Source organism: Tardiphaga sp. 866_E4_N1_4 (assembly GCF_052076075.1).
Lineage (GTDB): Bacteria > Pseudomonadota > Alphaproteobacteria > Rhizobiales > Xanthobacteraceae > Tardiphaga > Tardiphaga robiniae.
This window is the reverse complement of sequence record NZ_CP197242.1, coordinates 4,311,458-4,367,096: the sequence shown is the minus strand read 5'-3', so window position 1 is coordinate 4,367,096 and position 55,639 is coordinate 4,311,458. Positions and strand designations below refer to the sequence as shown.

The following is a 55,639-nucleotide window of genomic DNA, read 5'->3' as shown; positions in this document are numbered from 1 at the left end:
CCCTTCAACTCATCGTCGATGGTGATGTGGGTCAATCTGGATGCGCTGAAGAAAGCCAACATTGCCGAAATTCCCAGGACCTGGCCCGAAGTGTTCGAGGGTGCCAAGAAGCTCAAGGCGGCTGGCTATGCGACCTGCGGCTTCTCCAATGCCTGGGCGACCTGGGCCAATATCGAGCAGTTCTCGGCATGGCATAACGTGCCGATCGGCACGAAGGCGAACGGACTCGACGGCTTCGACACCGAGCTGAAATTCAATTCGCCGCTGCATGTCAAACATCTGCAGACGCTGATCGAATTGCAGAAGGACAAGACCTACGATTATTCCGGTCGCGCCAATGCCAGCGAGAGTCGCTTCGGCTCCGGCGAATGCCCGCTCTTCATGACCTCCTCCGGCTATTACGCGACGGCGAAGGGCACCGCCAAATTCGCTTTCACTTCGGTGCCGATGCCTTACTACCCCGAAGCTGCCGGCGCGCCGCAGAACTCGATCATCGGCGGCGCTTCGCTATGGGTGATGGGCGGCAAGAAGCCTGAGGAATACAAGGGCATCGCAAAATTCTTCAGCTTCCTGTCCGACACAGATCGGCAGGCCAAGCTGCATCAGGAGTCCGGTTATCTGCCGATCACCAAGGCCGCTTATGAAAAGACCAAGGCCGACGGCTTCTATGACAAGAACCCGATCCTGCAGACCCCGCTGAAGGAGCTGACCAACAAGGAGCCGACCGAAAATTCGCGCGGCCTGCGGTTCGGCAACATGGTGCAGTTGCGAGACATCTGGTCCGAAGAGATCGAGGCTGCGCTGGGTGGCCAGAAGACGGCACAACAGGCACTCGACACCGCCGTGAGCCGTGGCAACGCCATGTTGCGGACCTTCGAAAAGACTGCGAAGTAGTATTCAAGCGGACGCTGTCGTTGCCCGGCCTCGCGCGCAATTGCGCGCTTGGACGGGCGATGACATGAGCAGAATGAGGCTGCTTTCTGGGGCACGACGAACTGCATGGAAAAGTCCGCGGTCTTCAAGGGTAAGCTGCTGCCATATTTGTTGCTCGTGCCGCAGCTGGTCATCACCCTGGTGTTTTTCTACTGGCCGGCCAGCCAGGCTGTCTGGCAATCGTTTTTGCGCGAGGACGCGTTCGGCCTGAACTCGGAATTCATCGGGCTGGAGAACTATCAGGCGCTGCTTGCCCAGCCGGAATACTACAAGGCAATGGCGACGACCGTGGTGTTCTCGTCGCTGGTCGCGGCGCTCTCGCTGTCGATCGCATTGTTGTTCGCCACCCAGGCCGACAAGAATCTGAAAGCCGCACCGACCTTCAAGGTCATGATGATCTGGCCCTATGCAGTGGCGCCGGCCGTCGCCGGCGTGCTGTGGCTGTTCATCTTCCATCCCTCCCTCGGCACCATGGCACGGCCGCTGCGCCTGATGGGCTTCAACTGGAACCCAATGTTGAACGGCAACCACGCCATGGCGCTCGTCGTCATGGCCGCGGTGTGGAAGCAGATCGCCTATAATTTCCTGTTCTTCCTGGCCGGCCTGCAGGCGATCCCGCGCAGCGTACTCGAGGCCGGGGCGATTGATGGCGCCGGGCCATATCGGCGATTCTGGACGATCACGTTCCCGCTGCTGTCGCCGACCACGTTCTTCCTGCTGGTCGTCAACGTCGTCTATGTGTTCTTCGACACCTTCGGCATCATCGACGCGGTCACCGGCGGCGGGCCGGCCGGGGCGACGACCACCATGGTCTACAAGGTCTATGCCGACGGCAGGCTCGGCGGCGACCTCGGCGGATCGGCAGCGCAGTCGGTGATCCTGATGGTTATCGTGATCGCGCTCACGGCCATCCAGTTTCGCTATGTCGAGCGCAAGGTGCAATACTGATGGTCGAGCATCGCCGCTGGAACGACATCCTCGCTTACGCGATCCTGACTTTCGGCGTATTCATCGTCGTCTTCCCGGTCTATGTCGCGCTGATCGCCTCGACCCATGACGCAGCAACGGTGGTCAACGGCAACATGCCGATGCTGCCGGGCAGTCATACGCTGGAGAACTACTACCGCGCGATTTTCATCGGCGGATCGCGCGCCAGCCGCGAGCCGGTCGGCCACATGCTGATGAACTCGTTCGTCATGGCAATGGGCATCGCGCTCGGCAAGATCGTGATCTCGATCCTCTCCGCCTATGCGGTGGTGTATTTCCGTTTTCCGTTCCGCCAGACGGCTTTCTGGATCATCTTCGTGACGCTGATGCTGCCGGTCGAGGTCCGCATCTATCCGACCTACAAGGTAATCGCCGATCTGAAGATGCTCGACACCTATGCCGGGCTGATCCTGCCGTTGATCGCATCGGCCACCGGCACGCTGCTGTTTCGCCAGTTCTTCATGACCATCCCCGATGAACTGCTCGAAGCGTCGCGCATCGACGGCGCCGGCCCCTTTCGCTTTTTCAAGGATACGTTGCTGCCGCTGTCGGTCACCACAATGGCAGCGCTGTTCGTGATCCAGTTCATCTATGGCTGGAACCAGTATCTGTGGCCGCTTCTGATCACGACGCAGGAATCCATGCAGACCATCGTCACCGGCATCAAGAAAATGCTGACGACGACGGATGAACTCGCTGAATGGCAGCTCGCGATGGCGACGGCGATCCTTGCGATGGTGCCTCCTGTTGCCGTGGTGGTGTTCATGCAGCGGCTGTTCGTGCGTGGCCTGGTCGAGACGGAGAAATAAATTCAGATGGCCAATGTTTCGCTGCGCAACGTCCGCAAGACCTATCCCGGCGGCTTCGAGGCCATCAAAGGCATCGATTTCGATATCGGTGACGGCCAGTTCTGCGTGCTCGTCGGGCCAAGCGGCTGCGGCAAGTCAACCTTGCTGCGCATGGTTGCCGGCCTCGAAACCGTCACCTCCGGCGAGGTCGATATTGGCGGCCGTGTCGTCAACGAGATCGAGCCGGCGGATCGCGACATCGCCATGGTGTTTCAGAATTATGCGCTCTATCCGCATATGAGCGTCTACAACAACATGGCCTACGGCCTGCGCAACAGGGGCATGCCGAAGCCGGAGATCGATACGCGCGTACGCGAAGCCGCTCAGACACTCGAACTCGCCGGCATGCTCGATCGCAAGCCCAGACAATTGTCCGGCGGCCAGCGCCAGCGCGTTGCCATGGGCCGCGCCATCGTCCGCCAGCCGAAAGTGTTCCTGTTCGACGAGCCACTGTCCAATCTCGATGCCAAGCTGCGCGTTGCCATGCGGGTCGAAATCCGCAAGCTGCAACGTCGCCTCAAGACGACGTCGATCTACGTCACCCACGATCAGTTGGAGGCGATGACGCTGGCGGATATTCTGGTGGTGATGAATGGTGGCCAGGTCGAGCAGATCGGCAGTCCGCTCGATATCTACCGCAAGCCGGCGACCACTTTCGTCGCCTCCTTTATCGGCGCGCCGCCGATGAACCTGATCAAGCTGGGCGGCGATGAGATCCGTGCGCAGTTCGCTGGCGACAGCCGCAGCGCTGCCGAGGCCGGTATCCTGGGCGTCCGGCCGGAAGACCTTGCAATCTCCGGCGAGGCGGCAGCTGACGGCGGCATCACACTGAACCTGACGGTCGAGGCCATCGAGCGGGTGGGCGCGGAAACCTTCGTCTATGGCACCCGTGCGCGGGCCGAGAGGGCCGTCAGTGCCACTCCGGGCGAGCTGCCCGAGGGCGAGGTCATCGTGCGTATCCCTGGCCAGGATGCCCCGGCCATCGGTGCTTCGATCCGCGCCACGGCTCCCCGCGACAAACTGCACCTGTTCAGCGTCGATGGCCGCAATCGGATCGATATCTGATCGGTTTCAAGGCCTTAGTAACGGTTTCCCTGCAATTTAGAGGTGCTTGAACCGGGCTTTGGCATGCCCATATTGTTGATTGACCGGTTGGCAGAGTGCCGATTGGCCAGGGGTGCCGTAAGGGCCCCTCAAAGTCGCTTCGAGAGGGCTTTGTAGGTATGTCTCGTGTTCCTTCGTTATCTAGTCCGTTCCTTTTGGGATTCGACGAGATTGAGCGTGCGCTCGATCGCGTCGTCAAAGGCGCCGACGGTTATCCTCCTTACAACATCGAGCGGTGCGACCGTAACAACGGTCAACCCGAACGCCTGCGGATCACGCTGGCGGTCGCAGGTTTCACCCGCGATCAGCTCGATGTGACCACCGAGGAAAACCAGCTCGTGATCCGGGGCCGCCAGCAGGACGACAAGACCCGGCAATACATCCATCGCGGCATCGCCGCGCGCCACTTCCAGCGCACCTTCGTGCTGGCAGAGGGGATGCTGGTGCTGGGTGCGGATCTGAAGAACGGGCTGTTGTCGATTGATCTGGCCAGGCCTGAGCCTGAAAGGGTCATTAAGACAATCGCTATCAATGACCACGAATAATGCATGACGCGACAAACTGGTTTCCGATTTTCGATCAGGTCATGCATCCTGAGTATGGAACGAGTAGCGGACTCGACCGCTTGATCTCATAGAAGGAGTCGAGACGATGACTGAAGTTGTTACGATCAATGAAAGTGCCGCCGTCACCACCGAAGCATTGGCGCATCTGGGCGAAGGTATGATCGCGTATGTGAAGCCGGTTCGCTCGGAAGACGTGCCGGGACTGTTCCCGCAGGCGCCGGAGATTGCGCCCGGATTGCAGCTGTTCGCGCTGCACGCCGCCGACGGCACGCCGATCATGCTCACCGACAGCCGTGAAGCGGCGATCGCGAATGCATGGAGCCAGGAATTGCAGACCGTCAGCGTTCACTAACGCGAACTGGCCAGCATGCAGACGTCAGGATACGCGGTGATAACCGCGTATCCCAATGTCGAGTATCCCGGCGTCCAAACGACGATCATCACGCGCAGGCGCTCGGCTTGCATGACGCGGTATCTATTTAACCCGTCGTCAATATCGTGAGCACATTATCGGACGCAATCGATTCGCACGCGACCTCTCATCCGCTGCGCCATCTGAAAAACTGATCCCCCCATCAATAGCAATCTGGATATCCGACGCGATGGCATCATTGCGCCTGATCTTTGCTGCTGTTTCACAGAAGAAAATGGTGACTACGCATTCACCATGACTTGAGAAAATCTGGTCATGTTGAGATTCGAGGTCGCCATGAATGGATCGACACAAGCTCAGATAGTTCAAGTCGAAGGCTTGCTACGGAGCTTCGGTGCAACGATCACCGCTCCGAAATCAGAGGCAGTTCCCCGGACCGGCTCCTGGGGTTTTGATAGTCGGCCAGTGATCGCAGCCTGTTTCGCGATCCTCGTCTTTGCACCGGGCTGCGCAGCTGCCACCGTATTCTTGATGCGCGCCGACGGCACCGTCCCTCCCATCATCGCACCCGACAACAGCCCGCCTTTCGTGACCAAGTCAGACCGCTTGCCGCTCGGGCAATGGAGTATCGAGGCCGTTCAGAGCCTCGGCACTCTAAATAACGCGCGCCTTGCGACGGCTGCTGCACTCGCAGATCCCATATTCCTCTCACCAATCCTGATCCGCGGCAGCCTCGAGGACGGCACGCTCACGACCTTCGCCGAGCCCGCGGCCATGCCTGGGCCGACCATGCTGCTGTCAAAGCTGCGGGTGAAGCGTGACGTCCGGCGCCCCAAGCCACCCAAACTCGTCGCCGAAATCACTCACCCCGAGCCGCCACAACCAACCTTCTTCGAAAAGCTGTTCGGACGACGTTTCAACTAGCTCAGTCACTCTTCTCACAAGCGAGGAACACAATGCAAAACACTGCCGCGATGAACTCGGACGTCAAAGCTCTCCTCACTTTGCTGTTGCTGAAGACCGGCACCAGTTCGCCGGAGATTCACAATGCTCTGCAGCTTGCTGCCGCATCGCGGGTAATGATGGCGGAAGAACATGCCAATCCGATGCGCATGCAGGGCATAGAAGCTTCAGGCAGCAACGTCGCCAAGCTTCGTCCCGCAACCGCCGTCAACGTTCCTGAAACGTCAGCGGCCGTGCGACGCATGAAGCAGAGCGCAGACGCGATGAATTCCGACGTCAAGGCGCTGCTGACGTTGCTGCTGCTCAAGAGCGGCGCGGATTCCAACGAGATCCAGACAGCACTGCGGATGGCAGCATCGTCGCGCGCAGTCGCTGCAGCGGAAGAAGCAGAATCGATCCGTGCCGAAACGCAGGCCGAAGCTGCTTCTGCAGCCATGAACGAGCTCGCATCGATCACCGCGCGGCAGGCGGTGCGCAACGAGTCGCTCGCTCCAATCTCGGCCAAGGAATTCGCGGCGTAAGCTGGCAAGGCCAACCAGCCTTCTATCTCCGCGCAAGCAGGGATCTGGTTCGGAGTAGGAGAATCGCCCGGTCCAACCGGGCGATTCCAGCGTAAGCTGCGGTGTGAGATGGTTAGGCGGCTGTCGCTGGCGGCAAAGCGAGCACCGAATAGATCGCCTGCGCGTCACGGGAGGCACGCAGCTTTTTGGCGACGTCCTGATCGCGTAGCAGACGGGCGATCCGCGCCAGCGCCTTCAGATGATCGGCGCCCGCACCTTCCGGCGCCAGCAGCAGAAACACCAGATCGACTGGCTGGCCGTCCATGGCCTCGAAATCGATCGGGCGATCGAGGCGCGCAAACAGGCCGAACAGCTTGTCGAGCTTCGGCAACTTGCCATGCGGAATGGCAACGCCATAGCCCACGGCCGTCGTACCGAGCTTCTCACGCTGCAACAGCACCTCGAAAATGGCGCGGTCGTTCTGACCGGTGAGCGCGGAAGCGCGCGCAGCGAGCTCCTGCAGCGCCTGCTTCTTGCTGTTGACCTTCAACGCCGGGATTATCGCCTCGGGCGCGACCAGATCGGTAATCGTCATTGACCGTTCCGAGGATGTTTGACCGTCAGCGGGTAGTTAGAACCAAAACCGGCAGCGTCAAGAAAGACTGGAAAGGGACATCGTTCCCTGTGATGGAAAACGCGCCGGGCGCGAACGCCCGGACGTACTCTAGCACCGGAACCCCCCATGCGAAATCCATTGACCGGTATAACCCTGTCAAAGGCGGCGGACCATAGGGAGGGGCCGTTTGGGCGTCAATGCCGTCAGGACGGTTTAACCACCGGTGGATCGACCCAACCCACGTTACCGTCGCCTCGGCGGTACACGATATTCACCCGACCGGTACTGCCATGCAGGAATAGCACGACGGCCGCGCCGGTGAAATCAAGTTCCATGACAGCTTCGCTCACCGAGAACCGCTTCAGCGACCTGGTCGATTCGGCAATGATGACCGGATCGTAGCCACTATCGGCATCGCCCTCATGATCGGGCGCCTCAAGAATGTAGCTCGGCGCGTCCAAAGTCGGAGCCGTGAGTTCGGCCATCGCCTGATTTTCAGCATGCGTCTTGCGCGCGGAACGATCCTTCAGCCGGCTCTTGTAGCGACGCAAACGTTTCTCGATCTGAAGCAGCGCCTGATCGGCGCTGGCGTAAGCATCCGCTGCATTGGAGTCAGCTTCGAGCGTAATTCCGGAATCGAGATGCAACGCACAATCGGTGCGGAAGCCGAAGCCGTCTTTGCTGAGCGTGATGTGACCTGAATAGTTGCCATCGAAATATTTGCGAAGGACCTCATCGGTCCGCTCGCTCACGCGGCCGCGCAAAGCGTCTCCGACATTGATGCTTTTTCCCGAGATACGAAGGGTCATGCTGATGCCTCGATTCTTCTGCCTTGAACCGACAGTATCCCGTTTCCACGGGAGTGCAATCAAGCTGGTGCAGTGTCGCGGGATCGGTCGGGTGCCCTATCGGACGGAGTGGCGGGTGCCGTGAGTGCATTGCCGAGCATACTCTGCTTGTCGCGCCGGCGCTGAACTGAAGACGGGATACGCATGGCTTCACGGTATTTGGCAACGGTACGACGCGCGATATCAATTCCGGCTTCGCGCAAGCGTTCCACGATCGTGTCGTCCGAAAGAATAAGAGAAGGACTTTCTCCATCAATCAATTGCTTGATGTGATGTCGCACCGCTTCAGCCGAATGCGCTTCGCCGCCATCAGCCGACGCGATCGACGCCGTAAAGAAGTATTTCAATTCAAAGCTGCCGCGATTTGTCGCCATGTACTTATTGGCGGTAACGCGCGACACTGTCGATTCATGCATTTGAATGGCATCAGCAACAGCCTTGAGATTCAGCGGCCGAAGATGCGCAACACCCTGCGTAAAGAAGCCATCCTGTTGCCGGACGATCTCGGTCGCAACCTTCAGGATAGTACGCGCGCGCTGATCGAGCGCACGCACCAGCCAGGTCGCATTTTGTAGACAATCAGTGAAGTACGACTTGTCACCATCCTTGCGGATCGTTTTCGACAATTCGGAATAATAAACCTGGTTCACGAGAACGCGCGGCAGTGTGTCGCTGTTCAACTCAACATGCCAGCCGCCATCAGGACCCGGCCGCACATAGACATCAGGCACTACGGTTTGTGTTCGCGCCGAGCCAAACTTCAGACCGGGCTTCGGATCGAGTCTGCGAATCTCACCGATCATGTCGGTCAGATCTTCGTCGTCGACGCCGCAGATTTTTCTGAGATTGCCGATGTCGCGCTTGGCCAGGAGATCGAGATGCTCGACCAATGCCTGCATCGCGGGGTCGTAACGGTTCTGTTCACGCAACTGGATTGCGAGACATTCGCTGAGACTGCGCGCGCAGACACCCGGCGGATCGAATTTCTGCAACGCACCGAGAACGCTTTGGACATCGTCAACAGAGGCGCCCAGCCGCTCATGCACGTCGCCGAGATCTTGTGGCAGGTAGCCGGCCTCATCGACGAGATCGATCAGATACTGACCGATCATCCGCTGCGCGGGCGACGAGAACGCCACCGAGAGCTGTTCGGCGAGATGGCTGCCGAGTGTCACTTCCGCGGCAACGAAGGCCTCAAGATTGTAGCTGTCGTCGTTGGAGGCGCCGCCGCCCCATTCGGTATAGGCGGTCGGAGCAGCATCTTGTGCGTTGCGTGCGGCGGCTTCGGCCGGCTCTTCGGAGAAGACGTTGTCCAACCCGGTGTCCAGGGTCTGCTCGATCTCGGCGCGGGTGCCGAGTTCGCGGTTCATCCACTCGTCGGGCGCCGGCGCATCGAAGCTGTCGCCGCCTGAACGATCGGAAAAATCGGAATGGTCGCCGCCATCGTCGTGGCCGGAGGCATAGCCCGCCTCGTCCTGGCTCGAAAACTCGCTGCGCTCGGGGCTGGCCTCGCCGGCCACGGGCGGCTCAGGACCGTCGCTGGCGCGTTCCAGCAGCGGATTGCGCTCCAGTTCATCTTCGACAAAGGTTGCGAGATCGAGATTCGACAGCTGCAGCAGCTTGATGGCCTGCATCAGCTGCGGCGTCATCACCAGCGACTGGGATTGCCGGAACTCTAGTCTCTGCGTCAGCGCCATGGAGGCAAAAACCGATCCAAAAGTTGGTCCGTTTCTTGCTTATCTCTTTCCCGGCCTGATGTACACGGCTTGACGAATTGTAAATTTGGTCTACAGGCGGAATTCCTCGCCAAGGTAAAGCCGACGCACGTCCGGGTCAGCCACGATCTCCTCTGGAGATCCCTCCGTCAGGATTTCACCAGCATAGACGATGTAGGCGCGGTCTGTCAGCCCCAGCGTTTCGCGCACGTTATGGTCGGTGATCAGCACGCCGATGCCGCGATTGGTGAGGTGGCGGACCAGGTCTTGAATGTCACCCACCGCAATCGGGTCGATGCCGGCAAAGGGCTCGTCGAGCAGCATGTAATTCGGCCGCGTCGCCAGCGCGCGCGCAATTTCAACGCGGCGGCGCTCACCGCCGGACAGCGCGATCGACGGCGACTTGCGCAGTCTCTGGATGTTGAACTCTTCGAGCAGCCCGTCGAGCTCGCGCTCGCGCTTCTTGCGGCTGGGCTCGACGACCTCCAGCACCGCACGGATGTTCTGCTCGACCGTGAGGCCGCGAAAAATCGAGGCTTCCTGCGGCAGATAGCCGATGCCGAGGCGCGCACGTTGATACATCGGCAGCTGGGTGACGTCGTGGCCGTCAAGCTCAATAGCGCCGCTGTCGGGCTTGATCAGGCCGGTGATCATGTAGAACACCGTGGTCTTGCCGGCGCCGTTCGGTCCGAGCAGACCGACGGCCTCGCCGCGGCGAACATAAATGCTGACGCCGCGGGTGACCTGGCGTGAGCCGAAGCTCTTTTTCACATTATGGACGGCCAGATAGCCCGCACGCGGGGCAGCTTTTGGTGCGGCGGCGCCGTTGGTCCGGGGCCGCGGCGGCGCCTTGTCCGGACGGCGGGCCGGTGCAGGCTGTGGGGCACGCGGCGCCTCCGCCCGGGCTTGCGGAACCTGGGGCGTATCGGCCGGGGCGGTCCGCGCGAGTGGCGGCGCCTCACGGCTGGGATTGCCCAGCATGTCGCCCATGCTGTCGCCGAGCGCCGTGATGTCGACCGGCGAGCGTGCAAAGCCTTGCGGACCGCGTTTTGGAGCGCGCCGACGGAACATGCCGAGGAAATCAACCATTCGCGCTTCGATCAGCCTCTAAACGTCATCCGCGCCAGGTCGCGGCATGTTCGATCACTGGGAACAGCATGGCGGACTAAATGTCCCTTGCCCAGCCGAACGCCAAGCCTTCCATGTCGATTAAAACAATGGCGATAACGGGTTACGCAGCCAGATTCAACCGGATCCGGCTCGTCTATATCGGCAAACCCTTCGAATTACTTGGGTTTTCCGCCTCCAGGCCCGGGTATGATCGAGGTCGGGCCACCGCCACCCTTCTGGCCGGACGACTCGAACATGCCCTGGACCCTGCCGCTGTTGGATTCGACGCGTGAGGTGCCCGTGGTCATATCCACGGTCAGACGATCGCCGCGCAGCACATTCTTGCCCTGGGTAAGCACAACATTGCCCTGCATGGTGACGAGATTGGTCCGGGTGTCGAACACCGCCGTCTCGCCGGTGACGACCTGGTCCTTCTGGGTGACGATGACGCCGCCGCGCGCTTCAAGCCGCTTGATCGCCGACGAACCGCCCGGGCCCGGCTGCGCCGCCTTGATCGGCGCCTTGGGCGCAGCCTTGGCCGCCGGCTCGTTCGCGGAGCCGCCGCCGTCATAGAAGACCACGAGAGTCTTCGACTTCATCGTGGTGTCGCCCTGCACGACCTTCACATCGCCTGCGAAGGTCGCTTCCTTTTTCTTGTCGCGCATTTCCAGCGATGCGGCCTCGATCTGGATAGGCTGATCGCGATTCTGCGAGAAGCCCTGCATCGCGTTCGGCACACCCTGCACCGCGCTCTGCGCATTTGCATCGGCTGTCAAAGCCAGCACGAGCACGGCGATCGCAGCGCCGGTCACCCCGCGAAATCGGACATTACTGACGGGAAAAATCATCACATTCATTTCGCGTTGGCGCGCTTGCCGTTGGCGGCCCGCGGTTTCACGGGCTCCGGCGCGGCTGCGGGCTCCGCCACGGTCTCAGGCTGAGCCGAAGCGTCCGGCGAAGGCGGGTCCATCTTCAGGTTCATCGACACACCGCCCTCGAACCGAACCAGCTCACCGTGTTCCGTGATGCGCATCCGTTGCCCGAGCAAAGTGCCATTGAGAAGTTTGACATCGACCGGTTCGTCCGACGTGACCGTGCCATTGGCAATATCAATGTTCGCCTGTGTCAGCTTGGCTTCGTAGCCGGTCGTCGTTTGCAGGAAAATGTCCTGATACAGATAGAGCATCTGCGATTTCGAATTGAACTTCCCGGTGCGGGCATCCATCGTCATCGTCGACTTGTCTTCCATCATCACCTTGGCGCGCAAGGTCGTTAGTTCGACATTATCGGGATCTGTCAGATCCTGCGTCGCGGCCTTGGCCCATAACTCATAGGGCCGTCCGTCCGGCGAGAAACCGGCCAGATGCGGCGTCTCCATGGTGATCTTGGTCCCCGAAACGACCAGATTGCCCATGTCGAGGGGCAATTTGGCGAGGATCCGGAACGGATTGAAGATCGACACGCCGACAATTGCCGCCATCGACAGGATCACGACGGCAGGGACAGCAATCCGCAGCAGACGCACCAGACGGCTATGGCGTGCCGCGGCCCTGAACCGCGCATCCATGCCCGTCTGATAGCTGGGAATCTGAACTGAACTCACCGTCGCTCCAACGGGCCATGCCATAAAGGGCCACACCGAAAGGCCTGCCAAACCGGCGCCAGTCTACGCTGAAATGCACCAGTTTGCAGCCCCGCCCACCAGAACGAGGAGTATGACCGAAACGCGGCGGGAGGGGCCCTGAACTGTTTCAGAAAGTCACTTCGCCGCAGGCCGGTCACGAATGAGCGAAAATGTCCTCGTTTTCCCAGCCCGAAAGGTCGAGTTTGGCCCGGGTCGGAAGGAAGTCGAAACAAGCCTGCGCCAGTTCGGTGCGGCCTTCGCGCGCCAGCATGACGTTGAGGCGCTCGCGCAGCCCATGCAGATGCAGCACGTCCGACGCGGCGTAGGACAGCTGCGCCTCGCTGAGTGTCTGGCTGCCCCAGTCGCTCGACTGCTGCTGCTTCGACAGATCGACGCCGAGGACTTCGCGGACCAGATCCTTGAGACCATGCCTGTCGGTATAGGTGCGGCACAGGCGGGAAGCGATCTTGGTGCAATAGACCGGCTCAGGCATGACGCCGAGCGCGTTGTAGAGAGCCGCGAGATCGAACCGCGCAAAGTGAAAGATCTTGGTCACCTTCGGGTCACCGAGCAGCTTCTTCAGGTTCGGCGCGTCTGTGTGGCCCATCGGGATCTGCACGACATCGGCACTTCCATCGCCGGGCGAGAGCTGCACCACGCATAGCCGGTCGCGATGCGGATTGAGACCCATGGTCTCAGTGTCGATCGCAACTGAATTGGTGTAGCGGCTCAGATCCGGCAGATCGCCGCGATGCAGGCGGATGGTCATGGTCTTAATTGCCTCTTTAAGCGCCCGCGATTCGCGGGATTTGGGTGACTTTACCGCGCTATGGCCGGGCTGACGAGAGATACGGTCCCTTAGGTATGTTTCGCCTGCAGCAAAAAGCTGACAGACTGAGCGGACCATTCATCCATCGCGCTAGCGGGCAGAGGTTGCAGATGAACGTCGCACAGCAGCGCTTGCCCCGTTTCGCGGTCCTGATCGATGCCGACAACACGTCCCCGCAGATCGCCGGCGGCCTGTTCGAGGAAATCTCCAAATTCGGCGAAGCCAGCGTTCGCCGTATCTACGGCGACTTCTCAAGTCCGCAGCTCAGATCCTGGGCCGATATCCTGCAGAAGCACGCCATCGATCCCTACCAACAGTTCGCCTATACCAAGGGCAAGAATGCGTCCGATATCGCGCTTGTCATCGACGCGATGGACCTGCTGCATAGCGGACGGTTCGACGGATTTTGCCTGGTGTCCTCCGACAGCGATTTCACCCGCCTTGCCTCACGGCTGCGCGAGCAAGGCGCTGACGTCTACGGTTTTGGCACGCGCAAGACGCCCGAGAGCTTTCGGCAAGCCTGCCGGCGCTTTGTCTATACGGAAAACCTGATCGCCGAGCGTGCGACGACTACGACCGAGCAGCCGCCAGCGGCGGCCGCCTTGAAGACCCCGGCTGCGGCGATTCCCATTTTGGAAAGGGTCGTCGCCCAGCTTGGCAATGAAGACGGCTGGGTCAATCTCGACCGCGTCGGAGAGCAGCTGCCGAACTTCGTCTCCGATTTCGATGTCCGGAATTACGGTTTTAGAAAATTGAGCGATCTCGTGCGCAAGACTGAAATCTTCGAGATCGAGAAGACCGAAGCCGGTCGCCTGAGGCTTCGGGCCAAGCCGAAGGCGAAGCCAGCAGAACCGAGGCCGACGGAAGCAAAGGCAAAACGGAGAGAGGCATCTGGCCGCGCCAGAAAATCTGCCAAGGACCGCGAAAAAGCCGCCAGCTCGAATTAGCGACTTTCCAGTTCAACGACAGGCTCCGGACCAGCCTCAGATGCGCCGGTCGGGCGTCAACTGGTTGCGATTGACGCGCAATTCGATGATCGAGGGCCCCTTGGCCTCCACCGCCCGGGCGAAAGCTGCAGGAAATTCCTGATGCGTTTCGATGGCCTCTCCATAAGCGCCATAGGATCGGGCGAGTGCCGCGAAGTCGGGATTGAGCAGGTCCGTGCCGCTCGGACGATTCGGGAAATGAAGCTCCTGATGCATCCGGATAGAGCCATACATCGCATTGTTGACGATGATCACGACAATCGGCAGTCGCTGCTGGACCGCGGTCGCGAATTCCTGCGAGGCCATCATGAAGCAGCCGTCACCGGCCAGGCAGACGACCCTGCGTTCGGGATGGCGCAACTGCGCTGCAATCGCCGCCGGCAGGCCATAACCCATCGAGCCGGACTTCGGCGCTATCTGGGTGCCCAGCTTTCTGTAGCGATAATAGCGATGCAGCCAGATCGTATAGTTGCCGGCGCCATTGGTAACGATGGCATCGTCCGGTAATTTGGTATTGAGGTGATCGATCACCGTAGCGAGATCGAAAGGCGGCGCATCGGTGCGCGGCGCCTGATAGTCGACGTAAGCCTGACGCGATTCCGCGCGCCAGCTGGCCCATGCCCCGCTGTCGAGCGGAGACAAATCGGCCAGCGCTTCGGCGAAGCGCGAGGAATTGGCGGGAATCCCGAGGGTTGGCACATAGACGCGGCCGAGTTCGTCGGGTCCAGGAAACACGTGGATCAAGATCTGTTTCGGAGTTGGGACGTCGAGCAGGGAGTAGTGATTGGTCGTGACATCTCCCAGCCGATCACCGATCACCAGCAGCAGATCCGCCGTCTTGACCCGCGCCATCAGCGGGCGGCTACAGCCGAGGCTGATATCGCCGATATACTGGTCACTGCGGTTATCGAGCACATCCTGCGAGCGGAAACCGGCGACGACCGGCAAATCGTTGCGTTCGACGAAGGCCGTGAACTGTTCGACCGCGGCCGAGGTCCAGCCGAGATTGCCGACGATCACCAGCGGCCGCTGCGCCTTTTGCAGCAGCGCGCGCACTTCGGCCATCTGCGACGCCGACGGCGAAGCTTCGATGACGGTCGCAGGCGCCGCATCGGCAACGTCGCTCATCGCGCTGAGCACGTCTTCAGGGATCGAAAGCACCACCGGCCCCGGCCGTCCCTGCATCGCGACATGAAAAGCCCGGCTCACCAGTTCCGGAATGCGATCGACCGCGTCAATCTCGACGGCCCATTTCGTCATGTCGTCAAAGGTGCGTACGTAGTTCATCTCCTGAAAGCCTTCACGGCCCAGATGACTGCGCGGCACCTGCCCGACGATCAGGATCATCGGCGTGGAGTCTTGCCACGCGGTGTGCAATCCGAGCGCCGCCTGCATGGCGCCAGGGCCGCGGCTGACCACGCAAATGCCCGGCCGGCCTGAAATTTTGCCGTCGGCTTCAGCCATATGAGAAGCCGTGGTCTCATGCCGGCAGACAATGAAGCGGATCCCGGCATCCGGCTCATACAGCGCGTCAAAGATCGGCAGCGCGCTTTCGCCGGGAACGCCGAACATGCGATCGGCGCCATTGCGCCGCAAGGCCGCGACGAGAATCTCGCCACCATTGCGCTGACCGGCCTTGCTGACCGATGACTGTGTCGGCTCGTGCTTGTTCATGGCGTCTCTCGTCCTGATCTCGCCCGCCGAAATTGCGGACAGAGCAATCTCATTCCTGGAATACTTCGCCCCGGCGCTTGCTGATCGACGGCATCACGATCGAAATCAGCAGGGCAGCCGATAGCAGGAGCAACGTGAGGCTGATCGGCCTTTGCAGAAACACCATCGGATCCCCGTGCGACGTGATCAGGCTGCGCCGGAAATTCTCTTCGACCATCGGACCGAGCACGAAACCCATCAGCAGTGGCGCCGGTTCTGCGTCGAGCTTGCGCAGGATGTAACCCAGCGCCGTAAAGCCCACGGTCATATAGATGTCGAAGCTCGAATTATTGACCGAGAACACCCCGATCGCGCAGACCACGAGAATGACGAGATAGAGAATACGATACGGCACGTTGAGCAGCCGGACCCAGATGCCGATCATCGGCAGATTAATGATCACAAGCATCGCATTGCCCAGGAACATGCTGGCGATCAGACCCCAGAACAGATCCGGCTGACGCGAGATAATCGTCGGCCCTGGCGCAATACCGTGCAGCGTGAGCGCGCCGACCAGCAGCGCCATGGTCGCGCTGGTCGGAATCCCCATGGTCAATAGCGGAACGAATGACGTTTGCGCCGCAGCGTTATTGGCCGACTCCGGCCCGGCAACGCCCTCGATAGCGCCGTTACCGAAGCGCTCGGGCGTTTTGGATACGCGCTTCTCCAGCGCATAAGACGAGAACGACGCGATGGTGGCGCCGCCACCGGGCAAGATTCCAAACAGCGTACCCAGCAGCGTACCGCGAGTCACCGCCCCCCAGGCGCCGCGCAACACTTTAAACGACGGCCAGATACTGTTGATCTTCGAATGGTTCACGATGCGGGTTGAGACGTTTTCGAGGTTGGAGATCACCTCGGCCACGCCGAACAAACCCATCACCAGCGCGACGAAATTGATACCATCAGACAGCTCGATCAGCCCGAACGTCATTCGTGCTTCGCCGGTATTGATATCCATACCCACCATGCCGAGCAGCAGGCCGAGGAAGATCATCGCCACGGCCCGGAAGGCCGAACCGTTGGCCAGCACCACCGCAGACACCAAACCCAACACCATCAGCGAGAAGTAGTCCGGCGAGGCGAACTTCTGCGTCATCAGCGCAAGCGGCGGACCGAGCAGTGCAATCACGACAGTTCCGAAACATCCCGCGATGAAAGAACCGATTGCGGCGATGGCCAGCGCCTCGCCGGCGCGGCCCTGTTGCGCCATCTTGTAACCGTCGATGGCTGTGACCACCGACGTCGACTCACCTGGAATATTGACCAGGATGGCCGTAGTCGAACCGCCATATTGCGCGCCGTAATAAATTCCGGCGAGCATGATGATGGCGCCAATCGGATCAAGCGCGTAAGTGGCCGGCAACAGCAGCGAGATAGTGGCCACTGGACCGAGGCCGGGCAGCACGCCGATCAACGTACCGCAAACGGCGCCAACGAGGCAGAACAACAAGTTGAGCGGCGTCGCGGCGATGGAAAACCCGTGGCCGAGGCCGGCGAAGATATCCATCATGGCAGCACACTCACCGGAATCTTGAGAAGCCAGACAAAGACCACCGAGGAGGCGATCGCCAGCAGGACGCCAGTAATCGCGCTGGCAAGCCATGTCGTTTCGCGCGAGGCGAAATGAGACAGACCGACCTGCACCAGGATCGCGATCACGAGACCGGCGCGTTCGACCAGGAGACCGAACGCCACGAAGGACAACAAAACGAAAAACAGTGGCCGCAGATGCAGCCTACCGACCGACACGCCCTCCGTCGTCAACCCCTTGACGATCATGACGAGACCCATGCCGAGCAGGATCAGGGCTAGGCCAAGCGGAAAATAACCCGGGCCCATGTCGAGCACGGAGCCGATCGTCAGCGTGCGGATATAGAGCAAAGCAACGATGGCGACGACGACCAGAAGCAGACCCGAATAGAAGTCCGAATTCCCACGCTGCGCGATTGATTTCATGGCGGGCTCCTATGCCGTCGGAGGCGGATGAAGGCAGCGATGCAATGAATCCGCCGCCCGCGATGTCGGGTGATCAGGTCTTCTTCTCGGAGATTTCCTTGAGCAGCGTGCGCCACTGCTCGACTTCCTTGGTGATCTGCGCGGTGTATTCGGCCGGCGTAGTGAACACGGTCGATGCACCGGCGACCGCCATGTTCTTCTTCACTTCGGGATCCGCAGCCATCTTCTTCAGGGCGGCCGACACCTTTTCAACGATTGCATCCGGTGTCGACGCCGGCGCCATGATGCCGTTCCACGACTCCACCGCATAGCCCGGCGATACGGTCTCGGCGACCGTTGGAAGCTTCGGCGTGAATTCGCTGCGTGTTGCAGACGTCACGGCAAGTGCGCGCACGGTATTGGCTTCGATCTGCGGCAGTGCGTCGGTCATGTTGGTGAAAGACAGATTGACCTCACCCGCAACCACTGCGGCCGTCGCCGGCGATCCGCCCTTGAATGGCACATGGGTCATCTTGGTGCCAACGCGGGCATCGAAGAGGGCGACGGAGAAGTACATCAGACCGCCGGCGCCGCTGGAGCCATAGGTCAGCTTGCCGGGATTGGCCTTGGCATATTTGACCAGATCTTCCATCGAGTTGATTGGAAGCGACGGATTGACGATCACAGTCTGCGGAATGGTGCTGACGACACTGATCGGCTTGAAGCTCTTGACCGGATCATAGGAGGTGGTCTGCGCGACCGGCGCGATCGAGATCGCACCCACGCTGCAGACGCACAGTGTGTAACCATCGCCCGGGGACTTCGACACGAGATCGGAGCCAACGATGCCGCCGGCACCGGCGCGATTGTCGACGATCACTGTCTGACCGAGTTCCTTCTCCAGGAAACGCGCGGTGATGCGCCCGACCGCATCGGTGTAGCCCCCCGGAGCATAGGGCACAACGAGCTTGATCGGCTTCGTCGGCCACTCCTGCGCCGAGGCAGTGGTGGCACTCAATCCGGTACCCATCAGCAGGGCCGCTACGAGAAGTCGCTTCATCGGTTTTTCCTAGTGATTGAGAAAATGTCGAGAGGGCTTCAACTACTTATGCAATGTTCGTTCCCACGAGCCCGAGTGCCTGGGTCGCCTTGTCTTCACCCGCAGCAAAATGGCTGAGTTCGATATCGGTCTTCGCGAACTCAACGCGCCGGAACTTGTCCTGATCTTCGAACGGCACCGTGGCGTCTATGCCGAGCTTGGTGCGAATGCCTTCCTTGCTGACACGCACATATTCATGGCCCCGCGCGCCGGGAATCAGAATGAGATCGCTGGACGCTTCCATGCGCGTCGCGACAGCGTATTCGACATCAATGGGATCGCGAATATCGATGTCGTGATCGACCATGGTAATCAGATCGAGATCCTTCAGCGCACCGAAGGCGGCCATCATCGCATTGCGCTGCAGACCGTTATGCTGGCGGCTCTGCTTCTTCACTTGAATGACCGCATGGAAACGATGCAGTCCGCCCGACGTCATCTCGACGTCGGTGACGATCGGGATCGCCGACTGCAGCACCTTGAGCAGGCTGGCTTCGAGCACGTATTTGCGGAGGATGATGGTTTCGCGGCCGAAGCCGTTGATGACGTGATAGATCGGCCGCAGGCGATGGGTGACAGCCGTTACCTTCAGTACCGGCGCATCCGCAGCCGGCGCGGCGAAGCCAACGAATTCGCCGAACGGACCTTCCGGCGCGACGTCGTCGATCGAGATTTCACCTTCCAGCACGAATTCGCATTCGGCCGGCACGATCATGTCCTGCGACACAGCCTTCACCACCGTCAGCGGCTTACCTGCGAGACCGCCGGCCACCGCAAGTTCGTCCGCCGTTTCGGGCATCTGCGAACCCATCGTCGCGGCTGTGAAGTGGAGCGCGAGATCGGTGCCAATGCAGACCGCTACCGGCAGTGACGTGCCGCGCGCCTTGGCGCGCTCGAATGCGAGGCGAAGATGGCGGCCGAAATCGAGTTTAATGGCGACCCGATCCGGGCCCAATAGCTGCAGCCGATGATAGGACGCATTGTAAATGCCGGTCTCAGGGTCCTTTACGATCACAATACCGGCGGTGATGTAGCGCCCCGCATCGCCCGGCGCATGGAACAGCGCTGGCAGTAACTTTGTAATATCAAAACCAGTCTTCAGCACGACCTCCTGAGACGGCGCGCTGGAGACGACTTCCGGCGGCAACGGACCGCCCATCGCGCGCTGCACGAGACCGCGAATGCCGTTGAAATCGAGGCCGAACGCGGCCTCGCAATTCTCCTTCGAGCTCAGCAGGTTTCCGATCAGCGGAACGTCGTAACCCTTGACCGACGGAAACAACAGCGTCTGACGTCCGTCATGCTTCTTCAGAACCGCTGCGATCTCCAGATGCGGATCGGCGGGTCGCTCGAATGTCATGATGCGATCGTTCTTGGCCAAGCGCGCCAATGCCGAACGGAATCGTGTGTCGAGGATCTGCGGATGCGGCATGTCGGTCTTTTTCTCGTTTTCGCCTGATCACATAATTGCGAAGAAAGATAGCTAAGTACCAAAGCTAGTCAAGCACGCTCCCTAGGCACGGACTGACTAATTTCGATGCGTGCACTGCATCATTGCAGTAATTTATCAGTGGCTGAGAGGATCGCCCCGATCGCGGGCGACAGCCCATCGATCCGGTGATGATGCTCCTTGCCCAGCGCATGACGAACGACATGGTGGAGGACGTTACTCACCTCGTCACGCGTCGATCTGCGCTGTTGTGAGGCATACTGCCCCAGCCATGCGACGAGCAGATCATTCTCCAGCGACTCGGCGGCGAGTTCTCCAGCCTTGATCTGTGCGCGCAACTGTTCGCTGGCGACCGATGGCGCGGGCGCCGGCCCCAACTTCAACGCGGTTCGGATCGTGCGGAGGGGGTGCACGATCTGTTCGCGCCAGGGACGGCAGGTACGATCCATATTCTCGATGTCGGAAGGAGTGAGATGAATACCCTGCTGCGCCACCGCAAACGTCGCGACGAGCAGCAGCATCACATCGACGCCGGCCTCAGCCTGAAGTTTCAGGCAGGCTTCCGGTACGCCCGGTTCCGCATAGAGCTTGAGGGCAAAGGCCCAGCTTTCGCTTGCGGTGGGCGGGCTGTCATCGGTCATTGTCGCCACGCAACCGTATCTGGTGACGCCGACAATGCCGCGCTCATGGGATATCTCGGGTTTTGGCGGGATTGAGGCCTTCCCAGCGGCTCACCACGCCGGTCTGGATGCCGAACAGGTCGAGCACCCGTCCAAGCGTCTGATCGACCATTTGCTCAAGGCTGTTGGGCCGAGCATAGAATGCCGGCACCGGCGGATAGACTATGGCGCCGATTTCGGTCACCGCTGCCATCGACCTGAGATGACCGAGATGCAGCGGCGCCTCGCGCGCCATCAGGACTAGCCGCCGGCGCTCCTTGAGGACAACGTCGGCTGCGCGCGTCACCAACGACGAGGTAATGCCGGTGGCGATTTCCCCTAGGCTGCGCATGGAACATGGCGCGATCACCATGCCCATCGTCCTGAACGATCCGCTGGCGATTGTCGCGCCGATATTGTCGGCCTGATGCACCACATCGGCGAGAGCGGTGACATCGGATATCGCAAGGTCCAGTTCCTGGGTCAGCGTGATCTTCGCTGACCGACTCAGCACGAGATGCGTTTCGACGTCGGTCGCCTGCAACAACCGCAGCAGCCGGACACCATAAATGGTGCCCGACGCTCCGGTGATGCCGACGATCAGGCGCCGCGGTGCAATCTCAGGCTGGGTCGAAATAGTGAATCTCCATCAGGACGCAGCCACCGACCGATTTGAACGGGCCATGATAGGCACCGGGCGGACGGCAGGCATAGGTGTTGGGCTGAAAGGACTCACCGCCGTTACCCTGCTTGTCGTTACCGACAATCAAGTCGCCGGTGAACAGGAACACTTCTTCCCAGTATTCGTGCACGAAAGGCTCGGTAGTGTAAACGCCGGGCGCGAAGCGCAGCAGGCGGGTGCGGCTGCCCCGCTTGTTTACCTCATCGAGCGCGCCCGACAGGATCTTCTGCTGGATGCCTGCCGGGTAGCCCGCAGGCGTCTCCCATCCCGAGGACATATCGACGGTGCGGAATTCATCGTGAAGTTTGTTGATGGCCATAGTCAAGTTTCCTGCAGGGACGGATCAAGCGACAGCGCGCGGCGATGTGGCCGGCGCCGTGGAGGTGGTGACTTCATCGGCAAGGTCATAGCTCGCCAGCATCTTGTCGAGCAACGCCGCCGATTTCATCCAGTCATAGGTCCGGAAAGCATGGCCCTTGGTGACAAAGGTCGCGCCCGCGAAGAACATCTCGTATTGCGAGTGACGCGAGGCGAATTCCGAACCGACCGCATCCCAGGCCAGCTTGTAGAACTTGACCTTCTCGGTCGCGCTGGCGGCGGGGGACTGCTGGGTCTTGCCGATCAGGCGCGCCAGTTCCGGATTGCCGAAGTCCTTTACCGAGGACGGCAGCATGATCATTCCGCCGCCGGCGAGTTCGCGCAGCGTGTTGATGACCTTGGAATAGAGCTGCTGGGTAAGGACTTGTGCCGAATACAGCATCGCCCGGTCTGGCACATAATAAGCGCCCCGCTGGGTGCCCTTGGTCTCCATTGCGACGACGAAGGCTTCGACCATCGACACTTCGGCTGCGAGCTGGCCTAGCATTTCCCTGACCTGCGGGAAGCCGGCGATGCCGTTGGTTTCAGCGGTCCGATGCGCGATCCCGATCAGGAAACGCAGCTTCACCGAGAGCCGGATCATCGCCTGATAATTCTGATACACATGGGCCGGGGTGGCGTGGAACTGCTTCTGGCACATCGCGATGTCATCGACGATGAATACGCGATCCCAAGGCACCTTCACGTCGTCGAAATAGAGCACAGCATCGTTTTCATCGAAGCGGCTGGACAGCGGATTGTCGAACACCGATGGCGACGCGGCTTCATAGGACTTGCGCGACAGGACCTTCAGACCCTTGGTGTTCATCGGGATCGCGAAAGACACCGCGTATTTCTCGTCGCCGGGCTGCAGCGGCTGGATACAGGTGACGAACACCTCATTGGCCATGATGCCGCCAGTCGCCAGCATCTTGGCACCGCGGATCGTCAGGCCCTCGGCATCGCGCGACACCACGCCCGCCGACAGGAATGGATCGGCCTGCTCGGCCGCGCTCTTGGAACGGTCGGCCTGGGGGTTGATGATCACGTAAGTGAGGTAGAGGTCGTTGTCGCGGGCGTAGCGATAGTAATCCGCTAGCGCCTTCGCGCGATCCTTGTTGTAAGCCTCGAAGACCTCGACGCCCATATACATACCTGCGACGCAGGAAGCGACGTGATCGGGCGCGCGGCCCATGAAGCCAGCATGCAGCTCGGTCCAGGCTTCCAGCCCACGACGACGATTGACCAACGCATCATAGCTGCCGGGCAGTTCCCAGATCCGGTTGGCGCGGGTGCCGGTTTCGGTCTCGAAAGTCATCAGCTCGCGATTTTCCGGCGCGCTCTGGAAATCGAACATCCGTCCGATAGAAGCCACCGCGCCCCGGAACGCCGGATGGGTGGTCACGTCATCCACCAGCTCGCCATCGAGATAGATTTCACGGCCGTCGCGTAGGCTCGCGATGTGCTGTTCGCCGGTCTTGATCATGGGTTGCCTCGGTCACTTTCGGTCATGGGTAGCATTTCAGGTGCGTTATTTCAGTAGTGCATCGGCAGCGGCCATTCCGGGTTGCGCTCGGTACTTGCAAGGCTGCGATAGGCCCCACGGAAGAAGACCAACGGCTCGTTGGCCGGATAGGCGCTGAACTTCACCACCTGGCCGACGAAAATCACATGGTCCCCGCCGTCATATTGCGCGTATGGCGCGCATTCGAAGTGTGCGAGCGCGCCGGCGATCAGGGGTGCCGCCTCATGGCCCAGCGTATGTTCGACCGCCGCCCACTTGTCGCCGAGCGCCTTGGCGAACTTGTTCGACAGATGCTCCTGATCACGGCCGAGGATGTTCACGGCATAGCCCTTGGCCTCGGTCATCGCCTTGAGGCTGAAGGCCTTGCGGTCGATCGAGAACAGGATCAACGGCGGATCCACCGAAACCGAGTTGAACGAACTCATGGTCAAGCCGATCGCCTGGCCATCAGCCGCTTCGGCCGTGATCACGGCGACACCGGTGGCAAACTGTCCGAGCGCCTGTCGGAAGGCGCGGGGATCCAAGTCGGCAGTGGCGCCCATGGTCATCTCCTGATCGCGAAACCTGAACGACGCGCATTAGCTTTATAACAAAGCTATATTATCGAACGAAAGCGCGCGCTGTCAAGCATGGCTGGCCTGCTATCAAAACGCACTGGTTCCAACTTGTTTGTGCGTAACGCCGCCGCTATACGACTCATAGGTGTGCGGGGACCTGATGGCGATTAAGAGCAAATCACGTAAAATGAAGGTAGAACCGACGATTTCGCGGCCACAATTGATGGTCGACGGATCGGATCGGGCTTTCCGCCAATTTGTCCATGACACATTGGCGTTTTCGGCGCGGCTTCAGGCTGTGCGCGGGCAACTCGGCGCAGTGATCGGCCTGTCCGGCACGCAATACACAGTGCTGATCGCCATTGCTCATTTGAGCGGCACGGATGAGAAGATCGGCGTCAATCAGGTCGCCGAGCACCTGCACTTCAGCGGCGCGTTCATTACGATCGAGATCAACAAGCTGGTATCAAACGGCCTTGTTGAAAAAGAGACCGATGAGGAAGATCGCCGCCGCGTCATTCTGACCATCACGCCGAAAGCGCGCGCGCTGCTCAATGAATTGGCACCCGTTCAGCGTCCGGTGAACGATATGCTGTTTCGCAGCATGTCGGCTGCGGATTTCGAGCGAACGCGCAAGCTGATGTCGGAGATGGTGGACGCCGCCGACGAGGCAATCCGGCTGCTGGACTACAACGCACCGGCATCGGTCGCCCGGCAGACCAAATAACCTGCTGTTTGACGGCTTTGTCGTTAGCTATTCTCCGGCGCGCAGCCGGTAGCCGATACCCGTTTCGGTCAGGACGAATTGCGGGCGCTCCGGATCGAGCTCGATCTTTTGACGCAGCTGGCGGACATAGACGCGCAGATATTGTGCGTCGGTGAGCTCGTCCCACAATTCCTTCAGCAGAAACCGATGGGTCAGCACCTTGCCGGCATGCTGCACCAGGACCCGCAGCAACTCATATTCCTTTGGTGACAGTTTCACCTCACGGTCACCCACCTTGACGATGCGGCGCACCAGATCGACCGACAATTCCCCGGAGCGGAATACCGGCCGCTCGCCATGAACCTGCAGCTGATGCCTGAGCGCAGCCCGCATGCGCGCAAGCAACTCATCCATGCCGAACGGCTTGGTGAGATAGTCGTCGGCACCGAGATCGAGCGCCTGCACCTTGCCAGCTTCATCGCCGCGGCTGGACAGCACCACGATCGGCACGCTGTCGTCACGGGCGCGAATCATCTGCAGCAGATCGTGGCCCTGGATGTCCGGCAGGCCCAGATCGAGGATGATCAAAGCGGGTTTCTCCACCAGTTTCTCCAGCGCGATCTTGCCGTTGCTGGCCTCAAGGATGTCATAGCCCTGGGTGCTGAGGCCCATGCGCAGCAATTTGCGGATCGGCGGCTCATCATCGATGATCAGGACCTTGATGGCGGCGGTGTTCATGCGGCGGTGTCCAGAGCTTCGGAGGCCGGCGGGATGGGAAGGCGGATGGTCAGCACGGCGCCTGATCGGTCGGCGCGATTGGTGGCCGAAATGGTGCCATGCATTGCCTCAACAAAGCCCCGGGAGATCGCAAGGCCGAGGCCGGTGCCCGCCCGAACGTGATCGCCCTTGTTGGCGCGATAAAATTTATCGAACACCTGCTCGAGATCGGCGGGTGGAATGCCTGCCCCCTCGTCCGTCACCTGCAGCGAGACTGAGTCCGCATCGCGTATGGCCCTGATCGTGATGGCGGTGTCATCCGGGGCATATTTCGCGGCATTATCAAGCAAATTGAACAGCACCTGCTCGAACAGTACCGCATCCAGCTCCAGCATCGGCAGGTTTGGCGACAGATCGAGCGCGACGCGATGCCTGCTGAGGATCTTGCCGGCCCGGCGCAGCGCGCTGCCGACGATCTCGGCGAGATCGTGCAGCGTTGCATTGGGCACCACGGCACCGGACTCCAGCTTGGTCATATCCAGCAGATTGGCGATGAAGCGGTTCAGCCGCTCGGATTCGTCGATCACCGTGCCGAGCAGATCGGCCTTCTCGGCCTCGCTGAGCTTCGGCGACAGATCGCGCAGTGTGGAGGCCGCGCCGAGCACGGAGGCCAGCGGCGTCTTCAGATCATGCGAGATCGAGGTCAGCAGCGCCTGACGCAGCCGGTCAGATTCGACGTTGCGCTCGGCACGGTCCATGTCTTCGACGAGCTGCACGCGCTCGATGGCGAGTGCGCTCTGGTCCACAAGCGCATCCAGCAACCGGCGCTGGTCGGGTGTCAGCAATGGCCCGGTGCGGTCATCGTCGATGCCGATCACACCGATCGGTCCACGACCGGTCCGCATCGGCAGAAACAGCCGCTTCGCGCCGGGCAATGTTTCAGAGCCACGACCGGCGGGGCGATCGTTGCTCCAGGCCCAGTTGGCAGCGGCCAGATCCGCCTTGTCCAATTCGTCCTCAGGCGGATATCCGGCCTTGACGGTGATCACACCCTGCTCCGGCAACAGCAACACAACCCGCACCTTCAGCATCAATGCGATCTGATACGCGCTCGCCCACAGCACGTCGTCAAGCGCCGCCGTACCCGCGAGTTTGCGGCTGAACGCATAGAGCGACTCGGTTGTGCGCACACGGCCAAAGGCCGAGACGGCCTGGGTGCGCACCCGCGCCGCGACATTGGACACGAGAATGGCGATCAGCATGAAGAAGAAGAAGGCCGCCACATTGGTCGGATCGGTGATGGTGAGCGTATAGACCGGCGGCAGGAAGAAAAAATTATAGCTCAGCGATGCCACGACGCTCGCCAGCAGCGATGGCCAGAGACCAAAGCGCACGGCGACGCCGACCACGGCGGTGAGAAACATCAGATCGACATTCTCGATCCCGAAGATCGGACGCAGCAGCGTTGCGACCCCAAGAGCCAGCGCCACGACTGCCAGCGCCGCAATATAGGGCTTTGCATCGAACGGCTCGACGCGATCGGTCATCTGCGCACGTTTCGCAGCCGGCTCCGTTGGCAACGCATCGCCGGCGATCACATGCACACTGATATTGCCGGCGCGCCGCACGAGATCATGCACCACCGAACCGCGCACCAGCTCGAACCACCACGACCGTGATGCCTTGCCAATCACAATCTGGGTAACGTTGTTGGCATGGGCATAACCGAGCAGATCGTCCGCGATGCGCCGGCCTGCGCCCGGAATCGTCAGCGCTTCGGCGCCAAGTGCCTCGGCAAGCCGCAGCGTATCGGCCAGCCGGTCGCGCTGTTCTTCGGTGAGTTGAAGGCTGCGTCGCGTCTCGATGCTGACCGCCGTCCACGGCGCGTGAAGCCGATCCGCGAGACGCTTGGTGTAGCGCACCAGCCCGGCTGAGCGCGGGTCCTCACTGATACAGACCAGAATGCGTTCGCCGGCAGCCCACGGGCCGGCAATGGCATTGGCCTGCATATGCGTGAGCAATTGCTCATCGACCCGGTCGGCCGTCCGTCGCAACGCCAGCTCGCGCAACGCCGTGAGATTGCCAGGCGAGAAATAATGCTCCAGCGCGCGCTCGGCCTGTTTGGGAACGTAGACCTTGCCTTCCTTCAGGCGCTGGATCAGATCGTCCGGGGTGAGGTCGATCAGCTCGATGGCGTCTGCACGATCGAACACCGAATCCGGCACGGTCTCGCGCACCCGCACATGAGTGATTTGGGCGACCACATCATTCAGGCTTTCGATGTGCTGGATATTAACTGCCGTATAGACGTCGATCCCTGCGGCCAATAATTCCGCGACGTCGAGATAACGCTTGGGATGGCGGCTGCCCGGCGCGTTGGTATGAGCGAGTTCGTCCACCAATGCGATCTGCGGGCGCCGCGCAATCAGCGCATCGAGATCCATTTCCTCGAGTTGCTGGCCCTTGTGATCGATGCGCTTGCGGGGAAGCACCTCAAGGCCGGTCAACAGCGCCTCGGTCTCGGCGCGCCCGTGGGTCTCGACCACGCCAACCACTACATCGCTGCCCGCCTTGCGCCTGGCATGGGCGCTCTGCAGCATCTCATAAGTCTTGCCGACGCCGGGGGCGGCGCCGACGAAGATCTTCAGCCGCCCGGCGGCATCTTCCTCGCGCCTTGCTGTCTCCAGCAAGGCCTCAGGCGAAGGTCGTTGGTCGGGATCGCGGCGCTGATTTGCCATAAGGCAATATAGTCTCCGCCAAGGCTAGGGCCTAGACGGCCTATTGCGGTGAGGCGGCATCCAGCGCGAGATTCAAGGCGAGAACGTTAACGCGCGGTTCGCCGAGCAAGCCACCAAAGCGGCCTTCTGTCTTTTCGGTCACCAGCTGACGGACGCGGTCCTCCGGCAGCTTGCGCGCCTTGGCGACGCGAGGCACCTGAAACAGCGCGCCCTCCGGCGAAATGTTCGGGTCGAGACCACTGCCCGAGGTGGTCACGAGATCGATCGGCACCGGCATCGACGGGTTCTCTGCCTTCAGTTTCTCGACGTCCTCCTTCACGCGGTCGATCAGCGCCTTGCTGGTCGGGCCGAGATTGGAGCCCATCGAGTTGATGGCATTGTAAGGCTGCGGCACCGTCTTGGTGGAATCCTGCGGGTCAGGACCCAGGGTCGCCGACGGGCGGCCGTGGAAGTATTCCTCACCCTTGAATTCCTGCCCGATCAGGGACGAGCCAACAACCTTGCCGTCCCGTTCGATGAGGCTGCCTTGCGCCTGGTTCGGCATGATCGCTTCGGCGACGCCCGTCATCGCGAGCGGATAAGCGAGGCCGGTGATGGCCGTGAGACCGAGCAGCAGAACGATGGCCGGACGAATTTCTCTCAACATAACGTAACTCCTCAAACCAGGTGCAGGGCGGTGACGACGAGGTCGATCGCCTTGATACCGATGAACGGAATGATGATGCCGCCGAGGCCGTAGATCAGCAGGTTGCGGCCGAGCAGTGCGCCGGCGCCGATCGGGCGATAGGCGACGCCTTTCAGGGCGAGCGGGATCAGCGCGATGATGATGATCGCGTTGAAGATGATGGCCGACAGGATGGCACTCTGCGGGCTCGCCAGCTTCATGACATTGAGCGCTTCAAGCTGCGGATAGAAGGCGAGGAAGATCGCCGGGATGATGGCGAAATACTTCGCCACGTCATTGGCGATCGAGAACGTGGTCAGCGCACCTCGCGTCATCAGGAGCTGCTTGCCGATTTCGACGACCTCGATGAGCTTGGTCGGATTGGAGTCCAGATCGACCATGTTGCCCGCCTCGCGCGCCGCCTGCGTGCCGGTGTTCATCGCGACGCCCACATCGGCCTGCGCCAGTGCCGGCGCGTCGTTGGTGCCGTCGCCGCACATCGCCACCAACTTGCCCTTGGCCTGCTCGTCGCGGATAAGCTGCAGCTTATCCTCGGGTGTCGCCTGCGCCAGGAAATCATCGACGCCGGCTTCGGCTGCGATGGCTGCAGCGGTCATCGGATTGTCGCCGGTGATCATGATGGTGCGGATGCCCATGCGGCGCAGCTCGGCGAAACGCTCACGGATGCCGCCCTTGACGATGTCCTTCAGATGGATGACGCCGAGCAGCTTGCCATCGCGCGCAACCGCCAACGGAGTGCCGCCGCCCTTTGCAATCTCGTCGGAGATCGCCTGGATTTCACGTGCCGTGTCCGACATCGCGGCCGGCTGCATCGCACGCACGGTGTTGCCGGACGCCACGGCGAACGACGCGCCACCGTTGACGTAAGCGAGTATCGAATCCACCGCTCCCTTGCGGACCGACGAACCACCGGCATCGACACCACTCATCCGGGTCTGTGCGGTGAACGGCACGAAAGTCGCTGACAGTTCGGCCATGTCGCGGCCGCGGATGCCGTATTTCTCCTTGGCCAGCACGACGATTGAGCGGCCTTCCGGGGTTTCGTCCGCGAGCGATGCAAGCTGCGCCGCATCGGCCAGTTCCTGTTCGGTCACGCCGCGCACCGGACGGAAGGCTGTCGCCTGACGATTGCCCAGCGTGATGGTGCCGGTCTTGTCGAGCAGCAGCGTATCGACGTCGCCGGCAGCTTCCACCGCACGACCGGACATCGCCAGCACATTGAAGCGCACCAGACGATCCATGCCGGCAATGCCGATCGCCGACAACAGCGCGCCGATGGTGGTCGGGATCAGGGTCACGAACAAAGCCACCAGCACCACCACCGAGATCGAACCACCGGCATAGGCCGCATAGCTCGGAATCGTCACCGTCGCGAACACGAAGATGATGGTAAGGCCGACCAAGAGAATGTTCAGCGCGATCTCGTTCGGTGTTTTCTGCCGCTCGGCGCCTTCGACCAGCTTGATCATGCGGTCGATAAAAGTCGAGCCTTGCGCCGCGGTGATGCGGACGCGAATCCAGTCGGACAGCACCTGCGTGCCGCCGGTGACCGCCGAGCGATCGCCGCCGGATTCACGAATGACAGGTGCGGACTCGCCGGTGATCGCCGCCTCATTAACTGAAGCCACGCCTTCAATCACTTCACCGTCGGACGGGATGTTATCGCCGGCTTCCACCAGAACGACATCGCCGACCTTCAGGCTGGTGCCCGAGACCATGCGATAGCTCTTGTCGCCGCTGTCGCTGCCGGTGAGTAGCTTGGCCTGGCTTTCGGTGCGGGTCTTCTTCAGCGATTCCGCCTGCGCCTTGCCGCGGCCTTCGGCGACGGCTTCGGCAAAGTTGGCGAAAAGCACCGTGAACCAGAGCCAGAGGATGATCTGGAATGCAAATCCCAGATCGCTTCCGCCGGTGATGACGTTCTTGATGAAGATCACCGTGGTGAGTGCGGCGACGACCTCGACCACGAACATCACGGGATTCTTGATCATCAGCCGCGGATCAAGCTTTTTGAAAGCCGAGCCGATGGCTGGGATGACAATTTTCGAATCGAGCATGGCCGAGACCGGCACCCGCTTCTGCAGTTTCAACGTTTCCATGGACATAACTCCAAATCCGATCAGAACAGGGTGCTGGCGGTCATCGCGAGGTGCTCGACGATCGGCCCGAGCGCGAGTGCCGGGAAGAAGGTGAGACCGCCGATGATCAGAATCACGCCGATGACGAGGCCGACGAACAATCCGCCGGTGGTCGGCAAGGTGCCGGCCGAAGCCGGGATCGACTTCTTAGCGGCCAATGATCCGGCCAGCGCCATGGCTGGCACGATCATGAAGAAGCGGCCGACGAACATCGAGCTCGCCAGTGTGAGGTTGTAAAAGAAGGTATTGCCGGTGAGCCCGCCGAAGGCCGAGCCGTTATTGCCGGTGGCCGAGGTGAAGGCGTAGAGCACTTCGGTGAAGCCATGCGGCCCAGCATTGGCCATGGAGGCCACGGCCGAGGGCAGCACCACCGCCACCGCGGTCCAACCGAGATACATCAGCGGCAGGACGAGAATGGCGAGCATCGCCATCTCTACTTCGCGCGCCTCGATCTTCTTGCCGACATATTCCGGTGTGCGACCGACCATCAGACCAGCGACGAAGATCGCCAGTACGACGAACAGCAGCATGCCATAGAGACCGGCACCGACGCCGCCAACGATGATCTCGCCGAGCTGCATATTGATCAGCGGAATCATGCCGCCAATCGCTGTAAACGAGTCATGCATCGCATTGACCGCACCGCAGGACGCCGCCGTGGTGATGACCGCGAACAGGCTGGAGGCGACGATGCCGAAGCGCAGCTCCTTGCCTTCCATATTGCCGCCGGTGAGGCCGAGTGCATTCAGGCCTGTGGTGCCCGAGGCTTCGGCGCCATAGGTGACGGCAACGCCGGTAATGAACAGCACACCCATCACGGCCAGAATCGCCCAGCCTTGCCTGGGGTTGCCGACCATGCGGCCGAACACATTGGTCATCGCCGCACCCAGCGCGAAGATCGAGATCATCTGGATGAAGTTCGACAGCGCCGTCGGGTTCTCGAATGGATGCGCCGCATTGGCGTTGAAGAAGCCGCCGCCATTGGTGCCGAGCATCTTGATGGCAACCTGCGACGCAACGGGGCCAACCGCGATGGTCTGCTTCGCACCTTCAAGCGTCGTCGCATCGACATAGGCGCCGAGCGTCTGCGGCATGCCCTGCCAGACCAGGAACAGCGTGTAGACGATGCAGATCGGCAGCAGCACATAGAGCGTGCAACGGGTAATATCGACCCAGAAATTACCGATGGTGCGCATCGACGACCGTGCGAAGCCGCGGATCAGTGCCACGGCCAACGCGATGCCGGCCGCCGCCGACAGGAAGTTATGTACCGTCAGACCCAGCATCTGGGTCAGATACGACATGGTGCTTTCGCCGCCGTAGTTCTGCCAGTTGGTGTTGGTGATGAAGGAGATCGCGGTGTTGAAGGAGAGATCTTCGGCGACCGCGGACTGCCCGGCAGGATTGAACGGCAGCACGGCCTGCAGCCGCATGATCGCGTAGAGACCGAGGAAGCCGACCACATGAAACAGCAGCATAGCAACCGTATAGGTCAGCCAGTGCTGCTCACGTTTCTCGTCGACGCCACCGATCCAGTACAGACCGGCTTCGACCGGCCGCAGAATCGGAGAGAGGAACGTACGCTCGCCGTTGAAGACTGATGTCATGTAGCCGCCGAGCGGCTTCACCAGCGCGAGAACCACCGCGCAGTACAGAGCAATTTGAATCCAGCCAATCATTGTCATGTCAGTTGACCTTTTGAGGTGCGCGCGCTCAGAACCGCTCGGGTCGCAGCAGCGCGTAAGTGAGGTAGATCAGCAATGCCGCGGACACGAAGCCGGCGAGCGTGTAATCGAAAATCATGATGCGCTCCTCACAGCCGCTCGCAGGCATAGGCGTAGCCCAGGGTGAGAATGAAAAAGCCGAGCCCGAGGGCCAGCATGACGATGTCCAGCATGGAATGCTCCTGATGCAATGACTGCAGCGGCACGGAGCAAACGGCTCGCGCGCCCGATGCACGATCAGGTGCCATTCAGGACGTAGGTTTTCGAGATGAGGCCAGCAGCGAACTTATAGGAATCTCATAAAGACGCGGCGGAGCGCATGCGCTTGCGCCGCTAGTCCTCGGGTGCTTATGCAGCCTTTATATCTTCGTGCCCGAAGCTGCCTCGTATTCAAATGACGGACTACGGATATTGCATGATGCGGTCTTCCGAAGATCGCGCTGTTCATGGAGACCCGTCATGTCGTTCATCTCGATTCAGCGAACGCCCCTTTCCGATGCGCCCTCCGAAACGGCTCCGCTTGACGCTACGAGTTTCACCGCGATCTGCCTCGCCGCCTGCAAGCGCCTGCCGACAATGCGCCGCACAACGGAGGCCCAGCGCCTCGATCGCCTGGTCACTGCCGGCGCCTGGACCGATGCCGCGCTTGCCTTGATCGCGATCGAACTGCCGCGGTGGCAACTGCGTCGGCTCGCTTATGACGAAGGTGAATGGCATTGCGCTCTCTCGAACCAGCGTGACCTTCCTGACTGGTTGGACAGCGCCGTCGAGACGCATCACCCAGACATGGCGATGGCGATCCTGGATGCATTTCGCGCTGTTGTTAGCCGCGAAGGCACGCCGCATCTGACGCAAGCGCCCGTGCGCGTAATCCAACCCACCGATTCCGAGCCGATGCTGTGTGAGAATTACTGTTGAGCGAAGAGGGTCGGTACGAAATGCCGTAGCTTGACCGCCGCGAACAGACTTCCAAGAGTGAGGCTTTCGGCTATGCTCGGCACAAATTCGTGCCATGACAAGCCAGAGCAAAACGTGACAGCAGACAAACCGGCCTTCGTCGCGGTCGATTGGGGCACCAGCAGCTTTCGAGGCTGGTTGATGGCCGCCGATGGCAGCGTGCTTGCGGAGACGCGCGGGCCTGAAGGCATGCTGCATTGCGCGGCTGCAGGCTTCGCTCCGGTGCTCGCTGATCATCTTGCCAAACTTGGCGGAATGCAGAACGTGCCTGTGTTGATCTGTGGTATGGCCGGCGCACGACAGGGCTGGATCGAGGCGCCCTATCTGCACACACCGACACGCCTCGACGCCTTGCACGACGGTGCGCAGCGTGTCGACACGCAAGGCGACGTGCGTATCCTACCCGGCATCGCGCAAGCCGACGCCGCGGCACCCGACGTCATGCGCGGCGAAGAGACGCAACTGCTCGGCGTGACCGAACCCGACTTCACCGGTCTGGTCTGCATTCCCGGCACCCATAGCAAATGGGTCTGGATCGACGCCGGCAGCGTGGTGTCATTCACGACCTATATGACCGGCGAGCTCTTTTCGGTCATCACTCAACACAGCATCCTGAAACACGCAGTGGATCACGACGCACCGTCGCCCGCCGCGAATGATGCGTTCCGCGATGGCCTGCAACGCGCGATCGATGCGCCGGTCGGCTTGACCGCCTCGCTATTCAACCTGCGCGCGGCGCAACTGCTTGGCTTCCAGCAACAGGCGGATGGCGCGGCACGCCTGTCGGGCCTGCTGATCGGCGCGGAAATCGCCGATGCCGGATCGCGCTATGGCACGCGGCATCCGGTGCGCCTGATCGGCGCCGGCGCGCTCAAGGATCTCTATGCGTCGGCGCTTGCAGCTGCCGGCTTCGAGGTCGCCATCGTTGATGCCGAACGCGCGTCGCAACACGGCCTGACCAAGGCCGCAATTCATCTGTGGGGAGCTCAGTTCACATGAACCAGCCAATCCGTTGGCCCACCGTGAAGCGTCCGCTCGTCGCCATTCTGCGCGGCGTGCAGCCCGACGAGGTGGAGAGCATCGTCGAGACGTTGATCGACACCGGCTTCGAGATGATCGAAGTGCCGCTGAACTCGCCCGATCCGTTCGATTCCATCGCACGGATCTGCAAACGATTTGGCAACGACACCCTGATCGGCGCCGGCACTGTCCTCACCGCGAATGACTGCGCCCGCGTCGCCGATGTCGGCGGGCGTCTGATGGTGAGTCCGAATGTCGACGTCGATGTGCTGGCAATGGCGGCGAGCCGCGGCATGGTCACGATGCCCGGCGTGTTCTCGCCGACCGAAGCTTTCCTCGCGCTCCGCGCCGGTGCGTCCGCCCTGAAATTCTTTCCGGCGTCGATCCTCGGCCCGTCCGGTATCGCCGCCATTCGCGCGGTTCTGCCCAGGGATGTCGTGATCGGGGCTGTTGGTGGTGTTTCCGATCGGAATTTCGCGGACTATGTCGCCGCCGGCATACAGGCCTTCGGCCTTGGCAGCAGCCTGTACCGGCCTGGAATGAGCGCTATCGAGGTGAAGGCGACCGCGCAGGCGTCTGTCGTGGCTTATGATCAGGCGATGGCCCGCTAGAAGCAGAGTGCAATGTCTGTTCGCGGTTGGCGCCCGCTTCGCGGCGGCGGCAACGCAGAAACACCTCCGCGCCCGCAGGCATCGACCGCGCGGCCCCAAACTGTCAAATTTATTGAATTGCTCTGAATATCAGAGACTTAGGAGCACCGTGGTGCCCAGGAAAGGACTCGAACCTTCACGGCCGTTAAGCCACTGGCACCTGAAGCCAGCGCGTCTACCAATTCCGCCACCTGGGCACGTGCGAGGCACGTGGCGCGGTTAGTAGGGGGCCGTTACGCGCTTGTCAAATTGCTTCGTTCAATTCCAAATCCGCTGTACAGGCCCCGCGCGTTGGCGTATCGCGAATTGGTCTAAATTCCCCCGTTTTGCCCTTGCATGACTGACTCAAGGAACTGATCCATGGCTGCCCCCATCGACACCCTCGTTACGGTTTTCGGCGGATCCGGCTTCGTGGGACGCCATGTGGTCCGCGCGCTGGCGAAGCGCGAATACCGGATCAGGGTCGCCGTGCGCCGGCCGGAACTGGCCGGCCATCTGCAACCGCTTGGCCGTGTCGGACAGATCAATATCGTTCAGGCCAATCTGCGCCACCCCGCCTCGATCAAGGCCGCGATGCGCGACGCCAGCATCGTCGTCAATCTGGTGGGTATCCTGACCGAAAGCGGCGCGCAGACCTTTGATGCCGTGCAGGCGCGAGGCGCCGGCGCGGTCGCGCAGGCTGCCGCCGAGATCGGCGCGCGGATGGTGCAGTTTTCAGCCATCGGCGCCGATGCCGATTCCGAATCGGCCTATGCCCGTGCCAAGGCGGCCGGCGAGCAGGCCGTGCTGGCGGCTGTGCCTTCCGCGACCATCCTGCGCCCGTCGATCGTGTTCGGCCCCGAGGATCAGTTCACCAATCGATTTGCCAATCTCGCCCGGATGGCCCCGGTGATGCCGGTGTTCGGCGCCACGACCAAGATGCAGCCGGTCTATGTGGGCGATGTCGCCCAGGCTGCGGCCGATGCCGTCGACGGCAAGACCAGGCCGGGCGCCACCTATGAACTTGGCGGCCCGGAAGTGCTGACGATGAATGAAATCATCGAGATCATTCTGACCACCATCGAGCGCAAGCGCATGACGCTGCCGGTGCCGACGGCCATCGCCAAGCTGCAGTCCTATTTCCTGCAATTCGCCCCTGGCGACTTCAAGCTGACGCCGGATCAGGTCGCCATGCTTGGTGTCGACAATGTGGTGTCGGAAGCCGCCAAGGCGGCCGGTCTAACGCTGGATGGCCTGGGTATTGCCGCTGATTCGCTTGAAGCGATTGCGCCACAATATCTCTGGCGCTTCCGCGCCACCGGTCAGTTCGCGCATAACGGCATAAACTGACGATGTCGTCCCCGCCTGGCACGCCGAAGGCGTGCGCGGAGCGGGGATGACAGCAGGATGTTTGGCAAAATTCAGTAGCCCAGCGCCAGCGCGATCAGGCCGAGCGTACCGACGATCACGCGCCACCATGCGAACAACGCGAAGCCGTGGCGGGTCACGTAGCCGAGAAAGCTTTTCACCACGATGATCGCGGTGATGAACGACACCACGAAACCGATGGCGATGATCACGCCGTGATCGACCGAGAGATCGGCGCGGCTCTTGTAGAGATCGTAGACGAAAGCGCCGACCATGGTCGGGATCGCCAGGAAGAACGAGAACTCCGCCGCTGCGCGCTTTTCAGCACCGAGCAGCATAGCGCCGACGATGGTCGCGCCGGAGCGCGACACGCCGGGAATCATCGCCACGCACTGCGCCAGACCGATCTTCAGATACATCGGCAATGGAAATGTCGTGGCATCGTGATGTACCGGCTCAAGATCGAGCTGATCGACCCAAAGCAGGATCGCGCCGCCGACGATCAGCGAAAAGCACACGACCCACGGATTGAACAGATAGCTTTTGACATAGCCGCCCGCAGCCGCGCCGATGATCGCGGCAGGCAGGAACGCGATCAGCACGCCGATCACGAAACGGCGCGCAGCAGCATCGCCTTTGAACAGGTTCAGCGCGATATGCCACAACTTGCCGAAGTAAAGTGCAAGGATCGCCAGAATGGCGCCGAGCTGGATCAGCACGGCGAAGCTTTTCCAGAAATTGTCCTCGCCCAGATCGAAGAAGCGTTCCGCGAGCAGCAGATGCCCCGTTGAGGAAACCGGCAGGAACTCGGTGACACCCTCGACAATGCCGAGAATCACCGCCCTTATCGCATCAGACATCATCCGCTTATCTGTCCTTCGTCAGTGTGGGCCTGAAAAAGCCGGGTTCTTCTCGCCTATTCCCTTCATTGCTGCAATCGCAAATACCATCACATTCGCGGGTTGCCTCAGAGCCAAGCTTCGCTAGTTTGGCGCGCGCCGCGTGACACTTTTACCACCGACGCAACCGAGACGCTTTCTTAACGACCGCATAACTATCAAGGCCCGCATGTACACGCTTTACCATCACTCGTTCTGTCCGCATTCCCGCTTCATTCGTCTCGTACTCGGCGAATACGGACTCGACCTCACACTGGTGGACGAGCGGCCGTGGGATCGGCGCGAGGCATTTCTGGCGCTCAATCCTGCGGGAACTACGCCTGTGCTGCTCACCGACGGTTTCCCGCCGATTCCTGGCGCCGGGATCATCGCCGAATATATCGACGAGACCCATGGACCGGAGATGGGCGATCGTCGCCTGCTGCCTGTCGCGATGGCGGAACGCATCGAAGTGCGCCGGCTGATGGCGTGGTTCAACGAGAAATTCTTCGAGGAAGCGTCCAGCCCACTGGTCACCGAGCGCATCTACAAGCGCTTCATGAGCGAAGAGGTCGGCGGCGGCGCCCCGGCGATGGATGTGATTCGCGCAGCCACCGCAAATGTGCGCTATCATCTGGCCTATATCGGCTGGCTGGCGCGGACACGCAATTTTCTGGCCGGTGACCGACTGACTTATGCGGATCTGGTCGCGGCAGCTCATCTGTCGGCGATTGACTATCTGGGCGATGTGCCATGGAGCGAGGACGACGCAGCGAAGGCGTGGTACGCGCGGGTGAAATCCCGTCCGTCGTTCCGACCGCTGCTGAGCGAATGGCTGGCGGGCGTGCCGGCATCGCGGACCTATGTGGATCTCGATTTCTGAGTCCATCCGCTGACGACGACCGCGCCACGCTTCCCGCCGATCTCAAGGATAGGCTGACGCGCGAAGCGAAGGCGCTTGGCTTCGATTCAATCGGGATCACCGATCCAGATGCCATCGCCGGCGTGCGCGAGCGGCTGCAGGAATTTCTCAATGCCGGCGCCCATGGTGACATGGAGTGGCTTGCCGACAATCCGGACCGCCGCGCCGACCCCAAGGTGATGTGGCAGGACGTGCGCTCCGTCATCATGCTCGGCGTCAATTACGGCCCCGACGAGAACCCGCTCGAAATCCTCAAGCAGCGCTCGCACGCCGCAATCTCGGTCTATGCCCGCGGCGACGACTATCATGATCTCATCAAGAAGCGCCTGAAGCTGCTGGCGCGCTGGCTGATCGCGCAGGCTGGCGGCGACGTCAAAGTGTTCGTCGATACGGCCGCCGTGATGGAGAAGCCGCTCGCCGGCGCGGCAGGATTGGGCTGGCAGGGCAAGCATACCAATCTCGTCTCGCGCGAATTCGGCTCGTGGCTGTTTCTCGGCGCGATCTTCACCACGCTCGAACTGCCGCGCGATGCGCGCACCATCGATCACTGCGGCTCGTGCCAGGCCTGTCTCGACAGTTGCCCGACATCGGCCTTCCCGGCGCCTTACAAACTCGATGCGCGGCGCTGCATTTCCTATCTCACGATCGAGAACAAGGGCCCGATCCCGCGCGAATTCCGCAAGCCCATGGGCAATCGCATCTATGGCTGCGACGATTGCCTCGCCGCCTGCCCATGGAACAAATTCGCCCAGGAAGGCCGCGAGATCAAACTCGCCGCACGCGATGAGTTGCGCGCGCCGTCGCTGGCCGAACTTGCGAAGCTCGACGATGCGGCTTTCCGCACGTTCTTTACGAAGTCACCCGTGAAGCGTATCGGCCGCAACCGTTTCATCCGCAATGTGCTGATCGCCATCGGCAATTCAAACGACCTGTCGCTGATGGACGACGCGCAGCGACTGCTCGGCGATGAAAGCCCTATGGTCCGCGGGGCAGCAGTGTGGGCGTTGTCGCAACTGATGCCTGCGGATGCGTTTGCTGCATTGGCTGTGCAGTTCGCCGAAGCCGAACAGGACGAGAGCGTCGGTAGCGAGTGGCGACTGGCGCTCAGTTCGTCAGATGTCGCGCCATCTCCGGCCGCGCTTTGAGCGCAGCGCTCTGCTTGCCGACGATCTTGGCGATGCGTTCCGGCGCGAAATGCAGATCGACGAAGGCCGGTGCCGTATTGGCCACTTCGTGATAGCTCACGATCTTGCCGTCACGCAGCGTCATGATCGCAACGCCCTCGAACATCGCGCGGCCGCCATTGGCTTCCGGGAGTTTCGAGCGATAACTGAATGTATAGCGCGCATAGAGCGTGGTGCCGTCGCTGACGGGCGTGTGCATGTCCCAACGAAAATCTTCCGCGGTCCGATAGAACCAGTCATCGACCATGTCGGCGATTTTCACGCGGCCTTCGAATGCGCCGTAGAAGACGTCGTGATAGACGCCGTCTTCAGTGAACAGCGCAGCGAAGCTCTGGCCGTCACGCTGTTCAACGGCATCGCAAAATGCGCGCAAGAGTGCCGTAGCGTCCATCCGAATTCCTCCCGCTGATTGTCGCTCTTTTCAGGCGAGCCTATTCAACGGTACGGGTGATGCAATCAAAACTCCGCCACAGCCGACAATAGTCGCGCAATGTCCTGCGGGCGTGACAGCCGATGGTCGCCGTCCTGGATCATGGTCAACACGACATCTTCGCTCGGCAGCCGTTCGGTCAGCCGGAAAGCGTGCTGCCAGGGCACGTCGGGGTCCTGCCTGCCTTGCAAAATCCGCACGGGGCAACCGACATCGATCGTACCGCCGAGCAGCAGGTGATTGCGCCCCTCTTCGATCAACCGCCGCGTGATCGGATAGGGCTCGCCATATTCCGACGGGCGCAGCCATTGGCCGGTGGTCTCGATCTCCGCGCGGATTTCCGGCGAGAAGCCTTTCCACATCAGCTCTTCGGTGAAATCCGGCGCCGGCGCGATCAGCACCAGGCCCTTCAGCGTCGCGCGCCCTACTTTGCCGCGTCGGGCCAGCGCGCGCGCCAGCAGGAGTGCCATCCAGCCGCCCATCGACGAGCCAATCACCACCTGCGGCCCCTGACAGGCCGCATCGAACGCCGCGAGGCCATCCTCCAGCCATTGGCCGATGGTCCCATCGACGAAATCGCCGCCGGATTCACCATGGCCGGAATAATCGAAACGTACACAGGCCCGGCCATGGTCGGCGGCCCAGGCGTCGAGCGCCACCGCCTTGCCACCCTGCATGTCGGATTTGAAGCCGCTCATCCAGAACAGGCCCGGAGCAGCGCCGTCGCGGACCCGCATCGCGATCTGGCGGCGGCTACTGCCTGTACCTGCCGTGATGAAAGTGGGGTCGGTTGATACCGCTGTGCTCATCAAACCATCCTTGCTCGACCCTGAAATGCCGATTGCTGTTTGATTGAGCAGGTCGGGATCGTCAACGTCGATATCATCCCAGGGAACGTCCGCCTCGATGCCGCGTTGCGCTCCTGTCAACCACGGCTTGCAGAACGGGCCGGGGAACTCTATTTGAGCAAGGTCAGCGGTGTACGACGCCTATGGCCTTTCGCGTGACGAAATTGCCTCGTATTTGAGTGATTGGCGCTGCGTTGCGTGAGTTTGCTTGCTCCAAACGCCTTATTCCTTCACACTGCGGCCTTCCTAAACAACATTGGAGAGTTACCCATTCGCCGTCCCAACAGAGCCCCGCCCGCCGCAACCAAAGACGGGCCGCGCACCAACGATGAAATTCGCAATCTGCAGATCCAGCTGATTGATCAGACCGGCCTCAACCACGGCACCGTGGAAACCATTGCTGCGATCAAGATGGCGATGGAAGCCGGTATGGATCTGGTCGAGATTTCGCCGAATGTGAGCCCCCCCGTCTGCAAGATCATGGACTACGGGAAGTTCAAATATTCGGCGCAGAAGAAGGCCGCCGAGGCCCGCAAGAAGCAGAAGATCGTCGAAATCAAGGAGATCAAGCTCCGCCCGATGATCGATGATCATGACTACGACGTGAAAATGCGCGCAATGCAGCGCTTCTTCGAAGAAGGCGACAAGGTGAAAATCACCTTGCGCTATCGTGGCCGCGAAATGGCGCACCAGGAAATCGGTACCAAGCTGCTCGACAAGGTCAAAGCAGACGTCGCCGAATACGCCAAGGTGGAGCAGGACGCGCGCTTCGAAGGTCGTCAAGTGGTGATGGTACTTGCACCGCGCTGATCACAGCGCCAACTGACCTTAACGAGGTTGGTAATCAGAAATTTCGGCCCGTCAGATTTCTGGCGGGCCTTTTTTCTTTGGGCGTATTCTGAGATCGTCCGGAGCTGGGCGGCTCAGCCCGAAATGAGGGCGAGTGCACCGGCCAGCGCGAGTGCCGCAGCAAGCCCCGCAGCAGCAAACATCAAGCGGGTGGCGGTCTGAGCAGCAGCATCTTGCTGGATGGCAACCGCCCTTGCGGCGGCACGTGCATTCCGGGCCATTGTCGTCGTCCCTCTGTTTCTCTGGTCCGGATCACATAGGCATCCGGGGCGCGTCGGACCAGTCTGAAGCCATGCGCTAAACAGAGTGTTGAGCCGCGTTAATCGTTGCCATCGGAGCATTCCTCTGCCATAAGCGCAACCTTCGTCGCCCGGCTGATTAAGGGCTGCCGTGTCGACGACTGTGCTGACTTCCCGCAAACGGCGGTTAGTTGAGCATTTTCAACGCTCTAACGAGCATTTTAGCCGACGCAACGCCTTTCGGGGCGCTTTCTGCGTGGCCATAGGAGAGCCAAATGCCCAAGCTGAAGACCAAGTCGGGCGCTAAAAAGCGCTTTAAAGTCACCGGAACGGGTAAGGTCATGGCCGCCCATGCCGGTAAGCGCCACGGTATGATCAAGCGGACGAAGAAGCAGATTCGTCAGCTCCGCGGCACCCGCGTGCTGTTCAAGACCGACGGCGACAACATCAAGCAGTACTTTCTGCCAAACGCCTGATCGCCCTTACGCCGCTTCATTGCGGCGGATATCACCCCTTTTGTTATTTCAGATGAAGGAGATCAGTCATGGCTCGCGTAAAACGCGGTGTGACGGCTCACGCCAAGCATAAGAAAGTCTACAAGGCCGCCAAGGGTTTCCGCGGTCGCCGCAAGAACACCATTCGCGCCGCAAAGGCCGCCGTCGACAAGGCCGGCCAATATGCGTTCCGCGATCGCAAGCGCAAGAAGCGTACGTTCCGCGCGCTCTGGATCCAGCGTCTCAACGCTGCCGTCCGTCCGCTCGGCATGACCTACAGCGTGTTTATCAACGGTCTCGCCAAGTCCGGCGTGACGGTCGACCGCAAGGTGCTCTCGGATCTCGCGATCAACGAGCCGGCGGCGTTCAACGCGATTGCTGAGAAGGCCAAAGCTGCACTCGCAGCCTAAGCCAGCAAAGGCCGCACTGGCGGCCTGAGCTCTCCACACCGCGTATTCATCGACATTGTCATGGCCGGGCAGAAGCGTTCACGCGCTCCTGTCCCGGCCATTGACGTCTTAATCCCTGTGATACCCGTGCTGTAGAAGCTGGTGCCCGGCCTTCCGTCGGACGCGCAGACAGCAAGAGGCGCCCGCCTCTCTCATCGAGGTTGCTGATGTCCGATCTGACGACGCTCCAACAGACTATTCTGGCCGATATTGCCAATGCCTCCGACGAAGCCGCCCTGGAAGCCGTGCGCGTCGGCGCGCTCGGCAAGAAGGGTTCGATCTCCGCGCTGTTGTCGACTCTCGGCAAGATGACGCCAGAAGAACGCAAGACCGAAGGCGCGGCCATCAACCTGGCCAAGGACACCGTCACGCAAGCGCTGACCGCGCGCCGCGATGTGTTGAAATCCGCAGCCCTCGATGCACGTCTCGCTTCCGAGACCATCGACGTGACGCTGCCGCTGCGCGATGGCCCCGCTGAACTCGGCCGCATTCATCCGCTCAGCCAGACCTGGGACGAATTGACGACGATCTTCGCCGATATGGGCTTCGCCGTCGCCGAAGGTCCGGACATCGAGACCGACGACTACAACTTCACCAAACTGAACTTCCCCGAGGGCCACCCTGCCCGCGAGATGCACGACACCTTCTACTTCAATCCGAAGGAAGACGGCTCGCGCCTGCTGCTACGCACGCATACGTCACCGGTGCAGGTGCGCACCATGCTGAGCCAGCAGCCGCCGATCCGCGTGATCTGTCCGGGCCGCACCTATCGCAGCGACTCTGACCAGACTCACACGCCGATGTTCCATCAGGTCGAGGGCCTGGTCATCGACAAGGGTTCGCATCTCGGTCACCTCAAATGGATCCTGCACGAATTCTGCAAGGCTTTCTTCGAGGTCGACAACGTCAATATGCGCTTCCGTCCGTCGTTCTTCCCATTCACGGAGCCGTCGCTGGAAGTCGATATCCAGTGTCGCCGCGACAAGAACGAGATCCGCTTCGGCGAAGGCGAAGACTGGCTCGAGATTCTCGGCTGCGGCATGGTGCATCCGAATGTGCTACGCGCCTGCGGCATCGATCCCGACGTGTATCAGGGCTTCGCCTGGGGCATGGGCATCGATCGCATCGCAATGCTGAAATATGGCATGGCTGACCTGCGCCAACTGTTCGAGGGTGACGTGCGCTGGCTCAATCACTATGGCTTCAAGCCGCTTGAAGTACCGACGCTGGCCGGAGGACTGAGCACGTGAAATTCTCCCTCTCCTGGCTGAAAGATCATCTCGAGACCGACGAGTCGCTTGAGAAACTGGCCGACAAGCTCACCATGATCGGACTTGAGGTCGAGCATATCGACGACAAGGCGAAGCTGTTGAAGCCGTTCACGATTGCGGAGATCGTCACAGCCGAGAAGCACCCGAATGCCGACAAGCTGCGCGTTTGCACCGTCAATGTCGGCGACGACAAACCCCTGCAGATCGTCTGCGGTGCGCCGAATGCGCGCGCGGGGCTGAAGACCGTCCTGGCCAGGCCCGGCACTTATATCCCGGGCAAGGATTTCACTATCGGTCTCGGCAATATCCGCGGCGTCGAAAGCCAGGGCATGATGTGCTCGGCTGGTGAGCTCGGCCTTCCCGATACGATCGATGGCATCATCGAACTGCCCGCCGATGCGCCCGTCGGCGCGATTTACCCCGACTGGGCCAAGCTCGGCGATCCCGTCATAGAAATCAATCTGACGCCTAATCGTCAGGATTGCACCGGTGTGTCCGGCATCGCCAGGGATCTCGCCGCGGCCGACATGGGCGTGTTCAAGAATCCCGGCATCAAGCCGATCAAGGGCGAATTCCCCTGCCCGGTGAAAGTCACCGTCGAAGACGCCAAGCTGTGCCCCGGCTTCGCACTGCGTCTCGTGCGCGGCGTCAAGAACGGCCCATCGCCGGAGTGGCTGCAGAAGAAGCTGACCTCCATCGGCCTGCGCCCGATCAATGCGCTGGTCGACATCACCAACTTCCTGACCTTCGACCGCGCCCGTCCGCTGCATGTGTTCGACGCCGCCAAGGTGAAGGGCGATATCGTGGTACGCCGCGCACGTGACGGCGAGACGCTGCTCGCGCTCGACGGCAAGACATACACGCTCGACAGCAAGGCCTGCGTCATCGCCGACGACAATGGTGTCGAGTCGCTCGCCGGCATCATGGGCGGCGAAGCGTCGGGCTGTTCGGAAGACACCACTGATGTACTGATCGAATCCGCGCTGTGGAACGAGATCAATATCGCGCAGACCGGCCGCAGGCTCGGGATCAATTCCGACGCGCGTTATCGGTTCGAGCGCGGCGTCGATCCGGTCTTCATGGTGCCCGGTCTCGAACTGGCAACCAAGCTGGTGATGGAACTGTGCGGCGGCGCACCGTCGGAGAGCATCGTCGTTGGCAAGCCCTACGGCGACGACCGTATCATCGACTTCCCGATTGCCGAGGTGAAGCGCCTCGCCGCCATCGACGTGCCATTCCCGGAGATGCGACGCATCCTGACGCATCTCGGCTTCATGGCGGCCGGCAGCGGCCCCGTGGTGAAGGTCGCAGTGCCGTCATGGCGTAGCGACGTGACCGGCAAGGCCGACATCGTCGAAGAAGTCATGCGCATCTTCGGCGTCGACAAGGTGCCGATGACGCCATTCCCGCGCGGCGATGCCCCGCGCAAGCCGGTACTGACGCAGATCCAGCAGCGCACCCGCCGCGCCAAGCGTGGACTGGCCGCGCGCGGCCTCGTCGAGGCCGTGACATGGTCGTTCATTTCGAAGCCGCATGCCGAGGTGTTCGGCGGCGGCGCGCCGGAACTGGCGCTGGCCAACCCGATCGCCTCCGACCTCTCCGACATGCGGCCGAGCCTGTTGCCCGGACTGATCGCAGCCGCTCAGGCCAATGCGCATCGCGGTTCGTCCGACCTCGCGCTGTTCGAAGTCGGCCAGATCTTTCGCGGCGATCGCCCGCAAGATCAGTTCATGGCTGCATCCGGCGTGCGGCGTGGCCTCGCCTCGTCGGCTGGCAACGGCCGTCATTGGTCAGGCGCCAGCGCTGCGAACGCACTCGACGCCAAGGCCGATGCCTTTGCAGTTCTCGCAGCCGCAGGTGCACCGATGCAGGCGCTGCAGATCGTCGCCGGTGGCGCGAACTGGCTGCATCCCGGCCGTTCGGGTACGATCCAGATCGGACCGCAGAACGTCCTCGGTTATTTCGGCGAGTTGCACCCGCGCACGCTCGAAGCACTCGGTGCCGACGGCCCGTTGATGGCGTTCGAAGTGATCCTCGATCGCATTCCCGACGCCAAGCAGAAGGCGACCCGCGCCAAACCGACTTTGGAGCTCTCGGCGTTCCAGCCTGTGTCACGCGACTTCGCTTTCATCGTCGATCGCAAGGTCAGGTCCGGTGACATCCTCCGTGCGGCAGCCGGCGTGGACAAGAAGCTGGTCACCGATGTGACGGTGTTCGACGTCTACGAAGGCAAGGGCATCGACGACGACAAGAAGTCGGTGGCAATTGCGGTCACGATCCAGCCGCGCGAGAAGACGCTGACTGATCAGGAAATCGATGCGGTGGCAGCGAAGATCGTGGCGGAAGTAACGAAGAAGACGGGCGGCACGTTACGCGCATGATGGAATCACTCGGCCTGGTCCAGTATTCGACCACGTCGCTCGTTTTTATCACCGTCACCGCCTTCATCGCCGGACTGGCCCGCGGGTTTTCGGGCTTCGGTTCGGCGCTGATCTTCATGCCGCTCGCCTCAAGCGTGGCGGGCGCGCAGGTCGCGTCGCCCTTGCTGCTGCTGATCGACTTCTCGACCACGCTGACGCTGATCCCGAACGCCGCAAGACGAGCCGACAGGCGCGACGTCAGCATCATTTCGCTGGGCGCACTTATTGGCGTGCCACTCGGCACGATGGCCTTAGCCTGGGCCGATCCGCTGACCGTTCGCTGGGGCATCGTCGCACTGATCGTCACGATGCTGACGCTACTGATCTCCGGCTGGCGCTATCCCGGTAAGCCGACCGTTCCAGTGACGGTCAGTGTCGGCGGCGTCGCCGGCTTTTTTGGTGGCTTGGCGCAACTCGGCGGCCCGCCGATAGTGATGTATTGGCTGCGAGACGCGGCAGTCGCTGCCGTCACCCGCGCAAATATCATCCTGTACTTCGCGGTCGCAGACGTCTTGATCATCATCAGCTATACGATCGGCGGATTGTGGAGTTCCGCCATTCTCGGCCTCGCGGTGATTACCGGACCACTGTTCGGTCTCGGCCTCTGGCTCGGCTCGAAACTGTTTGGCAAGGCCAGCGATGAGCTGTTCCGCAAGATCTGCTACGCGCTGATCGCCGTCTCGGCGCTGATCAGCCTGCCGCTGTTCGACGGGATATTTCACTGACGCTTGCGTGACTTGCGGCGCCAGCCGCCGCGGCGCTAGGGTCTCTCCAATTCAAGAACAACGGGAGAAGACCATGATCGATCGCCGCGACATGCTGAAGTTTGCCGCTGCCGGCGCCATGGTCCTCGCGGCGCGCCCCACGCTGGCGCAGACGCCAGCAAAACCGCGCACCAGGATCATATTTCTCGGCACCAAGGGCGGCCCACGCGTCGGCGTCGGTGCATCCAATCCCGCCAACCTCGTTGTCGTCAACGACACGCCATTCGTGATCGATTGCGGCATGGGCGTCAGCCGGCAACTGGTCAATGCCGGCGTGCCGCTTCCCTCGGTGAAGTATATCTTCATCAGCCACCACCATTCCGATCACAATCTGGAATACGGCAACTTGTTCTACAATGCTTGGGCCGCAGGCCTCTCGACGCCGATCCACTCGTTTGGTCCCAAGGGCATCGAGGCAATGACCCGGACTTACTGGGAGTTGAACAAATTCGACGTTGATACCCGCATCGAAGATGAAGGCCGCCCCGATCCGCGGCCGTTGCTCGTTGCCAAGGATATCGCGGAGGATGGCGTGGTGTTGCAGACCGCCGACGTCAAGGTGACAGCGTTTCGCACTCCGCATCCGCCGATCGTCGACAGCTTCGCCTACAAATTCGAGACGCCCGACGGCGTCATCGTGTTCTCCAGCGACACCGCTTACAACCCAAAGCTCGCAGAGTTCGCCAAGGGAGCGGACGTGCTGGTGCATGAGGCACTTTACGTGCCCGCTGTTGACCGGCTGGTGATCAAGACGAAGAACGGCGCGACGCTGAAAAAACATTTGATGGAAAGCCACACCACCACCGAGGATGTCGGCCGCATCGCCGCCGCGGCTGGCGTGAAGGTGCTGGTGCTCAGCCACTTCGTGCCGGGCGACGATCCTGAAGTCACCGACGAGAACTGGATCGAAGGAGCGCGAAAGAATTTTTCCGGCAAGATCATCGTGGCCAAGGATCTGATGCAGCTGGCGCTACCGGTGTAGCGCCAATAGCAGCCTTACGTCGCGGCTACTCCGACCCCGCTCCGCTCGACCGCTGCCGCCGCTGCTTCGTCCGCACCGGCTTGTCTGGTTCCGGCTCTTTCATTGCGCCGATCTTCTTGAGCGCCGCCTCTGCTGCGCGCTCGCCGCTTTCCCATGCGCCATCGACCGTGCCCCACAATGTTTCGTGCGTGGCTTCGCCGGCAAGGAACAGATTGCCCATAGGCTCAGCCAATACGCGGCGCGAGGCCTGGCCACCCGGTGCGGCCCCCGACATGGCTCCGAGCACGAATGGCATCGTATCCCAGCGCGTCGTTGCAGAACGCTTGATCGCCGGTTTGATATCGGAGCCGAACAGCTTCGTCAGCCATTCAACGGCGAAAGCCACCATCGCGGCCTCGCCCTGAGTTGCAAGGTCGCGGCCGAACGCGCCCGCGACATCGACGGTACACAGCGATGACCCGCCAATATTCGCAAACAGCGCACCGGTACGTGTGCTCGTGCTTTGCTCGACCATCAGCTCATCGCGACCCAGCCCGAGCGGATTGCCAGTAAACTGTAGCGCGATACGGTCATAGCTGCCGAGGCTGAGTTTTGCCGCCGCGTCGAGCTGCCGCTTTGGCAGTTCCGGCGTGAACTTGATTGTCCCCGACGACAACACATTGCTTGATGCGGTGATGATCACCGCCCGCGCCGCAATGCGCCCTGACGCCGTCTCAACGCCGATGTCGCGTCCGCTCCAGGTCACGCGCGTCGCAGGGGTCGACAGCGCCACCGGAACGGCCTCGCCGAGCTTGCCCATCAACGCGCCGAGCCCCTGGCGCGTGGCAACATCGATGGCGCGATCCTGCGCGCGAGAGAGATCCAGCGTCGAGAGATCCTTGAGGTCCTTGCCGGTCGCATAGGCCCCGAGCACGAAATCGATCGTGCCCGCCCAGTCCCCGAGGTCCTTCGGCAGCGCCGCGGCGCAGGAGATGTCGGCACGGCGCGCTGCTTCGTCGATGGCGCGATTGGCCCGCACCACCGCAGCGAGCAATTCCTCGGTCTCGCCGGCGCGAGCATTACGACGGCCGATGCGCAGCTTCTGACTCGGCGGCGATGGCGCGACATCGATTCCCACCGGCCGGGCAAGCTTCACCACTGCGTTGGTTTCCGGCGTGTGCAGCCAGCGCGCGCCGCGATCGAACGGGGCGTCGAAACTTGTCGCGTCTGTCATGCACCGTCCGCCAATCCGGCTGGAGGCCTCGATCACGATCACCTTGCGATTGGCCGCCTGGATGCGACGCGCCGCAGCGATGCCCGCTGCGCCCGCGCCAATCACGACAATGTCAGCATCCCGCGGCAGCGACGCGGCCAATGTCCTTGCGCCGAACAGCGGCACAAGTGTCAATGCTGCGGACGCCGACAGGAAATCTCGGCGTGAAATCGTCATGACATGGTTTCCGAAATTTTATGATGCATGAGAACGTCTCGCGAACCTTGCCGTATTCGAGGGTGTGCGGCAACCATCGTGGTGAATGAATTGTCACCAGCGCCGCGCGGGCATGAACCAAATTGCAATGGCTCTCGACCATGATGGAGCCAGGGAAAGCGGTCGACATGAACCGCGCTGGGGGAGTCACGATCATGGGCCTCATGCTCGATACGGTCGGGAAACTGATCGCGAAATATCTGCAGAAGGAGCTGCCCGGCTACGAGCCATTCACGCCGAGCGACCCCGAACGCCTGCGCGGTATCATCGAGGAAGGTGACGTGCTGCTGGTCGAAGGCAACAACCGCGTCTCCGGCATCATCAAATATCTCACGCAATCGACCTGGTCGCATGCCGCGCTCTATGTCGGCCCAATCGATGGTGCTGCAGAGCCGAACGGCGAGCCGCATGTGCTGATCGAGGCCAATATCGGCGAAGGTGTCACCTCGGCACCGCTGTCGAAATATTATCCGTTCCACACCCGCCTGTGCCGCCCGGTCGGTCTGTCCTACGAGGACCGCACCACTGTGTGTCGCTACGCCATCAACCGGATTGGCTTTGGTTACGACACCAAGAACATTCTCGACCTGATGCGCTTCCTGATCCCGCTGCCAATACCGCAGCGCTGGCGGCGGCGCATGATCGCTTTCGGCTCCGGCGATCCCACCAAGATCATCTGCTCGGCATTGATCGCGCAGGCTTTCGATGCCGTGCGCTATCCGATTCTGCCGAAAATCACCCGCGCCGGTAGCCGCCAGGCCCGTCGCGAGATTCTGCACATCCGCGATTCATCGCTGTATATGCCCAGGGATTTCGATATCTCGCCCTATTTCGAAGTGGTGAAGCCGACCATTGAACTCGGATTCGACTACACGGCATTGCATTGGGCCGACAAACAAAAGCCGCTCCGGGAGGTGGCGGGCACTTTCGATCCATTTCCGGACGTCTTCGGCACGCCGACGCTCATTCCTGAGACGACTGACACGGAAGCGGAAGTGGCTGACGAAGACGTGAGCAGGCCTCGGATCAGGCTTATCGCCTGATCCGCCACTTCAAGACTTGACCGCGCCCGCTGTGAGTCCGCCGACCATGTAGCGCCGAAAGGCGTAATACACTGCGGCTGGTGGTAGCGCGTAAATAAAGCCCGTGGTCATCAGCAATTCCCAGGGCGAGTCATCAGCGGCCAGGAAGTTGCCGAGCGCGACGGGTAGCGTGATCTCGGTATCCTTGGACAGCAGCAGGAAGGCGTAGAGATATTCGTTCCAGGCGAGCAGCAGCGCATAAGTCCCGATCGCGACCAGCGATGGCAACATCAGCGGCACATAGACCATCCGAAACAGTTGCAGCGGCGTCGCGCCGTCCATGATGGCGGCTTCGTCGAGCTCGAGCGGCAGCTTGTCCGACGCCTGCTTGAGCACCCAGATCGCATAGGGCGAAGCAATGGTCACCATCGCCAGGATCAGCGACCAGTGATTGTTGAGCAGGCCGTAATTGCCCATGGTGCGATACATTGGCACAGCGAGGAATGCGGCGGGAATGAAATAGGTGAACAGCGCCATGTTCATCACCGTTCGGCCGCCGCGGACGCGCAGGCGACTGATCGCAAAGGCCGCCGATGTCGCAATCACCAGCGTCAGCGCACCGACCGCCACCGCGATGACGACCGAGTTCAGGAACTGCGCCCAGAAATCGCGCAGGAAATAGTGCTGCTGATTGAACACGATTCTGAAATTGTTCAGCGTCGGATGGTCGGGCCACAACTTGCCCGCGAACGCATCCTGCTTCGGCGAGATCGCGAACAGGAACATGTGATAGATCGGAATCAGCGTCCAGATCAGCACGGGAATGCCAATCAACAACAGTCGCGCTTCGGTGCCGACCTCTCGTAGCGTTGGCACTCTCATCGGGTGAACCTCTTCATCGAGAGAGCCGTTTCATCATGAAATAGACCAGCGGCAGCACAAGCGGCATCGCGCAAACGATGGATGCCATCGACATGTCGAGCTGATCGAGGCGGAGATAGCGAATCCCCAATGTAGACAGAACATGAGTGAGATCGGCTGGCCCGCCTCCCGTCAACAGATAGACGCTGTTGAAGTCGCCGAGCGTCCAGATCATCGAAAGCAGCGTGCAGGTGAGATACAGCGTCTGCATCGATGGCCAGGTGATGAAGCGGAATTTCTGCCACCAGCTGGCGCCGTCCACATCGGCGGCCTCGAACATGTCCGTCGAGATTGCCAGACGTCCTGTCATCAGGATCAGCGTCCAGAACGGCAGCGACTTCCAGATGTGGACCATGATCGCCAGCGTCAGGCCGATAGCGGGATCGTTCAGCCAGTTGGGCCCATCCTCGCCAGTAAACTTGAAGATCAGATTATTGATCACGCCCCATTCGGGATTGAACATGAAGCGCACCGACAGGATGGTCGGGATCGACGGCACCGCCCAAGGCAGGATGAACAGTACCGACAGCCAGCGTATCCATGTCCGTGACTGCACGAAGAAGCCGGACAGAAACAGAGCGATCAGCATCTTCACATTGATGCCGATAATCAGGAAGATCAGCGTGTTGACGACGGCGCGCGCGAATACCGGATCGTTATAGAGCGCGACGTAACTCGCCGGGTGCCGCGCCAGCCACAAGCCATAACCGATCGGATAGACCACGAAGGCGGCGAACACGAGCAGATAGGGCGCGATCATCACGACGCCCCAGACCTGCGGCGTCGTCAGGCGGGCGGACCATGGCCGGCGTGGCAGCGTATCGGCGGGAGCGGGATAGGTGATCGTGGCCATGCTGTACACCATTGCAAAAGCCGGCCGCGAGGGGCGGCCGGCTTTGTCTCGGACTAACCCGCGATTTCCTTGATGCGGGCGATCAACTCATCGACGGCCTTCTCGACCGGCACCTTCTCGCTGACCACGCGGTTCATCGCCTTGGCCCAGACGTTCTCGTTATTGAGGATCGTGAACTTGTAGTTCTTCACGAAATCGAACGACGAGGTGCCTCCCGTGAACTGGGTGTAGACCGCCTTGCGATGCTTGTCGGCCTGCCAGAACGGGCTTGCCTGTCCAGCCTTGGTCACCGGGAACCAACGACCGAGCGCGCCCTCGACATAGGGGCCCAGGTTTTCTTCTTCCATCAGGAACTTGACGAACTCCTTGGCGCCCGCCTTGTTCTTCGACTGCGAGAAGATCATCCCCGTCTTCACGTCGGAGCGATACTTGATCGGCGTGCCGTCCGGCTTCAGCGGGAACGATGCAGTGACGATGGTTTCCTCATAGGCCTTCTTGCCGGCCGCGCGCTGCTCCGGCGTCAGCGTCTGGTTCTGCGAATCCTCAAACCACTTCGCCGCGATCGAAATCGTGAAGTTGTGGGTCATGATGATGCTCTTGTTGTGGAAGGCGACATTGTTGTCGGGGTCCTTCCACGTTGTCGAGGATGGCGGCGTACAGCCCTTGATATAGGTGTCGGTATAGTCCCTGAGTGCGCCGATCAGGCCTTCCTTGACCTTGGGGTCGTCCACCAGAAGCTTGCCATCGTCGTCCACCAGCTTGACGTTATAGGCATCCATGAAGGTGTAGAATGACTGCAGCGAGTCCGTGGACTCCACGCCCATCGGCTGGCCGACACCATAGGCACGGCTGCCTGACGCCTTGCGATAGGCCGGCTGGACCTTGTCGCACCAGAACGACCAATAACCCTTCCAGTCCTTGGGAATATCGCTGATCTTGTAGCCGGCCTGCTCGAGCAGATCGCTCCAGATCTCCACATGCATCGATTGCTGCTTCAGCGGAAAGCCGTAATACGCCTTCTTCTTGGTCTGACCGTTCATCAGATAGGCCGTCTCGACCGTGTTCGGCGCGAATTTATCCATCATCGGCTTTAGGATGTCGGTGATATCTTCCAGCTTGCCTTCGAAGGCCCATTTGCCGGATGCCTGCACATCGTAGGTGTCGGCATAAGCGACATCTGGCGGCGTGCCGGAATCCAACGCGGCCACGGTCTTCGGGATCATGTCCTGAATGGCATATTGCGAGAGTTCGACCTTGATCTTGGTTTTGTCTTCGAACTTCTTGATCGCCGCCAACAGCGATTCATCTTCAGACTTATAAAACCCCTTGCTGAACCAGACGGTGATGCTTTGCTGCGCGAAGGCGGGCGCTGCGGTCAGAAACAAGCCAGAAGCGGCAGTGGCGAAAACAAGCGCACGGGTACCCTTGGTGATCAAGACGTCGTCCTCCCTGATGATTGTTTTTCTTGAGACTACCTCTTTCTATTTATCCGTCCAGTGAAGAAGTCGATGCTGCGCTGCACTTGTCTGACAACTTCGCAAGGGTTACGTCTTCGTGATTGCAAGGAGAAAATCGGATGCTTGTCGCTGCCGCCAAGGCGCTATCGCAAATTCTTTCACCACCGATGCGCAGCATCCTGTGGAAGTCGATCGGACTTGCCCTGGTTTTAATCACTGTCCTGGCAATCGGCATGCAGCGGTTGTTGAACTGGGCTGCCACTTCGGGCGGCGTCTGGGCCGAAAGCACGATCGGGTCGGACTACCACACGATGATTAATGTGCTGTCCTGGATCTTGTCGATTGCCGCCGGTCTCGGCGTCGTTGTCGGCGCAATCTTTCTGATGCCGGCGATCACGTCACTGGTCGCCAGCGTGTTCGTCGATGATGTTGCCGATATCGTCGAGCGCGAGCACTATCCCGCGGAGCGGGTCGGCGTCGCATTGCCGTTCGGGCTCGCGATCACCGAAGGCGGCAAGACCGCGCTGCTGACCATCGCGGTCTATCTGATCGCGCTGCCCTTCGTATTCTTCGCCGGTATTGGTTTCGTCGTCTTCTTCATCGCCACAGCGTGGCTGCTCGGCCGCGAATATTTCGAGCTGGCCGCCATGCGGTTCCGCTCGCCGGCGGACGCCAAGGCGATGCGCAAGCAGCATGCGGCGACGGTGTTCACCGCCGGGCTGTTCATCGCAGCCTTCGTCTCGATCCCGATCGTCAACCTGGCCACGCCGCTGTTCGGCATGGCCTTCATGGTCCATATGCACAAGCGATTGAGCGGACCACGACCGGAGCTGATCGAGCCGGGTCGCGTGACGAAGATGCCGGTCGCCTAGACCACGGTCTTCTCCGGCCACTGGCACAGATCGTTGATCAGACACACCTCGCAGCGCGGCTTGCGCGCGAGACACGTATAGCGGCCGTGCAGGATGAGCCAATGATGGGCATGCAGCATGAACTCGTCGGGGATCACGCGCTCCAGCTCCAGCTCCACGTCGAGCACGTTCTTGCCCGGCGCCATGTTGGTGCGATTGCCGACGCGGAAGACATGGGTGTCTACAGCCATCGTGTGCTCGCCAAACGCCATGTTGAGCACGACATTGGCTGTCTTGCGCCCCGCCCCCGGTAACGACTCGATTTCGGCGCGGGTGCGCGGCACGACGCCACCGAATTCGCGGATCAGTTTTTCCGACAGCGCGATGACGTTCTTCGCCTTGGTGCGGTAGAGTCCAATTGTCTTGATATAGTCCCGCACCGCCTCTTCGCCGAGATCAATCATTTTCTGCGGCGTATCGGCGATGGGAAACAGCGCGCGCGTCGCCTTGTTGACGCCGGCGTCAGTCGCCTGCGCGGACAACACCACTGCAACCAGCAATGTGTAGGGATTGAGATGTTCGAGCTCGCCCTTGGGCTCGGGATTAGCCTTGCGGAAGCGCGAGAAGGCTTCATGGACCTGGGCTTTGGTCCAAGGCTTCAACTTGATGGGTTTCA

The 55,639-nt window shown here is 61.0% G+C and carries 58 protein-coding genes and 1 tRNA gene (2 of these 59 cut by a window edge); 25 read left to right on the top strand and 34 right to left on the bottom strand.

Annotation, left to right across the window (positions count from 1 at the left end):
* From ugpB to AB8B20_RS21130, 8 genes are all read left to right on the top strand, one after another.
* Positions 1-894, top strand: the 3' portion of a protein-coding gene (gene ugpB, locus AB8B20_RS21165) for a sn-glycerol-3-phosphate ABC transporter substrate-binding protein UgpB (protein WP_439074086.1). It extends 420 nt beyond the left edge of the window; 894 of the gene's 1,314 nt are visible here — the last part of the coding sequence; its start codon lies off the left edge, out of view; it ends in the stop codon at positions 892-894.
* A 105-nt stretch (positions 895-999) separates the two neighbouring features.
* Entirely contained in the window at positions 1,000-1,881 is an 882-nt protein-coding gene (gene ugpA, locus AB8B20_RS21160) for a sn-glycerol-3-phosphate ABC transporter permease UgpA (RefSeq protein WP_149529533.1), read from the top strand.
* On the top strand, positions 1,881-2,729 hold the full coding sequence (gene ugpE / locus AB8B20_RS21155; protein ID WP_093757870.1) for a sn-glycerol-3-phosphate ABC transporter permease UgpE: 849 nt from the start codon (positions 1,881-1,883) through the stop codon (positions 2,727-2,729). The genes ugpA and ugpE overlap by 1 nt, the downstream gene beginning before the upstream one ends.
* Before the next feature lie 6 nt (positions 2,730-2,735).
* The gene (locus tag AB8B20_RS21150; RefSeq protein WP_439074087.1) at positions 2,736-3,833 is read left to right on the top strand and encodes a sn-glycerol-3-phosphate import ATP-binding protein UgpC; all 1,098 of its coding nucleotides are present in this window, start codon (positions 2,736-2,738) and stop codon (positions 3,831-3,833) included.
* A 158-nt stretch (positions 3,834-3,991) separates the two neighbouring features.
* A complete protein-coding gene (locus AB8B20_RS21145; protein ID WP_439074088.1) occupies positions 3,992-4,417 on the top strand; it encodes an Hsp20 family protein in 426 nt (141 codons plus the stop codon).
* Positions 4,418-4,523: 106 nt separating this feature from the next.
* Positions 4,524-4,790, top strand: coding sequence for a DUF1150 family protein (locus AB8B20_RS21140; protein WP_439074089.1), 267 nt, complete (start codon positions 4,524-4,526; stop codon positions 4,788-4,790).
* A 357-nt stretch (positions 4,791-5,147) separates the two neighbouring features.
* Entirely contained in the window at positions 5,148-5,735 is a 588-nt protein-coding gene (locus AB8B20_RS21135; protein WP_439074090.1) for a hypothetical protein, read from the top strand.
* A 32-nt stretch (positions 5,736-5,767) separates the two neighbouring features.
* The gene (locus tag AB8B20_RS21130) at positions 5,768-6,295 is read left to right on the top strand and encodes a hypothetical protein (protein ID WP_439074091.1); all 528 of its coding nucleotides are present in this window, start codon (positions 5,768-5,770) and stop codon (positions 6,293-6,295) included.
* A gap of 112 nt (positions 6,296-6,407) precedes the next feature.
* Here the strand turns inward: AB8B20_RS21130 and ptsN are convergent, their stop codons facing one another.
* The 7 genes from ptsN to AB8B20_RS21095 all read right to left on the bottom strand — a co-directional run bounded on the left by ptsN (position 6,408) and on the right by AB8B20_RS21095 (position 12,956).
* Positions 6,408-6,869: a PTS IIA-like nitrogen regulatory protein PtsN gene (gene ptsN, locus AB8B20_RS21125; protein ID WP_089266376.1), complete on the bottom strand. Its 462-nt coding sequence runs from the start codon at positions 6,867-6,869 to the stop codon at positions 6,408-6,410.
* 224 nt (positions 6,870-7,093) lie between these two features.
* Positions 7,094-7,699: a ribosome hibernation-promoting factor, HPF/YfiA family gene (hpf, locus tag AB8B20_RS21120; protein WP_089266375.1), complete on the bottom strand. Its 606-nt coding sequence runs from the start codon at positions 7,697-7,699 to the stop codon at positions 7,094-7,096.
* A gap of 59 nt (positions 7,700-7,758) precedes the next feature.
* A complete protein-coding gene (rpoN, locus tag AB8B20_RS21115) occupies positions 7,759-9,435 on the bottom strand; it encodes an RNA polymerase factor sigma-54 (protein ID WP_175369396.1) in 1,677 nt (558 codons plus the stop codon).
* Between the two features lie 90 nt (positions 9,436-9,525).
* Positions 9,526-10,542 (bottom strand): LPS export ABC transporter ATP-binding protein, encoded by a 1,017-nt coding sequence (lptB, locus tag AB8B20_RS21110; RefSeq protein ID WP_093757864.1) that lies wholly within the window; start codon positions 10,540-10,542, stop codon positions 9,526-9,528.
* Between the two features lie 197 nt (positions 10,543-10,739).
* The gene (locus AB8B20_RS21105) at positions 10,740-11,411 is read right to left on the bottom strand and encodes an LptA/OstA family protein (RefSeq protein ID WP_439074092.1); all 672 of its coding nucleotides are present in this window, start codon (positions 11,409-11,411) and stop codon (positions 10,740-10,742) included.
* Between the two features lie 5 nt (positions 11,412-11,416).
* Positions 11,417-12,166: an LPS export ABC transporter periplasmic protein LptC gene (gene lptC, locus AB8B20_RS21100; protein ID WP_439074093.1), complete on the bottom strand. Its 750-nt coding sequence runs from the start codon at positions 12,164-12,166 to the stop codon at positions 11,417-11,419.
* A 175-nt stretch (positions 12,167-12,341) separates the two neighbouring features.
* Positions 12,342-12,956, bottom strand: a complete 615-nt coding sequence (locus AB8B20_RS21095) for a ribonuclease D (protein ID WP_439074094.1) — start codon at positions 12,954-12,956, stop codon at positions 12,342-12,344.
* A gap of 170 nt (positions 12,957-13,126) precedes the next feature.
* Here AB8B20_RS21095 and AB8B20_RS21090 point away from each other — a divergent pair, with 170 nt between their 5' ends.
* Positions 13,127-13,963: an NYN domain-containing protein gene (locus tag AB8B20_RS21090; RefSeq protein WP_439074095.1), complete on the top strand. Its 837-nt coding sequence runs from the start codon at positions 13,127-13,129 to the stop codon at positions 13,961-13,963.
* 36 nt (positions 13,964-13,999) lie between these two features.
* Here the strand turns inward: AB8B20_RS21090 and AB8B20_RS21085 are convergent, their stop codons facing one another.
* The 10 genes from AB8B20_RS21085 to AB8B20_RS21040 all read right to left on the bottom strand — a co-directional run bounded on the left by AB8B20_RS21085 (position 14,000) and on the right by AB8B20_RS21040 (position 23,967).
* On the bottom strand, positions 14,000-15,676 hold the full coding sequence (locus AB8B20_RS21085; protein ID WP_439074096.1) for a thiamine pyrophosphate-binding protein: 1,677 nt from the start codon (positions 15,674-15,676) through the stop codon (positions 14,000-14,002).
* A gap of 49 nt (positions 15,677-15,725) precedes the next feature.
* Positions 15,726-17,228: a tripartite tricarboxylate transporter permease gene (locus tag AB8B20_RS21080; RefSeq protein WP_092140811.1), complete on the bottom strand. Its 1,503-nt coding sequence runs from the start codon at positions 17,226-17,228 to the stop codon at positions 15,726-15,728.
* Positions 17,225-17,674, bottom strand: coding sequence for a tripartite tricarboxylate transporter TctB family protein (locus AB8B20_RS21075; RefSeq protein ID WP_439074097.1), 450 nt, complete (start codon positions 17,672-17,674; stop codon positions 17,225-17,227). The genes AB8B20_RS21080 and AB8B20_RS21075 overlap by 4 nt, the downstream gene beginning before the upstream one ends.
* 73 nt (positions 17,675-17,747) lie before the next feature.
* Positions 17,748-18,713, bottom strand: a complete 966-nt coding sequence (locus AB8B20_RS21070; RefSeq protein ID WP_093757858.1) for a Bug family tripartite tricarboxylate transporter substrate binding protein — start codon at positions 18,711-18,713, stop codon at positions 17,748-17,750.
* Positions 18,714-18,759: 46 nt separating this feature from the next.
* Positions 18,760-20,184 (bottom strand): UbiD family decarboxylase, encoded by a 1,425-nt coding sequence (locus AB8B20_RS21065; protein ID WP_093757857.1) that lies wholly within the window; start codon positions 20,182-20,184, stop codon positions 18,760-18,762.
* A 119-nt stretch (positions 20,185-20,303) separates the two neighbouring features.
* On the bottom strand, positions 20,304-20,843 hold the full coding sequence (locus tag AB8B20_RS21060) for a TIGR02444 family protein (protein ID WP_093757856.1): 540 nt from the start codon (positions 20,841-20,843) through the stop codon (positions 20,304-20,306).
* A gap of 43 nt (positions 20,844-20,886) precedes the next feature.
* Positions 20,887-21,480, bottom strand: a complete 594-nt coding sequence (locus tag AB8B20_RS21055) for a UbiX family flavin prenyltransferase (RefSeq protein ID WP_439074972.1) — start codon at positions 21,478-21,480, stop codon at positions 20,887-20,889.
* 1 nt (position 21,481) lies between these two features.
* Positions 21,482-21,862, bottom strand: a complete 381-nt coding sequence (locus tag AB8B20_RS21050) for a cupin (RefSeq protein ID WP_092140823.1) — start codon at positions 21,860-21,862, stop codon at positions 21,482-21,484.
* 24 nt (positions 21,863-21,886) lie between these two features.
* Positions 21,887-23,386: a 4-hydroxyphenylacetate 3-hydroxylase family protein gene (locus AB8B20_RS21045; RefSeq protein WP_439074098.1), complete on the bottom strand. Its 1,500-nt coding sequence runs from the start codon at positions 23,384-23,386 to the stop codon at positions 21,887-21,889.
* Positions 23,387-23,436: 50 nt separating this feature from the next.
* Entirely contained in the window at positions 23,437-23,967 is a 531-nt protein-coding gene (locus AB8B20_RS21040) for a flavin reductase family protein (protein ID WP_439074099.1), read from the bottom strand.
* Between the two features lie 202 nt (positions 23,968-24,169).
* On the opposite strand from AB8B20_RS21040, the gene AB8B20_RS21035 reads away from it, so the two are divergent.
* A complete protein-coding gene (locus AB8B20_RS21035; protein ID WP_158596735.1) occupies positions 24,170-24,709 on the top strand; it encodes a MarR family winged helix-turn-helix transcriptional regulator in 540 nt (179 codons plus the stop codon).
* Between the two features lie 27 nt (positions 24,710-24,736).
* Here AB8B20_RS21035 and AB8B20_RS21030 read toward each other — a convergent pair whose 3' ends face one another.
* The 7 genes from AB8B20_RS21030 to AB8B20_RS21000 are packed head-to-tail and all read right to left on the bottom strand — an operon-like array spanning position 24,737 to position 32,935.
* The gene (locus AB8B20_RS21030; RefSeq protein WP_093757853.1) at positions 24,737-25,426 is read right to left on the bottom strand and encodes a response regulator; all 690 of its coding nucleotides are present in this window, start codon (positions 25,424-25,426) and stop codon (positions 24,737-24,739) included.
* The gene (locus AB8B20_RS21025) at positions 25,423-28,143 is read right to left on the bottom strand and encodes a DUF4118 domain-containing protein (RefSeq protein WP_439074100.1); all 2,721 of its coding nucleotides are present in this window, start codon (positions 28,141-28,143) and stop codon (positions 25,423-25,425) included. Before AB8B20_RS21025 ends, AB8B20_RS21030 begins: the two co-directional genes overlap by 4 nt.
* A 40-nt stretch (positions 28,144-28,183) precedes the next feature.
* Positions 28,184-28,789, bottom strand: a complete 606-nt coding sequence (locus tag AB8B20_RS21020) for a K(+)-transporting ATPase subunit C (protein WP_439074101.1) — start codon at positions 28,787-28,789, stop codon at positions 28,184-28,186.
* Between the two features lie 11 nt (positions 28,790-28,800).
* Entirely contained in the window at positions 28,801-30,924 is a 2,124-nt protein-coding gene (kdpB, locus tag AB8B20_RS21015) for a potassium-transporting ATPase subunit KdpB (protein WP_439074102.1), read from the bottom strand.
* Positions 30,925-30,944: 20 nt separating this feature from the next.
* On the bottom strand, positions 30,945-32,648 hold the full coding sequence (gene kdpA / locus AB8B20_RS21010; RefSeq protein ID WP_439074103.1) for a potassium-transporting ATPase subunit KdpA: 1,704 nt from the start codon (positions 32,646-32,648) through the stop codon (positions 30,945-30,947).
* A 28-nt stretch (positions 32,649-32,676) separates the two neighbouring features.
* The gene (locus AB8B20_RS21005) at positions 32,677-32,766 is read right to left on the bottom strand and encodes a K(+)-transporting ATPase subunit F (protein ID WP_081421711.1); all 90 of its coding nucleotides are present in this window, start codon (positions 32,764-32,766) and stop codon (positions 32,677-32,679) included.
* A 10-nt stretch (positions 32,767-32,776) separates the two neighbouring features.
* Positions 32,777-32,935: a hypothetical protein gene (locus AB8B20_RS21000; protein ID WP_439074104.1), complete on the bottom strand. Its 159-nt coding sequence runs from the start codon at positions 32,933-32,935 to the stop codon at positions 32,777-32,779.
* A 211-nt stretch (positions 32,936-33,146) separates the two neighbouring features.
* Here AB8B20_RS21000 and AB8B20_RS20995 point away from each other — a divergent pair, with 211 nt between their 5' ends.
* The 3 genes from AB8B20_RS20995 to AB8B20_RS20985 all read left to right on the top strand — a co-directional run bounded on the left by AB8B20_RS20995 (position 33,147) and on the right by AB8B20_RS20985 (position 35,275).
* Positions 33,147-33,605 carry a hypothetical protein gene (locus AB8B20_RS20995; protein ID WP_439074105.1) on the top strand — a complete coding sequence of 153 codons (459 nt, stop codon included), beginning with the start codon at positions 33,147-33,149 and terminating at the stop codon, positions 33,603-33,605.
* 72 nt (positions 33,606-33,677) lie between these two features.
* Positions 33,678-34,643, top strand: a complete 966-nt coding sequence (locus tag AB8B20_RS20990) for a 2-dehydro-3-deoxygalactonokinase (RefSeq protein WP_439074106.1) — start codon at positions 33,678-33,680, stop codon at positions 34,641-34,643.
* A complete protein-coding gene (locus AB8B20_RS20985; RefSeq protein WP_175369383.1) occupies positions 34,640-35,275 on the top strand; it encodes a 2-dehydro-3-deoxy-6-phosphogalactonate aldolase in 636 nt (211 codons plus the stop codon). The genes AB8B20_RS20990 and AB8B20_RS20985 overlap by 4 nt, the downstream gene beginning before the upstream one ends.
* Positions 35,276-35,424: 149 nt before the next feature.
* Here the strand turns inward: AB8B20_RS20985 and AB8B20_RS20980 are convergent.
* Positions 35,425-35,511, bottom strand: a tRNA-Leu gene (locus tag AB8B20_RS20980).
* 163 nt (positions 35,512-35,674) lie between these two features.
* On the opposite strand from AB8B20_RS20980, the gene AB8B20_RS20975 reads away from it, so the two are divergent.
* On the top strand, positions 35,675-36,643 hold the full coding sequence (locus AB8B20_RS20975; protein ID WP_439074107.1) for a complex I NDUFA9 subunit family protein: 969 nt from the start codon (positions 35,675-35,677) through the stop codon (positions 36,641-36,643).
* Positions 36,644-36,714: 71 nt separating this feature from the next.
* Here the strand turns inward: AB8B20_RS20975 and AB8B20_RS20970 are convergent, their stop codons facing one another.
* Entirely contained in the window at positions 36,715-37,524 is an 810-nt protein-coding gene (locus AB8B20_RS20970) for an undecaprenyl-diphosphate phosphatase (RefSeq protein ID WP_170849629.1), read from the bottom strand.
* Positions 37,525-37,729: 205 nt separating this feature from the next.
* Here AB8B20_RS20970 and AB8B20_RS20965 point away from each other — a divergent pair, with 205 nt between their 5' ends.
* Positions 37,730-38,422, top strand: coding sequence for a glutathione S-transferase family protein (locus tag AB8B20_RS20965; protein WP_439074108.1), 693 nt, complete (start codon positions 37,730-37,732; stop codon positions 38,420-38,422).
* Complete coding sequence (queG, locus tag AB8B20_RS20960; protein WP_439074109.1) at positions 38,371-39,606, top strand: tRNA epoxyqueuosine(34) reductase QueG; 1,236 nt, start codon at positions 38,371-38,373, stop codon at positions 39,604-39,606. Before AB8B20_RS20965 ends, queG begins: the two co-directional genes overlap by 52 nt.
* On the opposite strand, the gene AB8B20_RS20955 is transcribed toward queG, so the two are convergent.
* Together AB8B20_RS20955 and AB8B20_RS20950 are read right to left on the bottom strand one after the other, a co-directional pair.
* A complete protein-coding gene (locus tag AB8B20_RS20955) occupies positions 39,566-40,036 on the bottom strand; it encodes a nuclear transport factor 2 family protein (RefSeq protein WP_439074110.1) in 471 nt (156 codons plus the stop codon). The genes queG and AB8B20_RS20955 overlap by 41 nt on opposite strands.
* 65 nt (positions 40,037-40,101) lie before the next feature.
* Positions 40,102-40,884 carry an alpha/beta hydrolase gene (locus tag AB8B20_RS20950; RefSeq protein ID WP_439074111.1) on the bottom strand — a complete coding sequence of 261 codons (783 nt, stop codon included), beginning with the start codon at positions 40,882-40,884 and terminating at the stop codon, positions 40,102-40,104.
* Between the two features lie 309 nt (positions 40,885-41,193).
* Between AB8B20_RS20950 and infC the strand changes: the two genes are divergently transcribed.
* Positions 41,194-41,733 carry a translation initiation factor IF-3 gene (infC, locus tag AB8B20_RS20945; protein WP_086936983.1) on the top strand — a complete coding sequence of 180 codons (540 nt, stop codon included), beginning with the start codon at positions 41,194-41,196 and terminating at the stop codon, positions 41,731-41,733.
* Positions 41,734-41,846: 113 nt separating this feature from the next.
* Here infC and AB8B20_RS20940 read toward each other — a convergent pair whose 3' ends face one another.
* Positions 41,847-41,993, bottom strand: coding sequence for a hypothetical protein (locus tag AB8B20_RS20940; RefSeq protein WP_170849628.1), 147 nt, complete (start codon positions 41,991-41,993; stop codon positions 41,847-41,849).
* A gap of 293 nt (positions 41,994-42,286) precedes the next feature.
* On the opposite strand from AB8B20_RS20940, the gene rpmI reads away from it, so the two are divergent.
* The 6 genes from rpmI to AB8B20_RS20910 all read left to right on the top strand — a co-directional run bounded on the left by rpmI (position 42,287) and on the right by AB8B20_RS20910 (position 48,391).
* Complete coding sequence (gene rpmI / locus AB8B20_RS20935) at positions 42,287-42,487, top strand: 50S ribosomal protein L35 (protein ID WP_068730283.1); 201 nt, start codon at positions 42,287-42,289, stop codon at positions 42,485-42,487.
* 68 nt (positions 42,488-42,555) lie between these two features.
* Positions 42,556-42,915, top strand: coding sequence for a 50S ribosomal protein L20 (gene rplT, locus AB8B20_RS20930; RefSeq protein ID WP_068730282.1), 360 nt, complete (start codon positions 42,556-42,558; stop codon positions 42,913-42,915).
* A gap of 206 nt (positions 42,916-43,121) precedes the next feature.
* The gene (gene pheS, locus AB8B20_RS20925) at positions 43,122-44,204 is read left to right on the top strand and encodes a phenylalanine--tRNA ligase subunit alpha (protein WP_089263024.1); all 1,083 of its coding nucleotides are present in this window, start codon (positions 43,122-43,124) and stop codon (positions 44,202-44,204) included.
* Complete coding sequence (pheT, locus tag AB8B20_RS20920) at positions 44,201-46,606, top strand: phenylalanine--tRNA ligase subunit beta (protein ID WP_439074112.1); 2,406 nt, start codon at positions 44,201-44,203, stop codon at positions 46,604-46,606. Before pheS ends, pheT begins: the two co-directional genes overlap by 4 nt.
* The gene (locus AB8B20_RS20915; RefSeq protein ID WP_439074113.1) at positions 46,603-47,370 is read left to right on the top strand and encodes a TSUP family transporter; all 768 of its coding nucleotides are present in this window, start codon (positions 46,603-46,605) and stop codon (positions 47,368-47,370) included. Before pheT ends, AB8B20_RS20915 begins: the two co-directional genes overlap by 4 nt.
* Before the next feature lie 73 nt (positions 47,371-47,443).
* Positions 47,444-48,391: an MBL fold metallo-hydrolase gene (locus tag AB8B20_RS20910; RefSeq protein WP_439074114.1), complete on the top strand. Its 948-nt coding sequence runs from the start codon at positions 47,444-47,446 to the stop codon at positions 48,389-48,391.
* A gap of 25 nt (positions 48,392-48,416) precedes the next feature.
* Here AB8B20_RS20910 and AB8B20_RS20905 read toward each other — a convergent pair whose 3' ends face one another.
* Positions 48,417-49,820, bottom strand: coding sequence for a flavin monoamine oxidase family protein (locus AB8B20_RS20905; protein WP_439074115.1), 1,404 nt, complete (start codon positions 49,818-49,820; stop codon positions 48,417-48,419).
* 194 nt (positions 49,821-50,014) lie between these two features.
* On the opposite strand from AB8B20_RS20905, the gene AB8B20_RS20900 reads away from it, so the two are divergent.
* Entirely contained in the window at positions 50,015-50,902 is an 888-nt protein-coding gene (locus AB8B20_RS20900) for a YiiX/YebB-like N1pC/P60 family cysteine hydrolase (RefSeq protein ID WP_120287707.1), read from the top strand.
* Positions 50,903-50,911: 9 nt separating this feature from the next.
* Here the strand turns inward: AB8B20_RS20900 and AB8B20_RS20895 are convergent, their stop codons facing one another.
* The 3 genes from AB8B20_RS20895 to AB8B20_RS20885 are packed head-to-tail and all read right to left on the bottom strand — an operon-like array spanning position 50,912 to position 54,091.
* Positions 50,912-51,763, bottom strand: a complete 852-nt coding sequence (locus tag AB8B20_RS20895) for a carbohydrate ABC transporter permease (protein WP_068730277.1) — start codon at positions 51,761-51,763, stop codon at positions 50,912-50,914.
* A gap of 13 nt (positions 51,764-51,776) precedes the next feature.
* Positions 51,777-52,655 (bottom strand): carbohydrate ABC transporter permease, encoded by an 879-nt coding sequence (locus tag AB8B20_RS20890; protein ID WP_089263663.1) that lies wholly within the window; start codon positions 52,653-52,655, stop codon positions 51,777-51,779.
* Positions 52,656-52,708: 53 nt separating this feature from the next.
* Positions 52,709-54,091 (bottom strand): ABC transporter substrate-binding protein, encoded by a 1,383-nt coding sequence (locus AB8B20_RS20885; RefSeq protein WP_089263039.1) that lies wholly within the window; start codon positions 54,089-54,091, stop codon positions 52,709-52,711.
* Positions 54,092-54,231: 140 nt separating this feature from the next.
* Between AB8B20_RS20885 and AB8B20_RS20880 the strand changes: the two genes are divergently transcribed.
* Positions 54,232-54,984 carry a sulfate transporter family protein gene (locus AB8B20_RS20880; RefSeq protein WP_439074116.1) on the top strand — a complete coding sequence of 251 codons (753 nt, stop codon included), beginning with the start codon at positions 54,232-54,234 and terminating at the stop codon, positions 54,982-54,984.
* On the opposite strand, the gene nth is transcribed toward AB8B20_RS20880, so the two are convergent.
* On the bottom strand, positions 54,981-55,639 hold the 3' portion of the coding sequence (gene nth, locus AB8B20_RS20875; RefSeq protein ID WP_439074117.1) for an endonuclease III. The gene runs 118 nt beyond the window's last position; 659 of the gene's 777 nt are visible here — the last part of the coding sequence; its start codon lies off the right edge, out of view; the stop codon is at positions 54,981-54,983. The two genes, AB8B20_RS20880 and nth, sit on opposite strands and share 4 nt — an antisense overlap.

Excerpts from the sequence above, each read along its gene's own strand:
- AB8B20_RS21030 (WP_093757853.1), bottom strand. The coding sequence starts at position 25,426 with ATGAACACCGCCGCCATCAAGGTCCTGATCATCGATGATGAGCCGCCG.
- ugpE (WP_093757870.1), top strand. The coding sequence starts at position 1,881 with ATGGTCGAGCATCGCCGCTGGAACGACATCCTCGCTTACGCGATCCTG.
- AB8B20_RS21085 (WP_439074096.1), bottom strand. The coding sequence starts at position 15,676 with ATGAACAAGCACGAGCCGACACAGTCATCGGTCAGCAAGGCCGGTCAG.
- AB8B20_RS21020 (WP_439074101.1), bottom strand. The coding sequence starts at position 28,789 with ATGTTGAGAGAAATTCGTCCGGCCATCGTTCTGCTGCTCGGTCTCACG.
- AB8B20_RS21075 (WP_439074097.1), bottom strand. The coding sequence starts at position 17,674 with ATGAAATCAATCGCGCAGCGTGGGAATTCGGACTTCTATTCGGGTCTG.
- hpf (WP_089266375.1), bottom strand. The coding sequence starts at position 7,699 with ATGACCCTTCGTATCTCGGGAAAAAGCATCAATGTCGGAGACGCTTTG.
- pheS (WP_089263024.1), top strand. The coding sequence starts at position 43,122 with ATGTCCGATCTGACGACGCTCCAACAGACTATTCTGGCCGATATTGCC.
- lptB (WP_093757864.1), bottom strand. The coding sequence starts at position 10,542 with ATGGTTGATTTCCTCGGCATGTTCCGTCGGCGCGCTCCAAAACGCGGT.
- AB8B20_RS20910 (WP_439074114.1), top strand. The coding sequence starts at position 47,444 with ATGATCGATCGCCGCGACATGCTGAAGTTTGCCGCTGCCGGCGCCATG.
- AB8B20_RS20915 (WP_439074113.1), top strand. The coding sequence starts at position 46,603 with ATGATGGAATCACTCGGCCTGGTCCAGTATTCGACCACGTCGCTCGTT.
- AB8B20_RS21150 (WP_439074087.1), top strand. The coding sequence starts at position 2,736 with ATGGCCAATGTTTCGCTGCGCAACGTCCGCAAGACCTATCCCGGCGGC.
- ptsN (WP_089266376.1), bottom strand. The coding sequence starts at position 6,869 with ATGACGATTACCGATCTGGTCGCGCCCGAGGCGATAATCCCGGCGTTG.
- AB8B20_RS20975 (WP_439074107.1), top strand. The coding sequence starts at position 35,675 with ATGGCTGCCCCCATCGACACCCTCGTTACGGTTTTCGGCGGATCCGGC.
- AB8B20_RS21040 (WP_439074099.1), bottom strand. The coding sequence starts at position 23,967 with ATGGGCGCCACTGCCGACTTGGATCCCCGCGCCTTCCGACAGGCGCTC.
- AB8B20_RS21080 (WP_092140811.1), bottom strand. The coding sequence starts at position 17,228 with ATGATGGATATCTTCGCCGGCCTCGGCCACGGGTTTTCCATCGCCGCG.
- AB8B20_RS20955 (WP_439074110.1), bottom strand. The coding sequence starts at position 40,036 with ATGGACGCTACGGCACTCTTGCGCGCATTTTGCGATGCCGTTGAACAG.
- AB8B20_RS20965 (WP_439074108.1), top strand. The coding sequence starts at position 37,730 with ATGTACACGCTTTACCATCACTCGTTCTGTCCGCATTCCCGCTTCATT.
- AB8B20_RS20990 (WP_439074106.1), top strand. The coding sequence starts at position 33,678 with ATGCTCGGCACAAATTCGTGCCATGACAAGCCAGAGCAAAACGTGACA.
- AB8B20_RS20880 (WP_439074116.1), top strand. The coding sequence starts at position 54,232 with ATGCTTGTCGCTGCCGCCAAGGCGCTATCGCAAATTCTTTCACCACCG.
- AB8B20_RS21105 (WP_439074092.1), bottom strand. The coding sequence starts at position 11,411 with ATGATTTTTCCCGTCAGTAATGTCCGATTTCGCGGGGTGACCGGCGCT.
- AB8B20_RS21000 (WP_439074104.1), bottom strand. The coding sequence starts at position 32,935 with ATGGCACCTGATCGTGCATCGGGCGCGCGAGCCGTTTGCTCCGTGCCG.
- AB8B20_RS21050 (WP_092140823.1), bottom strand. The coding sequence starts at position 21,862 with ATGGCCATCAACAAACTTCACGATGAATTCCGCACCGTCGATATGTCC.
- AB8B20_RS21095 (WP_439074094.1), bottom strand. The coding sequence starts at position 12,956 with ATGACCATCCGCCTGCATCGCGGCGATCTGCCGGATCTGAGCCGCTAC.
- AB8B20_RS21005 (WP_081421711.1), bottom strand. The coding sequence starts at position 32,766 with ATGATTTTCGATTACACGCTCGCCGGCTTCGTGTCCGCGGCATTGCTG.
- AB8B20_RS21145 (WP_439074088.1), top strand. The coding sequence starts at position 3,992 with ATGTCTCGTGTTCCTTCGTTATCTAGTCCGTTCCTTTTGGGATTCGAC.
- kdpA (WP_439074103.1), bottom strand. The coding sequence starts at position 32,648 with ATGACAATGATTGGCTGGATTCAAATTGCTCTGTACTGCGCGGTGGTT.
- AB8B20_RS20900 (WP_120287707.1), top strand. The coding sequence starts at position 50,015 with ATGGGCCTCATGCTCGATACGGTCGGGAAACTGATCGCGAAATATCTG.
- AB8B20_RS21065 (WP_093757857.1), bottom strand. The coding sequence starts at position 20,184 with ATGCCGCATCCGCAGATCCTCGACACACGATTCCGTTCGGCATTGGCG.
- rpoN (WP_175369396.1), bottom strand. The coding sequence starts at position 9,435 with ATGGCGCTGACGCAGAGACTAGAGTTCCGGCAATCCCAGTCGCTGGTG.
- AB8B20_RS20895 (WP_068730277.1), bottom strand. The coding sequence starts at position 51,763 with ATGAGAGTGCCAACGCTACGAGAGGTCGGCACCGAAGCGCGACTGTTG.
- AB8B20_RS20970 (WP_170849629.1), bottom strand. The coding sequence starts at position 37,524 with ATGATGTCTGATGCGATAAGGGCGGTGATTCTCGGCATTGTCGAGGGT.
- AB8B20_RS21025 (WP_439074100.1), bottom strand. The coding sequence starts at position 28,143 with ATGGCAAATCAGCGCCGCGATCCCGACCAACGACCTTCGCCTGAGGCC.
- AB8B20_RS20905 (WP_439074115.1), bottom strand. The coding sequence starts at position 49,820 with ATGACGATTTCACGCCGAGATTTCCTGTCGGCGTCCGCAGCATTGACA.
- AB8B20_RS20985 (WP_175369383.1), top strand. The coding sequence starts at position 34,640 with ATGAACCAGCCAATCCGTTGGCCCACCGTGAAGCGTCCGCTCGTCGCC.
- AB8B20_RS21130 (WP_439074091.1), top strand. The coding sequence starts at position 5,768 with ATGCAAAACACTGCCGCGATGAACTCGGACGTCAAAGCTCTCCTCACT.
- kdpB (WP_439074102.1), bottom strand. The coding sequence starts at position 30,924 with ATGGAAACGTTGAAACTGCAGAAGCGGGTGCCGGTCTCGGCCATGCTC.
- AB8B20_RS20940 (WP_170849628.1), bottom strand. The coding sequence starts at position 41,993 with ATGGCCCGGAATGCACGTGCCGCCGCAAGGGCGGTTGCCATCCAGCAA.
- AB8B20_RS21060 (WP_093757856.1), bottom strand. The coding sequence starts at position 20,843 with ATGACCGATGACAGCCCGCCCACCGCAAGCGAAAGCTGGGCCTTTGCC.
- rpmI (WP_068730283.1), top strand. The coding sequence starts at position 42,287 with ATGCCCAAGCTGAAGACCAAGTCGGGCGCTAAAAAGCGCTTTAAAGTC.
- queG (WP_439074109.1), top strand. The coding sequence starts at position 38,371 with ATGGCTGGCGGGCGTGCCGGCATCGCGGACCTATGTGGATCTCGATTT.
- ugpA (WP_149529533.1), top strand. The coding sequence starts at position 1,000 with ATGGAAAAGTCCGCGGTCTTCAAGGGTAAGCTGCTGCCATATTTGTTG.
- AB8B20_RS21045 (WP_439074098.1), bottom strand. The coding sequence starts at position 23,386 with ATGATCAAGACCGGCGAACAGCACATCGCGAGCCTACGCGACGGCCGT.
- AB8B20_RS20950 (WP_439074111.1), bottom strand. The coding sequence starts at position 40,884 with ATGAGCACAGCGGTATCAACCGACCCCACTTTCATCACGGCAGGTACA.
- AB8B20_RS21090 (WP_439074095.1), top strand. The coding sequence starts at position 13,127 with ATGAACGTCGCACAGCAGCGCTTGCCCCGTTTCGCGGTCCTGATCGAT.
- AB8B20_RS20890 (WP_089263663.1), bottom strand. The coding sequence starts at position 52,655 with ATGGCCACGATCACCTATCCCGCTCCCGCCGATACGCTGCCACGCCGG.
- AB8B20_RS21035 (WP_158596735.1), top strand. The coding sequence starts at position 24,170 with ATGAAGGTAGAACCGACGATTTCGCGGCCACAATTGATGGTCGACGGA.
- AB8B20_RS21070 (WP_093757858.1), bottom strand. The coding sequence starts at position 18,713 with ATGAAGCGACTTCTCGTAGCGGCCCTGCTGATGGGTACCGGATTGAGT.
- AB8B20_RS21135 (WP_439074090.1), top strand. The coding sequence starts at position 5,148 with ATGAATGGATCGACACAAGCTCAGATAGTTCAAGTCGAAGGCTTGCTA.
- AB8B20_RS21140 (WP_439074089.1), top strand. The coding sequence starts at position 4,524 with ATGACTGAAGTTGTTACGATCAATGAAAGTGCCGCCGTCACCACCGAA.
- AB8B20_RS20995 (WP_439074105.1), top strand. The coding sequence starts at position 33,147 with ATGTCGTTCATCTCGATTCAGCGAACGCCCCTTTCCGATGCGCCCTCC.
- rplT (WP_068730282.1), top strand. The coding sequence starts at position 42,556 with ATGGCTCGCGTAAAACGCGGTGTGACGGCTCACGCCAAGCATAAGAAA.